Genomic DNA, 57,671 nt, shown 5'->3' on the forward strand with positions numbered 1-57,671 from the left:
ACCTACCTGCTCAATATAACCTGCTGAAAGCACCACAATGCGGTCAGCAAGCGTCATCGCTTCCACCTGATCGTGTGTTACATAGATCATGGTGGTTTTGTCCATCTTCTCTTTCAGGTTAGCGATTTCAATACGCGTCTGAACACGAAGTGCTGCATCAAGGTTAGACAATGGCTCATCAAACAGGAACACTTTTGGATTACGAACAATCGCACGACCAATCGCCACACGCTGGCGCTGGCCACCAGAGAGCGCTTTTGGTAAGCGATCCAGATACGGTTCTAGTTGCAACATCGCTGCCGCTTCTCTGACTCGCTTGTCGATGTTTTCCTTTGACTCTTTAGCGATACGCATAGCAAACGCCATATTGTCATAAACCGTCATATGCGGGTAAAGCGCATAGGTCTGGAATACCATTGCGATACCACGCATTGCGGCAGGCATATCGTTAACGCGAACACCTTCGATTTCCAGATCACCGCTGGTGATATCTTCCAGACCCGCAATCATACGAAGCAGTGTTGATTTACCACAGCCTGATGGACCAACAAAGACAATAAATTCACCGATATCAATATCCAGATCGACACCGTGGATTACCTTAGTTTCACCGTAGGCTTTTTTAATATTTGTAAGCTTTAAACCTTTCATTGAATTCTTCTCTTGTTAATCCACTATTTAACCGAACCAGCTAACAGGCCACGGACCAGATAACGTTGCAGGCTAAAGAACACGCCTAGCGGTACCGCAATCGAAACAAATGCCGATGCTGTCAGGATTTCCCAGTTACCACCACGGGAGCCAAGCAGCTCTCTCAAACGCGCAGTCAGTACCATCTCGTTCTCACCAACACCAAGGAATACCGTTGCAACCAACAGGTCATTCCATACCCACAGGAACTGGAAGATGGCAAATGAAGCCAATGCAGGGAACGACAACGGCAGTACGATGCGTACAAAAATTTCAAAATGCGTTGCACCATCCACCTGAGCGGATTCAATGATCTCCTTCGGCAAGTTGGAGATATAGTTACGCAACAGATAGATCGCCAGTGGCAAACCGAAACCAGTGTGCGCGAGCCATATTCCGAGATAAGTCTTCGCACCGACACCGAAGAAAGATCCAATATCGTTGTATAAACGAAGCAACGGAATCAACGACATTTGGAGTGGCACAACGAGCAAACCAACCACCAGGGCTATCAGTAGTCCACGCCCCGGCATTCTCATCCAGGAAAGTGCATACGCCGCAAACGCAGCTATCAATATCGGGATAATAGTCGCTGGTATCGTTACCGTTAATGAGTTAACAAATGACTGACCAATACCCTCAGCCGTCAATACCTCTCGATAGTTATCCAGACTAAATCTAGGAGGCACTTCAGCGGTGTAGAAAATACGTTTACCCCGAGAGCCTTTAAATGGCTCCGGCGACGTCATTACGTAACTGCCGTCTTCCTGAACTGTGAGTGTCCCGCCTTTTCTCATTGGCGCGGTGTCACCGGGAGTAAATTCTGTCGGAGCTTTTGAAGACCAGCCAAACTGGATGACATCTACGTCAGCACCTACATCATCAACAATCTTACCTTCAAGGACATAGACACCATCCTTGTTAATTTGAGTGTCGGGGTGATCAGTACGGGTAATGATGTTCTGCTCAGAAGCAGATAACGCTGTCCACCAGCCTGATACCGCTAACTGTGACTTATCACGGAAAGACGAAATCAACAGACCAGCCGTTGGGAAGGTCCACATGATCACGATTAATAATACGGATGCATGCACCAGTAGCGTCAATGGAGAACGGCGCATTTTACTAAAGCTAAACTTAGCATCATCTGACATTTAGCGTCCCTCCATCTGTTTGTTTGCCTGACGAATATTCCAGATCATAACCGGAATAACTGCCACCATAATGATTACTGCAATCGCAGCACCGCGACCAAAGTCACCGCCCCCGCGGAACATCCAGTCAAACATCATGTTAGCCAGCACCTGCGTATTCCACTGACCATTGGTCATCGCAAGTACAATATCGAATACTTTCAGAACCGTAATGGTAATGGTTGTCCATACCACGGCTATGGTTCCCCAAATTTGAGGGATAAGAATCTTAAAGAAAATCTGGATACCGTTTGCACCATCCAGTACCGCTGCTTCGACGGTTTCTTCTGGGATACCACGAAGTGCGGCAGACAGAATCACCATGGCAAAACCGGTCTGAATCCAAATCAGGATCACCATAAGGAAGAAGTTGTTCCAGAAAGGAATGGTAATCCAAGCTTCAGGTGTACCACCAAAATACTCAACCAACGCGTTCAAAACACCAATCTGTTCTGTACCTTCTGTACGGTAGTCGTACACGAACTTCCAGATGATCGATGCACCAATGAATGAAATTGCCATCGGCATAAACACCAGACTCTTGGCGATATTGCCCCAGCTCACCTTGTCGGTCATGGCTGCGATTACTAATCCAAAGAAGGTAGAAGCCGCAGGCACTACAATCAGCCAAAGTAGGTTGTTAAACAGGGATTCCTGAAACTCTTTGTCGTTAAATAACCAGACATAGTTATCCAACCCGACAAACTCGATACCGTTTTTGTCATGCAGAGAAAGGATGAATGAGTCGAATACCGGATAGATCAGATAGAGTCCGAGGAAAGTCAAAGCCGGACCTAAAAACAACCATGGTCTTATCGCTGCAGCCCGGCTGATATTTTTCGCCATCTGCTCATTGGATACACCATGAGACGGGAAAATCAGCTTAAGAACCCAGTTACTACCCCAAAAGTAGATAACACAACCAGCGACACCGAGGAACACGATAAAAAGGGATGAATAGAGTTGTCCCATGTTAACCTCACATCAAAACACTTACGTAAGATAAAGCGTAGCGAATAAAAGCAAGGCCAGCAGTCGCCAGCCTTGCCTGTTTTACAGTTTTAGTTATTTAAGAGCATCCCAGGTCTTCTGGATCTGGTCTGTTACTTCTTTCGAAGAAGCACCATCAGCGTAGTTCACCATACCTGTCCAGAATGCACCTGCACCAATCTTACCTGGCATCAAGTCAGAGCCGTCGAAGCGGAACGTCGTTGCGTTAAGAAGGATTTGACCTTGTTTCTTCAACGTGTCATTCGCGTAAGCATCAACGTTTGCACCCTTGAACGGAGTCAGGAAGCCAGACTGAGCCATCCAAATTTCGTGAGCAATTGGAGACTGTAGGAACTTCATGAACTCGCGAGCTGCTGCTGAATCCTTAGTGATACTCCACATAGTACCCGCACCAAGAACTGGTTTACCCAGATCTTTAGACTCATACGCAGGGAAGTAGAAGAAGTCTGCATCTTCACCTAGCACAGTACCTTCTGGGAAGAACGAAGGAATGAATGAAGCCATACGGTGCATGTAACACTTAGCTGGAGAGCTGAACAGGCCTTTAGGGCTGTCACGGAAGTCTGTTGCTGCTACCGTACTGCGGCTACCTTCAACGTACTCGTCTTTGATAAACCAGCCAAACTCATCAATCGCTGCTTTCACTTTCGGGTCGTTAAACTTAAGTTCGTTAGAAACCCACTTATCGTAATCCTGAGGAGACTGAGTACGTAACATCATGTCCTCAACCCAGTCAGTTGCAGGCCAACCAGTCGCACCACCACTACCTAGACCAACACACCATGGGGTTTCGCCATCTTTAGCGATTTGTTCCGTCAGAGCTTTCAGCTCTTCCATTGTTTCAGGCACTTCGTAGCCTGCATCTTCAAAGTTTTCTGGCACATACCAAACCAGAGACTTCAGGTCCACTTTGTAGAAGAAACCATATAGCTGATCTTTACCTTTTTCATCAGCAAATGTACCCAGATCTACCCATGAAGAGCCCGCTGCGTAGTTTTCATTGATCCAGCCATTCCAGTCACTGCTCAGCGGAGTCAGGTAACCTTTAGCTGCCAGGTTTGCTGCAAGACCAGGTTGAGGGAAGATTGCGATGTTAGGCGCACTACCTGCCTGCACATCAATCGCGATTTGCTGTTCAAATGAATCAGAACCAGCATACTGAACATCAGCACCTGTCGCTTCTTCAAAGTAAGCAATCACACTTTCGATTAACGCTTTATCAGGACCAAGCCAAGGGCCAAACACAGTAATTGTTTCGCCTTTCAAATCCGTCTTCTTCAACATTTCATAGCTATCCCAGTTGAAGCGGCTATCTTCACCTGGTGCATACTTAAGGTCAGCGGCTAGAGCAGAGGTGGAGGAAATCGCAAGAGCAATAGCGCTGGTAAGTAGAGCTTTATTCATTGGTAGACTCCATGTATAGGGTACTTGTTTATTTTAATTCAGTTAGGATGTCTTATCCCACAGACTTAATCGGTTAAGTCCTTTTAATTACATTAGTAATAAAAACTAAATTTGACTAAAAAAGAATCAAGAGATGTGCTCTATATCAATAAAATAGACAACAAAGACTTAAATAAGTGAGTCACTTCAAACTCTCGTTTTTTTTTACTCTTAACCTGTTTCTCTTATCTTCTTAATCGTTCTAGAATTCCTAAATGGCTTAAGAGACGAGAAGAATTCCAGCAATGATCAATGAAAACAAAAAGCCAACATTAAAAGATGTCGCAGCCAAACTGGGGGTATCAACCGCTACGGTTTCGAACGCCTTTAACAGACCCGATCAACTCTCTGTAGCGCTTCGGGACAAGATACTGAAACAGTGTCATGAGCTGGGGTATACCGGACCTAGCCTGACGGCAAGAAGCCTGAGAACAGGAAAAACCGGAGTGATCGGTGTGTTACTGGCAGACAATCTTTCTTATAACTTTTCAGATCCGGTTGCCACCCGCTTTCTCGCAGGAATTTCCTCAACCCTCGATGCTCAACACGTCAATATGTTGCTGCTTCCTTCAAGCGCAGAGAACTACCAGAACACTCAGGTTGAAACCATACCAGACAGCTTTATTGTCTACGGCAAACCCGTCGATGCATCCGTTGTTGAAAGAATTCAAAGACAAGGTAAACCCTTAATCGCTGTCGACTTTAAGCTCGACGGTGCACCATCAATTAATGTGAACAACCGAGAAGCTTCATACGAAATCGCAAAGCATGCACTTCAGGATATTGAAGGAAAAGTACTCATACTTGGCCTCAAGCTAGAACCGTCTACAGCGATCACCTTACTCCACCATGATCGACTGTATAGCAGCGAAGAGTCGATTTCCCGCTGTCGCTTCGAAGGCTATAAAGATGCGATGGAAGAAGCAGGAATTGAGATTTCGTCTCAGGATGTCTGGCAGATCCACCAACTAGAGCCCGAAGCATTAAAAACCGTATTAAGAGGCGCGCTAACAGCACCTGACAAAGTGGGAGCTATGCTCTGCATGAGCGACAAAATTGCTTTAGCCGCACTGGAAGTAACTCGCGAGCTTGGAATCAAAGTACCAGAAGAGCTGCGAGTTGTTGGTTTCGATAATATTCCGGATGCCGCGACTCATGAGCTAACGACGGTAAATCAGCCGCTCACTGAAAAAGGCCGGATTGCCGCGCAAATGGCTTTGGGGTTAGTTCCTTACGAATCGATTGAATTAAGCTCTGAACTAATAATCAGAAAAACAACTTAACTACACGCAGTTTTACTAAACTTTATAGACCGCTTTTGCCAACAGGAGCACTCAAATGAGTAACGAACAACTGGAACGACGTTGGTGGCACAACGCTGTTGTATATCAAATTTATCCTCGCAGCTTTAATGACTCAAACGGTGATGGTATCGGTGATATTCCCGGTATTATTGAGAAGCTTGATCATATCAAAGGCTTGGGAGCTAACGTTATCTGGTTAAGTCCGGTATATCAGTCACCTATGGATGATAACGGTTACGACATCTCCGATTACTACGAAATTGCTCCTGAATTCGGCACCATGGATGACATGGACGAACTGATTAAGCAGGCAAACGCGCGTGGTATAAAGATTGTGATGGACCTGGTAGTCAACCATACCTCTGATGAGCACCCATGGTTTAAAGAGTCCAAGAAGGGTAAAGACAATCCTAAACGCGACTGGTACATCTGGAAAGATCCGAAAGAAGATGGCGGCGAACCCAATAACTGGGAGTCATTCTTTAAACCTAAGGCCTGGACCCTGGATGAGGAATCAGGGCAGTACTACCTGCACCTGTTTAGCAATAAACAACCCGATTTGAACTGGGCAAACCCGGAAGTTCGTGAAGCCGTTTACGAAATGATGCATTTCTGGCTGAAGAAAGGTCTGGGCGGGTTCCGTATGGATGTAATCAATATGATTGGTAAACCATCGGATTACCCTGACGCTTCTATTTTTGATGAAGGTGTTGCAGGTTGGGAGCATTGGGCTAACAACATGCTTTGTCACCAATACCTGCGCGAGATGAATGAGAAGGTACTCTCACACTACGATGTGCTTACGGTAGGTGAAACGCCATTTACCAATACTATGGATGGGCGCTTCTACTCAGATCCTGGCCGTAAAGAGATCAGCATGATCTTCCAGTTTGAGCATGTCAGCATCGACCGTGAAGAGCACAATGCGGTGCGTAAGCCATTTGATTTGGTTCAATACAAATCCATCATGGCAAAATGGCAGAATGACTTGTACCAAAAAGGCTGGAACAGCGTTTACTGGAGCAACCACGATCAACCACGTACTGTTTCCCGCTACGGTAACGATAGCGAGCAATACCGCGTTATCAGTGCAAAAATGTTGGGGACCGTTCTGCATATGATGAGTGGTACACCATACATCTATCAGGGTGAAGAGCTGGGTATGACCAATAAGCACTTCAACAAGATTGAGGAGTTCAATGACCTGATGGCGAAGTTCCATTATCAGAAAATGATGGACAGGGGTATCGAACCAGCAGAAGCGATCGATTTCCTGAACTACTTCTCTCGTGACCATGCCCGTGTACCGGTTCATTGGGACGATTCAGACAATGCCGGTTTTACGACTGGTACTCCTTGGTTGCCAGTGAATCCAAACTACACCTCTATCAATGCTGAACAGGCAGTAGCAGATAAGGATTCAATTTATCACCACTACAAAAAGCTTATTGAGTTGCGTCAGGGTGATGAGTATGGGGATGTTGTTGTATACGGTAAGCATCAGTTGCTCGATCCACAGGATGCAGACGTATACGCGTATCTGCGTTTCTATGATGGTAAGACCCTATTGATCGCCGCTAACTTCAGCGGTCAGGATCAAAGTAGAACCTATGATCACCAGTTGAAGAAAGTCGTTTTGAACAACTATTCTGACGAGATCTCCGATGTTCGTGAACTAACTCTTAAGCCTTATCAGGCATGTATTTTTGAGATAGAGTAGTCAGTCGTCTCTTTTGAGTAGAACTGGGGAGCGACTGCTCCCCTTTTTACTTTTTGGCGGATTGATTTATTCTTAATAAAAAAGACAACCGCGAAAAGCATGCGAACAGACCTGAAAATCACAACATTTAATCTGCTCAATTACCTAGAACCGCCTAATGCCTATTATGAGTTAGAAAACATCTATACCAACGAGCAGTGGCAGAAAAAGCAAAAGTGGATAACGGATATGCTGAAAGAAGCAGACTCTGATGTTGTCTGTTTTCAGGAAGTTTTTTCACCCGACTCTCTAAAGCAGCTGATGTTAAAAAGCGGCTATGATTATTTTAGTGTCATTGATGCTCCTACCAACGAAGAGAGTTACCTCTATTCTGATCCTGTACTCGCTATCGCATCCCGGTTTCCTATTCGTCGGACAGTGGAAGTAAAGCCCAATGAAAAACTGGCTGCTAGTGTTCCCTTCTCAGAACCCTTCGCATTTAGCAGAAAGCCCATCCATGCCACCCTGTATGTTGAAGGAACCGGAGAAATAGAGCTGATCAATGTGCACCTCAAATCTCAGCGAGCAAAAATGCCACAAGCCGTTGAAAGTGAAGAGATTGAAGCTTCTGGACATATGGCAGAATTGAAGTTTGGTCGTTGGCTATCAACGATCCAGAGAGGTTTTGAATCCCACTTTCTAAACCAGTACATTTGGCAACTCAAGCAACAGGATGGCAAGCCTTTCATTGTCGCGGGTGATTTTAATAAATCGATAGAAAGTGATGAAATCCGTGTGTTGCTTGATGAACTTGCTACAGATTCACATCATTCTGACTCACGAGCACCCCTGCTATTTGATTCCTGGAAGCTTTATTGCGGCCAATTTGGAAACGAAAAAGATTTCTTGCAGTGGTCTCGTAAACCAACCCACTATCATGGTGCCATTGGAAACACATTGGACTACATACTCTTGTCCGAAGAGTTCGACAGTAACAACAGCTTTGCTCGCTTCAATGTTGTGGACTACTCGGTTATCGACCAACACATCATTAACCCTCAGTTTGAACTTGATCGTTTGTCCAGTGATCACGCGGTAGTTACGGTGACGATAGAGCTTCGCTAAGCCCATCAATTCAAAGGGTTATGCAACTAATTTAATGGATAACGCTCATAATTTGGCAATTACTATTTCATTCACTAGATTTAAGGAATAGAATTCAGTAAATAAGAGCTATACTAAATAGCCTAATAAAAACAAAAAATAATAGGATATAAACACTCAAGGAGTTGGCAGTATGAGTGCAATGGCTATGTCGGCCTCAATGGCAAAGCAGAGGGTGAAATCAATGGTTCAGGAAAGAACCACAGAATCGACGATAAATAGTACAGATGCAATTGATATGATGAGCCATGGAAGTGAACTCACTATCAATATAACGACACCTGTTGGCATCAAGTACATGGGTAAAGCGAAACTAATCGGTACCCACACAGACAACCTCATCTTAATTGAGCCACCAGAAATTTCGGACGATGACTTCGAATACTTCTTTCAGGAAGGCTTCTGGATCAATGTGCGCGCAATTTCCCATAAAGGTGAAGGTGCGATAATTCATTTTAAGAGCCAGATTGAACATATCACTCATGACCCTCTTAGAATGGTTATGATCAACATCCCAGGCATGATGAAGATCAACCAGCTTCGTAAAGAGCCAAGGTACGACGTGAATCTGGCTGCTCGCGCTCAGGTTGGGCAATGTAAAATTGAATGTGAGATTCGTGACCTTTCCAAAGGTGGTTGCCGCTTTATCACAAGCTCTCTGGCAAACAGCTTCAACATTGGTGACGATGTGCAACTGGAGATTGTGACTCACAGTAAGGCCAGAGTTAAGCTCCTGCCACTGACAGGGAACATCTGTAACCTTCAGGGCTCAATACACTACGCTAAATACGGTATTAAGTTTGATGAAGAAGGTATGGGCAATGTAAAAGCGCTGCTTACTCACCTTAAATTTGACGGTACCAAGCTGGCACTAAAAATCTAAATATCTCGCAATAGAAAACTATTACCAGAAGGCCGCGATATTCGCGGCCTTTCTTATCTTTACATTTCCTGAACCTAATAAGGGAACATTACTTTCTTAGTGCATTTAACTTAGCTTGCGCGATACCAAAGATGGTATTAATCGGGTAACTCCCCTCCTCACTGACTTCTCCTGCCGGTTTACCAGTAAAGAGCTCAATCGCTTCCGATACATGATCAATCGCCCAGATATGGAACTCACCTTTTTCAACCGCTTTTACGATATCTTGCCTTAACATCAGGTTGTGCGCATTCGAACGAGGAATGATGACACCTTGTTCAGAGTGGCGACCCTTAATGGCACAAACATCAAAGAAGCCTTCAATTTTCTCGTTTACGCCACCTATAGGCTGAGCCTCACCAAACTGGTTCATGGACCCCGTAATCGCAATATCCTGCCGGTTTGGCTGTTTAGAGAAAGCGGATACCACAGCACACAACTCCGCCATGCTTGCACTATCGCCATCAACACCACCGTACGATTGCTCAAAAGTAATGTTCGTCGTTAATGGAATCTTGGCGGTTTTGCCAAACACAGAAGCAATATAGGAAGAGAGAATCATCACGCCTTTCGAGTGAATGCTTCCTCCCAAATCAACATTTCTTTCGATATCGATGATTTCACCGTCACCGTATGATGTTGTCGCAGTAATTCGGTTTGGTGCGCCAAACATATGATCACTGGTGCTCAGCACCGAAAGTGCATTTACCTGGCCGATGGCAGAACCAGAGGTATGGATAAGCGTCGTTCCGTTCACAAACGACTCCATTACGTTTTCCTGTAATCGATTTACCCGCATCTCTTGATTCTTAAGCGCCTGATCAACGTGGCTGGTTCGAATAAGATTAGAACGCGCATTCTTAGCGACATAGTTAGACTCACGCAACAGGTTAGCGATGTAAGCAGAGTGTAGAGACAGCTTCTTCTGGTCTCCGGCAATTCTGGAGCTATATTCGATGATTCTTGCGATTGCCTTTCTGTCACAATGCAGCATCTTGCTGTCATGAACGATGCTGGAAATAAAGCGCGCGTAGTTTAGCTCCGAGTCGTCATCGCGGTTCATCTCATCTTCAAAATCAGCCGTCACTCTGAATAGTTCACCAAACTCTGGATCATAATGCTGAAGCAGCTGATAAGTTCGATAATCTCCAAACAGAATGATTTTCACATTGAGTGGAATAGGTTCCGGATCCAGAGATACCGCCCCCGTTAAGGTTACTTCTTTTTCCAGAGAAGTCAGGCTCAATTGTCGTGAACGAAGAGCTCGTTTCAGGCCGTCCCAGACGTAAGGCTGTTCCAGTACCTTAATCGCATCGATCAGTAACACACCGCCATTGGCTTTGTGCAGGGCACCTGAACGAATGAGCGAGAAGTCGGTAAACACCGTTCCCTTGTAAGTCGCGGTTTCCGTATAGCCAAACAACGTATGGTAATTCGGACTCTCTTCAACCACGATAGGAAAGTTATCGGACTTCTGGCTTACCAGCACATTAACTTTGTAACGACGCGGCAGTTTCTTGTCCAGAGAAGCTGTTGCGATTTCTCCCTGCTCCCCGCCTTCCTCAAGAAATATTTCGACATTTTCAACGATGTCTTTTTGCAGCTCTGTCAGGTATTTCTTAATCTCGCCATACCCTATATAACTCTTCTTCAACTCTTTAAAGAAGTGAGTAATTACTTCGAGTGTAACCTCGTCATTTAGCCGCTGGATCTTTTCACTGTACGCTTCTTCCCATTCAGTAAGCTGCCGCACCATGGTCCTTAACTGGATTTCTAATGCGTCGATATTCTTACCAAAACGCTCCTGTTCTTTTTTAGGCAGCTCTTCGAAGCTCTCTTCTGTATGCTGCTCTTCTCCATTCATGGCAATAAACTGATAATCGCCCTGAGTGGTTAGAGTCAGGCTTATTCCCTTTTCTTTCGCTTCTTTACTGATCTCTTCCAGCTCAGTTTGCTGCTTCTGCGTCAATTGTCCTTTAAGCTTTTCCGCCCGGCTATAGTACATTTCATTATCGAAAGCTAACGGGATGGCTTTCACCAGCTTCACCATCAACTTCTCGATATCTTGTTTTAAGGTCGCCCCCATCCCCGCAGGCAACTTCAATACCTTGGGCGTTCGGATATCTTCAAAATTGGCGACATAACACCAATCATAAAGCGAGTCAGCCTCATACTGGTGCCTGCTCAGATATCGCAAAATCATTGTTCGTTTGCCCAGCCCATTACGGCCAATCGCATAAATGTTGTAGCCTTTTTCACGAATAGACATCGCAAACTCTACGGCTTTCTGGGCACGTTCCTGCCCAACTATTTCATCAATTGGCGAGAGCTCTTTAGTCGACTTGCATTCGAGCTTTTTAAGCTCTGCAACATGATAGAGGTCTTGAGAAGATAAAGGAGTTATTGGCATTGTTACCTCTGCATATGTTCGAAGCGCATACCATCAGTGTAGTTATATTTGCTTTAAATTTTAGTGATTTATGCAGTAATTGAGTCTGACTGTTCGAAAGATAACCAATAAGCTGAATCAAAATCGAATCCATCTGGCTGTTTGTCGAGTTCACAACCTGACTTTAGGGAAGCAATTAATATGAAACTTAGAACCCATATCACAAAATGCATATCACACTTGCAATACAATCCAACAGGTTTATTAATTCAGTAGCAAATTCAATTCGATAAAACAAAGAGATGCACGAGTTTTCCGGAAATCGACTAGCCGACATGGCTGATATCAATAGTCAGAGAAAAGGCAAGATAGTGAAACTATTCACTTTCACAACGATGCTTTTGCTCGCGTTTTTCGGCACCATTAATTTATCCAATGGGCATGATATTACTGCGTCTATAAACCTTATTGGTAGCTTTATCTGCCTGGTTAATTTATGGCAAATAAAGCGAAAAGCGAATCCATCTAACTCTTCTGCACTGCTTACCATTGCCCTGCTTTTACATGCAGTATTGAATCTGACTTACATTGACGGGAACGCTTCTCATATTTTTTGGGTTTTTCCCTTACTGGTTGCCATTATCTACCTGAACACTTTCAAGACTAGTCTGATTATCAGCATTGGCTATTGTTGGTTTACTGCGGTTTACATCACCATGGGAGATATTAGTACCGAACTCAACTTACATAGCCTTTCTGAAAATCGCCTTCTGGTCGCACTGGTTGTCACCTGTAGTATTGCACTGATATCCAACTACTATTTCTCAAAATCTCTCAGCTATATGCAAGAGCTCTATCGTTCTGGAATACAAGAACTGGCATACAGGGACAGACTTACCGGGCTTGCCAACCGTTGGACATTTGAAACCTGGGCTGAAAAAACACTAGAACAAAAAAGGTTCAGTGGAGACATAACAGCGCTGATATTTTTAGATATAGATAACTTCAAGACCATCAATGATACTCATGGCCATCATATCGGTGATCAGCTGCTAAAACACTTTGCTCAGAGATTATCAAACTGTATTCGTAGCGTTGATAGAGTCACAAATGAACATGAATACTCCATTGCGAGATACGCCGGAGATGAGTTTATGATTCTCCTTCACGATATTCCAAGCAAGAAAGATCTTCAGAATATCGTCCATCGAATCAATACGCTGTTCTCTCAGGACGCTCTAAAGGAAGACCAGGTTAGCGCCCTGACATTTAGTATCGGAATCTCCATATTCAGGGAAGATGCTGATAACCTTGATGATCTTATTCGTCACGCAGATCAAGCAATGTATCAGGCAAAACACACTGGAAAGGACAGCTATAGGTTCTACCAACCTTGTATCGAAACCTCCGCTCTGAACAATTCTGATAAAACACTCTCTCTTGAGCTCAGTTAAGAGACTCTGCCTCACTCCAAAGTCAGTCGCGTTTTTCAACTTAAAGATAGCTTTAACAAACGATTTGGCTATTATTAATTGATTCAAGCAATTAGAAATATCAGACCTTAACGCTCCTGCGCGGCGTTATTGATCGCTTTGTCTGGTACCAAATTCTGCTGGCATTTAAGGGATTAGCAATGACTGATAAAAAGTCCACTATACTCGTGGTTGATGACACTCCTGAAAACATTGATGTTCTTAGCGGAATTCTTAAAGATCAGTACCGGGTAAAAGCAGCATTAAACGGCAAAATTGCGCTTAAAATAGCAAAAACAACCCCCAAGCCTGACCTGATATTGCTTGATGTCATGATGCCGGAGATGGATGGCTATGAAGTGTGTGAGCGTCTGAAAAGCGATCCTGAAACCAGTAAAATCCCCATTGTTTTTGTTACCGCTAAATCCGAGATTTCCGATGAAGAGCGCGGCTTTGCTCTCGGTGCTTCTGACTACATCACCAAGCCTGTCAGCCCCCCTCTGGTACTTGCCAGAGTCAAATCACAACTCAGTCTGTATGACCAGTCCCGGCACCTTGAACAGTTGGTACAAGTCAGAACAGCAGAGCTAAATGAAACTCGTATCGAGATTATCCGTAGATTAGGTCGTGCAGCAGAATACAAAGACAATGAAACAGGCATGCATGTTATCCGAATGAGCAAATACACCAAGTTGCTTGCTGAAAAGATGTCCGATGACAAAGCCTGGATAGATCTTTTGTACAACGCGGCACCAATGCACGATATCGGGAAAATTGGTGTCCCCGACAAAGTACTTCTGAAGCCGGGCAAGCTCGATGATGAGGAGTGGGAGATAATGAGACGCCATTGCGAGTATGGCGCAGAAATCATCGGTGACCACCCATCGCCACTGCTTAATCTGGCTAAAGAAGTCGCGCAATATCATCATGAGAAGTGGAATGGCACCGGCTATCCGAATGGTATTTCAGGTCTGGATATTCCTATATCCGCGCGCATCGTAGCAATTGCCGATGTGTTTGACGCACTAACCAGTGAACGCCCGTATAAAAAAGGGTGGCCTGTCGAAAAAGCGGTACAGTTGCTAAAAGATGAAGCTGGAGAACACTTTGACCCGGAACTGGTCCCGTTGTTTATTGAATGCCTGCCTGAAGTGTTGAAAATTAAGGATGAGTATATTGATTCGGAGTAATGTTTAACTATTTTTATAGCTGAAAGTTAATTGCTTGGGAACATGAAAAGTATCCAGACCCAGAATGCACCTAAAACAATCGACCAGATGAGTACTCGCAAAAAAGTCAACTCGGGCAGTTTTCGTTTGGCAGGCTGATCTTGTGCCTCAGCATTCTGCTCTAACTGAGCTTGCAACTGCGCTCTTGCTTTCGCAATGGCTTCAGCACGCGCTTTCTGGGGATTTAATACCGCTTTGTAGAGCTCTCTTTGCTTTCTTCTCGCCTCGGCTTTATTGGCCGTATCAGAGTACTTCTTACGCTGATTGTTGGTAAGTTCAATATCAGGATTATATGGTTTCCCCGGATCGCTGTGCCTTCTCTGTAGCGCCATTAATACACTCCCTTCCACTCCCTTCCTATAAATTATAGTCCTAACCTGAACCACTCGTCATCTACTCCAGTTTGACTACGGGATATTGGATTAGTTTTCAATAAGGTATAAAAAAACACCCCATCGCGAGACAGGGTGTTTTCTAATAGAGATAATCAGTGCTTCGATTATAGCTCTTTGTTGATCACGTGCTCTTTAGGAAGCTTGTGTGCGATACCTTTGTGACAATCGATACAAGTCTGGCCTGCATCTTCTGCACGGTTGTGGATATCAGCAGCCACTGGCTTCTGCGATACGAAGTCCATGTATTCAAAGTTGTGACAGTTACGACACTCCTGTGAATCGTTGGCTTTCATACGGCTCCATTCACGCTGCGCCATCTCAAAGCGGTGCTCTTCAAACTTCTTAGCAGTGTCCACTTTACCAGTGATCTTACCCCAAAGCTCTCGGCTTGCCTGGATCTTACGCACCATCTTAGGTCCCCACTCTTTAGGTACGTGACAATCCGGACAGGTTGCACGCACACCAGAACGGTTAGCATAGTGAATAGTCGTGATGTACTCTTCGTACACGTTATTTTCCATCTCGTGACAGCCAATACAGAACTCTTCCTGGTTACTCATTTCCATACCGGTGTTAAAACCACCCCAGAAAATGATACCCGCAAAGAAACCGCCTACAAGAAGGGTACCTAACGCCAAATGACTCGGCTTTCTAAACCACGCCCAAAAGCGCTTTAATAGTCCCATAAGTCCCCCTTACTGGCCGAACTTACCAGCTGGTGTAAACTCGTTTACAACCAGTGGCTCTGCATCAACCTGAGTAACGTGACACTGTAGACAGAAGTAACGACGAGGCGCAACATCTGTAAGGATCTTATTATCGCGATCCATGTAGTGTGTTGGGCTTACGCGAGGAGCATTTGCCTTACGGTATGTGCTCACATCGTGACATTCCAGACAGCCATTATTACTTGGGTTAAGTTGAACCTGACCCGTTTCGTGTGGGATGAGTGGCGGTTGGTTTACATAATCCAGTGCCAGCATATCCTGACTCTTCGGCACTTTCTTAAGTACCGGTACTTCATTATTATCCGCTATTCCCTGAGCGCCCCGAAGTGATGTCACTTCAGCGATTGCTGCCGTACTTACTATTGCTGCCAGCAGCGCAGACACGACAAACTTAATCTTCATATTTAGCTCCAGTTCTTATTCTAAATTCGAATACTTTCTCAGCACAGACATCGATACAGCGACCGCAACTAATGCAATCCTGACTCATAACTTTTCTGTCCCCTTCCTTCAGTGGTTGTCTAAGGATTTTTGGTTCAGGACAGACGTTGTAACAGTCCATACAGTTATTACATTTTTCCCTGTCAGTCGCAGTTACTCTTAAAAAGCTGTAACGACCGATAGCACCATAGGTGGCCCCTAATGGACATAAGTGTCCGCACCAGCCATGCTCAACAAGAAGCAGGTCGATGAGGAATACCATCAAAATCAGCACCCAACCCGCACCAAACCCGAAGACTAATCCACGGTGAAGTGCAGCAACCGGATCCAGCCAGGTCCATAGCAGCGTGCCTGAAGCAGCACTACCAACCAGGATGGCCGCAAGTAGCCAGTAGCGTATCGATGAAGACCACTGATAACTTGCTTTTAGTCCGGTTTTTCGTCTGATCCATGCCGCTAAATCTGTCACAAGGTTTACAGGACAAATCCAGGCACAGAACATTCTTGGTCCGGCGATTGCGTAGAAACCTGCTACTACTAAGCCACCAATAATGGCTGTGGTTTCAGGCCAAAAGCCGGTTGCTAGGGTTTGCATCAGCAACAGAGGATCTGTCATCGGAATCGTTCCTAACAGCTCACTGGAAGAAAGATTTCCTGTCAAAATTCCCCATGTAGGCCCCATCATAAATGCGACTATCACCGAAACTTGCATCAGCCTGCGAAGGATCAGGAAGCGATTCGCGAACCATAGTCCGTTCGTCTTCGCTGACTCTTTACCGGCATCTTTTGCCAGATTCTTTTTCGCTTTTGGTTTTATTGCCATCATAAGCCTCCGTTCTTAACACCATCAGGGTTACCGAGAGGCGCTCGATTTGGTAAATCCAGCTGCTTAGGAATCAGGCTTTCGCCATGCTTCTCTTTCTCTTCCCAACCTAAACGATAGTGATGGCCAAGTTCGCCTCTCGCTAGTGCGGTAGGTACAACCTTAATCGCTGTCGTTTCAAGTACACACGCTTCTTCACATTTACCACAACCCGTACACTTATCAGTGACGACCGTTGGGATAAACATAGCGTGCACACCGGTACGCTGGTTTCGAATCGGCTCAAGAGTGATCGCTTCATCAATCAACGGGCAAACCCGGTAACAAACATCGCATCGCAGACCTTGCCAGTTCAGGCAGTTTTCGTGGTCAATAAGAACTGCCGTTCCCATTCTTGCTTCTGCAATATCTGTTAATGAATGATCAAGCGCACCGCTTGGGCAAACCGGCACACAAGGAATGTCATCACACATTTCACAAGGAATATCCCTTGCACTGAAATATGGCGTTCCCGTTGCTACCGGAGAAAGCATTGTTGCTAGTTTCAATGTGTCGTAAGGGCATGCCTGAACACACAGGCCACAACGCAGACAAGCGTTTAAAAACTCTTGCTCCGCCAGAGCACCCGGTGGACGAATAGGCACGCTACCCGTATCCGCCTTGCTCTGTTGTGTCTGTAGTCCAAGCACCGTCGCTGCGGCACCAACCCCAACCGCTGTACGAGCGGCGTCTCGCATAAAACGCCGCCTACTGGCAGATGGTAAAGAATGGTTAATTTTCATTCTTCACTCTCCATACGAGGCTTTACGCCTTCTCTACCTTAACTGCACATTTCTTAAAGTCAGTCTCTTTCGATAGCGGGTCAGTTGCATCAAGCGTTAGCTTGTTGGTTAGCTGTCCTGCATCAAAGAATGGCATGAAGATAAGCCCTTGTGGCACTTTGTTACGTCCGCGTGTTTCAACGTGACTCAATACTTCACCACGACGAGATGAAACTTTAATCGCATCACCACGACGTAGGCCACGTTTCTTCGCATCCAGTGGGTGCATGTAAACTACAGCATCCGGGAACGAACGATATAGCTCAGGTACACGACGAGTCATAGAACCTGTGTGCCAATGTTCAAGAACACGGCCAGTACAGAACCATAGATCGTAATCATCATCTGGTGCTTCTGCTGCTGGTTCATAAGGAAGCGCAAAGATAACCGCTTTCTTATCTTTCTTACCGTAGAACGAGAACTCTTCGCCTTTTTCTACATATGGGTCATAGCCTTCTGCATAACGCCATAGTGTTTCTTTACCATCAACCACAGGCCAGCGAAGACCGCGTGATGCATGGTATTGTTCAAATGTACCAAGGTCATGGTGGTGACCACGGCCAAAGTATGCGTACTCTTCGAACAGACCTTTCTGAACGTAATAGCCAAAGTCACGTGATTCATCGTTCAACTGACCTTCAGCTAGCTCATCAAGACCAAACTTGTCTACTTTACCGTTGGCAAATAGCACTTCGTAAAGTGTCTTACCTGCTAGTTCTGGTTTCTTAGCAATCAGATCCGCCGGCCACACTTCTTCAACTTTGAAGCGCTTGGAGAATTCCATCACCTGCCACATATCAGACTTAGCTTCACCTGGAGCCTGAATCTGCTGACGCCAGAACTGTGTACGACGCTCTGCGTTACCGTAAGCACCTTCTTTCTCTACCCACATTGCTGTTGGAAGGATAAGGTCGGCCGCCATAGCTGTTACTGTTGGATATGGGTCAGATACAACAATAAAGTTAGCTGGATCGCGGTAACCAGGGTAACGCTCTTCGTTGATGTTCGGACCAGCCTGCATGTTGTTGTTACACTGAACCCAGTATGCATTCAGCTTACGGTCTTTAAGCATACGGTCCTGAAGTACTGCGTGGTAACCTGGCTTAGCAGGGATAGTACCTTCTGGGATGTTCCAGTGCTTCTCGGCAAACTCACGGTGCTTAGGATTCATTACCACCATATCTGCAGGCAGACGGTGTGCGAATGTACCTACTTCACGAGCAGTACCACAAGCAGATGGCTGACCTGTTAGTGAGAATGGACCACAGCCCGGCTTAGAGATCTTACCGGTTAGTAGGTGCACGTTGTACATTAGGTTGTTCGCCCAAACACCACGAGTGTGCTGGTTGAAGCCCATTGTCCAGTAAGAAACCACTTTAACTTTAGGATCTGCATACATTTCAGCCAGTTCAATTAGCTGATCTTCAGGTACACCAGAAAGCTCAGATGTGTACTTCACATCGTACTTAGAAACGAACTTAGCGTAGTCTTCGAAGCTCATTGGAGTCGACTTCTTACTACCTGGGTTCTTCGCTGCTTTTTCTAGTGGGTGCGTAGGACGCAGACCGTAACCGATATCCGTTTCACCCTTACGGATGTTAACGTGCTTATCCATGAAGTCCTGGTTCACTTTATTATTCGAAATAATGTAGTGAGCGATGAAGTTCAGGATCGCCAAATCGGTTTGTGGTGTAAAGATAATTGGGTTATCTGCAAGCTCGTAAGAACGGTGCTCATAAGTAGAAAGTACCGCAACTTTTACGTGTTTTTCAGATAGACGACGGTCAGTTAGACGCGACCAAAGAATTGGGTGCATTTCCGCCATGTTCGAGCCCCAAAGTACGAACGCATCTGCGTACTCAAGGTCATCGTAACAACCCATTGGTTCGTCCATACCGAAGGTACGGCCAAAACCAACTACCGCAGACGCCATACAGTGACGTGCGTTAGGGTCGATGTTGTTAGAACGGAAACCAGCTTTATAAAGTTTCGCTGCCGCGTAGCCTTCCCAAACTGTCCACTGACCTGAACCGAACATACCAACCGAAGTCGGTCCTTTCTCTTTCAGTGCAGTTTTAAATTTGTCTGCCATTACATCAAAGGCTTCATCCCAGCTAACTGGAGTGAACTCACCTTCTTTATCGTAAACACCGTCGGTCTTACGAAGTAAAGGCTGGGTTAGGCGGTCCTTACCGTACATAATCTTAGGTAAGAAATAACCCTTAATACAGTTAAGACCACGGTTTACTGGTGCATCCGGGTCACCCTGTGAGGCTACAACACGTCCGTTCTGGGTACCAACCAGAACACTACAACCTGTACCACAGAATCGGCACGGAGCCTTATCCCAATGTACTTCGTTGTCTTTACCAGCAGCTTGAGCGATCGATGTTGGAAGTACTACTCCCGTTACCGATGCTGCCGCTACCGCCGCGTTTGCCTTCAAGAAAGATCGTCTACTGACACTCATGTTTGCTTCCTCAATCAAGCTCAACTTGCTCATCCATTTGGTGGAACACCAGAGTTGCAGCGAGCACCCCTGGCAATTGCTTTATTTCTTCGAATTGGTCAGCCAGGCTGTCACGGCTATCACCTTCGATAACCACAACCAGCTTTCCTGCTTCGCTGGTTCCCGGTACTTCCGCACCAGGCATTGCTTCTATCGCAGCTTTTACTGCTTCTAGTTGGTCAGCAGCGGCATGCACCGCTAAGCTGCTAACGTGATAACTCATCTGCGTTTCCTGTTTGGCTACTCGTATCGCGTTCAATCTGTATGGCATTTGCCGGGCATGGTTTGATACAAGCACCACACCCTGTACAGTCTTTTTCATTCAGCAGAGGTTTGGCCGTGCCCCCTACCTGCAATCGAAACTTAATTGCAGCGTAATCACACATATCACCACAACTTCTGCATTCCACTCCGTTCAGAGACAGGCAGTTATCTTTGATTACCGCTATCTGCTGCCAAGGGTCTTGTTCTTTCGATCGGAAAAGAGGTTCGGGACACACATCTGCACATTTTCCGCAAAATGTGCACTCATCGATGTTGAAGTCCACTTCCGGAAACCCGGCTTCTCCTTTAACGATGATAGATGTTTCACACGCTTCAACGCATTTCCCACATCGGGTACATCCATCAACAAAGGCTTGTTCTTCAACAAGCCATGGCATTCTTTGAGGAGCCTCGGTATTAATGTCTGCTTTCGGGACGCGGGTAAAAAGGCGGCGCCTTGCAATATCTACCAAAGTTTTCCTCTATGATTCCTGTAATATTCAACGACATAATTGAGAACGCTTCTTATTAAAAATCATTCATACGTCATTAATATATTTAAATATTCTGTTTTAACTGTAGTCTAGGATTTGCACTTTTCGAATAAATAACCCTTAATAGGTAAATGGGTAAAAGACTTGCGCAAGATCAATTAATCCATACGGTTAACTTCACACAATAAGATAGATGTATTCATGGTACATACTGATAATTCACTCAGGAGCAACAGTTGCAATTGCGAAGACCACAGGTATCAATAACAAAGACCATTGCATGGGCAATGCTCTGCATCTTATTGCTCTCTATTACTACTGCCGCAGTAACACTTTCTGCCGTGTTTTCAAGCATGAATGATGCTGAAGCGATCAACGTCGCTGGCTCATTACGTATGCAAAGCTACCGATTAGCTTTTGATATAGAGACTCGTTCTGACGAGTTTATTGAACACCTAGTCGCTTACGAACGCTCTTTACACTCACCCGCATTAAGGTCGATAAATAACTGGGCGACGCCCAATGCTCTGGTCAAACGTTACTATCAACTCATCCAAATGTGGTCAGACTTACAACCGGCCCTGCGCTCAGACAACAAAGCTTATTACATAAGAGAAGTCGCCGAGTACGTAAATCAGATTGATATATTCGTATATGAACTGCAGAAGTATTCGCAGAAGAAAATGTATCTATTGTTTTTCTCATACGGCCTTGGCTTTACTCTGATACTACTCGTTGCTATGTATGTGATTTACTTTTCACAGAAGAAAGTTGTAAGCCCACTAAAACAGTTAATGGTCGCAAGCAAAGAGGTTCAGTCCGGTAACTTTGGGTTTAAGCTAAGGCTTCACAGCCAAAATGAACTCGGCATTATGGCGACAGCCTTTAATGGCATGGCTACAGAACTTGAAAAGCTCTATGTTGGTCTGGAACAGAAAGTCACAGAAAAAACTCACCGACTGGAACACGCTAAGAACTCACTGGAAACCTTGTATAGTTGTCAGCAACAACTTGGAGTGAGCCACCTGAGTGAGCAAAACTTTAAGAGTATTCTTGGAGCTCTTCTAGAAACAGAAGGGATCACATCAGTAAAGATGGTTGTGGTTGAATCCGGTGCACAGTGGAGTATCGAAGTTGGTGAGCCATGTCACAACTCTATAATCCACAGTGAACCCCTGACATTAGATGAAGAAGAGTTGGGCCGACTGGAGTGGCACTACACGTTACCTTGTCCGGATCAAGAATTGGTCGTCAACGTAGCTAAGATCCTTGCCCGTGGTATTTACTATAACCGCTCGCAAAAGCAAACTCAGCAGTTACTTCTTATGGAGGAGCGTGCAACCATCGCACGTGAACTGCACGATTCCATTGCTCAATCGCTCTCTTACCTTAAGATTCAAACGACGATCTTAAATCGAAGCATAAAAGCGGAAAAAGTTGAGCAAGCTTCTGAAACCGCGAAAGAAATAGATAAACAGCTCAGCGCGACCTATACTCAGCTACGTGAACTGTTAAGTACATTCCGCCTCACAATTGGCAAAGCTAATTTGGGCGAAGCGTTACAAGAATTAATTAAACCACTGGAAGAACAAACTGATGCGGAGATAATACTGGATAACGAGATTGCTTCGATTTCATTGCGAGCCAATCATCAGGTCCATGTTATTCAATTGATTCGAGAAGCCATTCTCAATTCAATCAAACATGCATCACCAAATACAATAAAAATAACCTGCCAGGAAATTAATGACCTGGTGAACATAACAATCACTGACGATGGAACGGGATTTTGTACCAGCATAGAGAAGCTCAACCATTATGGGCTGACGATTATGTCTGAACGTGCCGATCGACTCGAAGGCGATCTTAATATTGAAAGCAAGCCGGGCGAGGGTTGTACTGTTCAACTCCGATTCCCGCTTCATAAATAACCGGAAACACAAATGTCAAACTGGAATGTACTAATTGTCGATGACCACCCCCTGATGCGCAGAGGGATTATCCAGCTACTCTCTTTTGAAGAAGAGTTTAATGTTATTGCCGAAGCAAGCAATGGTGCTGATGCCGTAGCCGTCGCTACACGTCAGGAACCGGATCTGATTCTGCTCGACCTCAATATGAAAGGAATGTCTGGACTGGATACTCTTAAGGTTATGCGCGAAGAAGGAATAACAGCGACTGTTATCGTTCTTACGGTATCGGATAACAGTCAGGATATCCGCGCTTTGATTGATGCCGGTGCAGATGGTTATCTACTTAAAGATACTGAACCAGATGAGCTTATTGGGCTTATCAAGAAAGCGATGACAACCGGAAGCGCATTCAGTGACGTAGTGTTAGAAGTACTGAAAGAGAAAGCTGAAACGGACGATATGTTCTCGACACTTACCGATCGTGAGAACGAGATTTTGGTTGAAGTGGCAAGAGGTTACAGTAACCGCCAGATCGCTGATCGACTGTTTATATCGGAATCGACTGTTAAAGTACATATCAAGAGCTTGCTGAAGAAACTGCGCGTTAAGTCTCGTGTTGCAGCAACGGTACTTTATCTAGAGAGTCAGGGCAAAGCTTAAGCTCGAACACAGATACACAAAACCCGCTTAATTGCGGGTTTTTGTTTTATTAATACTATTTCAGCAAGGCTGCATCCAGCCAGCTATCAAACTGGGTTTTCGGCAGTGCACCGTTGATCATATCTACTTTTTGACCATTCTTAAAAACCATAATGGTTGGAATACTTCTGATCTGGTACTGAGCCGCCAGCATCTGTTGAGCTTCCGTATCTACCTTTACAAACCTTACGTCACCATTACGTTCCTGCGCGACTTGTGTAAACGCTGGAGCAAAAGAGAGGCATGGCTGACACCAAGGGGCCCAAAAGTCGACAACAACAGGTTTATCGCTGTTAATGATGGCATTATAGTTACTCGTTGTGGCTTCAACCGGGCTTCCGTCTAATAGTGAAGATTTACATTTACCACAACTTCCCTTTTCATTGATTTTCTCTAAAGGGACTCGATTCATTGCTGAGCACGACGGGCAACGTGTGTTAAAAGTTGACATACATTCCTCTTATTCAAAGATATTATTTTTATATTTAGAAAAAGCTAATATAACAGATACAACGCATAAAAAAAATCCTTCGCGAGGAAGGATTTAAAGCAGTTTGGATTAAACTAAGTATTACTTACGGATACCTTCAATATGAAGTTCCATATCGACGTAACTTGAAGCACCCATCACAGCGATATCAAAGTCTTTTAGCTCCAGACGTGTTGTACCTACAAAGCCTGCACGGTATCCACCCCACGGGTCCTGACCTTCACCAATGAAATCGGCATCAATACTGATTGGCTGAGTTTTACCATGTAGAGTCAGATCGCCCTCTATCACAAACTTACCATCACCTTTGTCCATCACTTGAGTACTGGTGAACTTCGCCTCTGGGAACTTGCTCGCAAAGATAAAATCACCGCTGCGGATGTGCTTATCACGCTCAGCATGGTTTGTATCCAGGCTAGATGTATCTACCATTACATTCACTTTAGATGCTGCGACATTGTTCGCATCGTAAGAGAAATCGCCGCTAAAGGTGTTAAAACGGCCTTTAATAAAGCTGTAACCCAGGTGACTGATTTTGAAGTTAATGGATGCGTGAGCGCCTGAAGTATCAATCGCATAATCCGCTGCTGCTACACCGAATGGCATTGCCATTGAGAATGCGAGTCCTGTCGTCAATAAAACTTTTTTCATTTTGCTTTTCCTACCATTTTGCGTAGTGTGTCATCTTTATCGATAACGTGATGCTTCAGCGCAGCCAAAGCGTGAATTGCAGCCAGACCAATTAGAGCCATAGCAACGTAATAATGTATTTCCCCAGCGATATCCGACTGTTTAGGAAATAACTCCCCAGCGCCGGGAACAACAAACCAGTTAAACACTTCTATTCCCCGACCATCTGATGTTGAAATCAGATATCCAGAAAAGAACAAGATAAACAGTAGCATATACATAAGCAGGTGTGCTGCTTTTGCCGCCATCACTTCATAAGGTTTACCTTCAGTCTTAGGAGAACTTGTCGTAAGTTTCCAAATCACTCTGAAAATCGTTAAACCTGCCAAAATGATACCTACCGACTTATGCCAGTATGGGGCCGTCTTGTACCACTGACTGTAATAGGTGAGATCCATCATCCATAACCCTAATGCAAACATCCCTATAACAACGATGGCAGTAACCCAGTGAATGGTTCTGGCAATCAAATTGTAGTTACTCACATTTGTACTCATGGGCAATTTTACTCAGTCTCGTTTACTTGATTGTTCTTTCTAACAATAAGATAGAAATGACAATTGTTATCGTTTGGTTGTAATAATGTAGTTAGAAATAAGACAGGAGTAAATGTGTAGACTGTTGATTGACTATCAACACGATGTTTTCAATTAGAGGGCTTTGATATTCATAGCATTGATTAAAGGCTTAGCAGATGAGATAAAACAAAAAAGCCGAACGCAATATTGTTCGGCTCTCTTATTTATATGTAAAGTTTTATTCTTCTATACTATTTTTTCCTGGGTGATAATAACACCGTCGGTGTCAGCATAAATATAATCACCAGTTTTCACTTCGATACCAGCAAATGAGAGAGGAACGTCTCTTTGGCCTTCAGTTACCGGAACATATTTACGTGAACATGTTCCAATAGCATAAAGTGCTACTGGAATATCTTTAATCTGGAACGTATCTCTAATATAACCATTTACAATAATACCTGAGTAATTATTGTTATTCGCAAACTTCATCAGGTTTTCACCAACGACTGCATAGTATTCACGGTCTACATCGACGACAACAACTTTACCTGTACCATCTTCGTCGCGCAGTAACTTAATGAGTTCCAAATTGTTTTTATCCAGCTTAACCGTAACCACTTCACCCTGACATTTCATCGCGCCGCCATAATTCTGGTAACCTGGCCCCAAAACTACTGCTTTTTCCGGGTGATCATCGCAAATATCCGCTGTAAAAAATTCCATATAGAATCCTCATCCTTCTTTATTTATTATCCCTTACGGGATTATCTTTCAATATTTAACCTGCTTGAGACTAAAAATAACCCAAGAACAATCTTTTTACATCTTTTTTTAGTGTGGTATGCTCCATAATACTCAAATAATTTTAAGTTATCTGAGTACTATTACTTAATAAAAAAGATGTTCAAGCGCCTGATAAAAATAAGCAGAAATAGAATACTGCAAAATAAAATATCATCCGTAAAAGCTTAAATAGCCTAAAATATATAAATAAGACACTTTTTGCAGTTAAGTATGTTGAGTATGCGCCTCACCTAACCGTTCAGGACACGGCCATACTCCACCAGACAGACGCCAAAATTCAGGTAAGTATAATTATATGAAAGTAGTGACAGGAGTAGTCGGCAACGATATTCACGTGGTTGCAAATCGGCTTATAGAGCTCTCCCTCGACGCCAGAGGGTATGAAGTTTTTAATTTAGGCGTAAACACACATCTCGAAGAGTTCTTCGATGCGGCCGTTGAAACAGGTGCAGAAGTGCTTCTCATCTCTTCACTCAACGGTGAAGCAGAAGGCTGGAGCCGTGAAGTACGTGCCATCAAATCCCAGTATAAAGGTCTTGATGATCTGATCATGATGATAGGCGGTAACCTCACCGTAGGTACTGGCGACCCAGATGAAATAGCCAAGAAGTACAAAAGGTACGGATTTGATCTGGTTTGTCATCAGGTTGATCTAAACGTTGGCCTCGACCAGTTGGAAGAGTTTATCAGGGAGAGAGACCAAGAATGAGCCTGTTACAAGAAGAAAGAGAAATCATCTTAAGCAACGAGTACGTTGATGCCTTCGATTTTGATGAGGTAAAAGAGTTTGTTGCTGGCGCGAGCAAAGAGCTGTTTATCTCTCACCACTTTAAAAACAAAGACAAAATGTTAGTGCAGCCACGTGGTGGCTTCCCAACCTATAAAAAACAGTTTGCGCTAAATGAGTTTTTCGTTAATGCCAATGTTGATGTTTTGCCACTGACCATCGACTCAAACACTCGTCTTAACGACTATGGCACAGCAAAGAAGATGCTGCGCCTGAGTGAAGAAAACGATGTCGATATGCTTAACGGCTACCCACTGGTTAACCACGGTTACCGTACCACACGTAAAATGGTCACCCATTTCAACAAGCCAGTAAGCTTACGTCACGGTACCCCTGATGCGCGCTTGTTAATTGAAACTGCTATTGCGTCAGGTATCTTCGAGATTGAAGGCGGTCCCATTACTTATCTTCTGCCTTACTCCAAGAACTTCCCGTTAGATAAAGCATTTATGTACTGGAAGTATGTTGAGCGTGTGTGTGCTAACTACTCAGAACTTAATGAACCTATTAACCGAGAGTCTTTTGGCCCATTAACGGCAACGCTTGTTCCACCTTCTATAACTATCGTAATTCAGCTTCTGGAAATGCTTCTGGCTCTGGAAGAAGGTGTGAAGTCATTCTCAGTATCTTTCTCTCAGCAAGGTTCGATGAATCAGGATATCGTAACCGGTGCTGTAATTAAGAAACTGGCTCGATACTACGCAGAGCAGATCGGCTGTGGTGATGCAGCTATCCACCTTGTTTATCACCAGTGGATGGGCGCTTTCCCGACAGATAAGAGCTTTGCAGAACAGCTTATCAATATGTCTACTGTTATCGCGTCTATGGTTGGTGCAGACAAGATAATCACCAAAACACGTGAAGAAGCTTCTGGTATTCCAACTAAAGAAGCAAACGCCAAAACAGTAGCAGATACTCAGTACACACTACGCATTCTGAATGGTCTTCCTGCAATCAAAGATGAAGAGGAAGAAGAGATTCTGACTCAGGAAGTGATGGCAATTATGGAAGCGGTATTTAACGACCCTGCCGATACACTTTGGCGCAAGGTCTTTAACTGTATCAAGAGTGGCATCATCGATGTACCTTTCTCACCGCACATCATCAACCACAATAAGATGATCACGATTCGCGACGCGAACAAAAACATCCGTATCATCGAACGTGGTAACGTGCCGATTCCTGATCGCTGCTACGAATACGAACGCGCTCAGTGCGATCTGAACAAAGACACCACCAGCATCGTTAACGACATCATTCACGATATAGGCATTATGCAATGAGCCAGAACAACGACAAATTATTTATAGATATCGGCAGTACTTACTTTAAAGTCAGTGACTCACAGCGTATCGAACAGCATTTTCGTGACTTCAACAAAGATATCCTGGATGACCTGACACAAAAGTGTGGTGCTATCGTTAGCCAGTATGAAAAAGAAGATATTTATATCTGTTCTTCTGCCAATGGTGGCCTGAGTACTTTGATTATTGGTGTCACCAACTCTTTTTCTCTGAAGTATGCAACAAACATTGCTTTTAACTCTGGTATCAACATCATCGACACGATTCTGTTCCAGAACATAGAAGAGTATTCTATCCCGAGCGATCTGATTGATGTGGTTATCGTGGTTGGTGGCATTAACAGCAATGGCAATATCTTTGATGACAAACTGTTTAATTATCTGGAACAGCTTAACTTTTCCAACATCGTTTACGTAGGCAACGAAATCGATGCAAAATCGGTTGGTGAAAAGGTGCCGAATCTGGTCACGCTGCCGAACATCATTGATGACAGACTACATATCATTGAAGAGCACCTGAAACAGTATCTGACTAACCTTTACCAACAAGATATTGAAGGTAAAGAGGATATTAAGAGCCTGTATCAGATCACCTCAAATCAGATCTTCTCAACACCGTATATCGTTAATCAGGCGCTGCCTCATGTAGATGCAAGTTATTCTGTTGTTGACCCATTTATCGTACTTGATATTGGTGGCGCGACGACAGATATCCACTACTCAAAAGATCTGGTGGTGAATGAGAATATCGTTACCGAAAACGAATATGATCGTATGGTGTTTAAAAAGCTTGGCGTCTACAAGTCTAAGCAATCTCTTATCTTCGCGGCAAAGAATAACGAGTTTGTTTACGAACTACTCATGCACCTGAAGGTAACTGAAAACATATTTGAAGAGACCAGTGACAAAGCGACGAAGATCCTGATGCAACTGGCTATCTTTTTGGTGCTTTGCAAGATCTCTCACTACAAGAAAGAGTACATTAATCTAAAGTTACTGACACTTAATTCTATCGTTATCACTGGTGGTATTACCAAGGTGCTTTCTATAGAAGAAGTGGAAGATATCATCGCCTTTTTCTATAAAAAGATTCTGACCTCAGATCATAAGCCTGTCACCATCATGGACAGCAACTATGATATCTGGACTCTAGGGGCTAAAGGAAAATTAGAATGTCTATAAACTGTATCCGTATCCTGCTGGAAAACGCTGCGAAAACACACCCGGACAAAACCGCTGTTACCTTTGGCGAAGAATCCGTTACATACGCAGAATTGCTAAAAAAGGTAAATCAAGTTGCTCTGTATCTTACCGAGCTTGATCTGCCAAAAAACTCGCGAGTTGGTATCTATTCGTTTAAGCGTATTGAGCAGGTCATTGCTCAGTTAGCGATTCTTTCCACCAACTACATCCTTGTTCCGATGACCAAAATGTTAAAACCGGAACAAGTGGAATACATCATTAAAGACTGTGATATCAAATGTATCATCACAGACAAACTTAAGCTGGAAAGTATTGAAGAGCTTGAGTTCGACGGCCACGTCATCTCTTACGACTCCGTAAGTAAAGAAATCGCAGCTTTTGAAGAGATCTATAAGTACTACAACAAGCCTTATGATTGCGATATCAACGGGCACGATTCTGCTCTGATCACCTACTCTTTTGGCCTGACTGGTACACCAAAAGGTATTGTGATCTCTCATCGTAACTTGATTGATTCAGCACGTGTCGTTTCTCAGTATCTGAAACTGGAACAGGATGACGTCATATCCGGTGTGCTCTACTTCAATCTGGATTATGGTTTGAATCAGGTTTTCTGTAGCTTATATAAGAAGGCAACCCTTGCCCTGCATCGCTTTATTTTGCCTGAAGACTTCTTTAACCACCTGATAGACGATGAAGTAACGGTGCTTCCTGTAATGCCCGTGAACATCTCACAGATGTTTGATGACGAAACCACTCGCATCCCTAGTGCAGAACTATTCGACAAAATCAAAACCATTACATCTTCTGGCGGTAACGTTACGGGTAAGATGATTGAGGACTGTAAACGTACTTTCCGCAATGCAGACTTCTTCTCAATGCACGGCCTGACTGAGGCTTTCCGTTCAACTTATCTGGATCCTTCTCAATTACAAATTCGCCCGAACTCTATTGGTAAGCCAATTCCAGATGTAGAGCTGTATGTCATTAATAAAGAAGGTAAAGAGTGTGCACCACGTGAAGTAGGAGAGCTTATACATCGCGGGGGCTACATCTACAAAGGCTACTGGAACGCGCCTGAAGAGACTGCTGAACGCTTTAAATCCGTATCTATCCTGAAAGATGTCATTGAACTGGAAGGTCAGCTAGTCGATGAAATCGTAGTAGCAACCGGTGATTACGTATATAAAGACGAAGAAGGCTATTTCTATTTCGTATCCCGTCAGGACAACATGATCAAGACTCGTGGTTTCCGCGTATCTCCGTACGAAGTGGAATCAGTGGTTAAGAAAAACATCCCGGATATTGAGCGATGTGCGGTGTTTGGCATGGAAAACGAGGCGATAGAAGAAGAGATCGTAATGGTGTACTCAGCGCCAAGTCAAATCCCTGAAGAAGAGATATTGTTCGAGCTGAACAAACATCTGGCTTCATACATGATTCCGAGCAAGATTGTTTATAAGAAGCTAATGCCTCTGCTTCAAAGTGACAGAAACAGAATCAACAAAGATGCTCTTAAGAGAGAAATCTCTGGCGCCTAAACAAGCCAGAACTTAGAACGAGATGCCCTTGATTGTGAACAATCAGGGGCTTTTTTTTGACCGAAATGCACAAGTAGAACATCCGACGTCACGTCATCACCATAAAAGTCCACATAAAGCTCAACTATACAATTGACTAGGTAATATTATTATCACTTATCCTATAAATATAATACATAGTATCCAATTGGATTATTCCCAACCAAACACCAATCCTTGAACAAATAATTTCCATTAAATTTGGTCATCAGCACCTATATCCACCAATCACTATTAAGCAGTCTAGATCACACTCTTACATTGCTCTGACAGACTATTTATAAATAATGAAAAGTAAAAATAAAACATTGTTAATTTAATAATTTTTTATATGTAACTCGCTGTATTTAATGGATATATACGATATTTATAAAAATGTGACTTAGGTCTGCAAAACACTTTTTAGCCAATTGTTCAGACAATCAATATCCGTAATTATTCATCCCCAGAAAAAGAGAGATTTAACCAATAACACGTTTTATTGGCCAAACCTCCAAACACAATTCAATTAGTCGTCCGTTGCGGGAATAAATGACTAAAAAATTTTACGGTTAATAAGGGTTAATATGAAAAAGGTATTTAATTTTTCGCTAGCAGCTATTTTAGTTTCTTCAGCTTTGGCAGCACATGCTGGCATTAGCATTGTTGATAGTGAAGAGGGTAACTTCTCAATCGGCGGTGATGTCGAGTTAAACTTCAACTACCAGGACCGCGAATCAAACGACAGTAATAACTCTGAGTTTAATCAGGATGGTCGTGTTCTTATCGAGTTTGCAGGACAAAAATACTCAGATTCTGGTCACTTTGTTGGCGTCGTCGCTCAACCTCTATTCGAGAGCACGGGCAACATCGCAATGGATGATGCGTACTTTGAGTTCGGCCAGGTTGATGGCTGGGCAGTTAAAGCTGGTCGTTTCGAAGCATACGATATGTTCCCTGTAGGTCTGGATGTATTCCTTGAGTACTCTGGTGACACATCCAATGAACTGTACTCAGATGGTTCTGCGTATACATACCAAATGAAAGAAGGCCGTGGCCGTGGTTCTGATGGCCAAATCATGTATAACCAGTCTTTCGGCAACTTATATGTTGAAGTTGGTGCAATGCTGGGAGACCGCACAGGCCTGTTTGACGGAACAACATATCATGGAGCAACGATAAACAAGAATGCGTCCAAAGACGCTTTCCTAATCCGCCCGGTTGTTGCTTATCAGATGGGTGACTTCTCAGTTGCTGCATCTGTAGAAACCAACCTTGTATCTAATGCAGTTGTTACTACAAACGGTGTAGATATTTCAGACCGTACTGGTTACGGCCTGACAGGTAACTGGGCAAGCGGTGATTGGTCTGTAAACGCAAACGTTGCGTACATGGATGCGGTTGACGAGAACAACCTATCGGCTGGTCTAAACGCCTTGTATAAGAACTTTGGTGTTGGTTACATCCACGCGACCAACGAGTACGAAAACAAGGAGATCTCCGGTTGGGCTGAAGGCGATGTCAACGTATCTACCTGGTACGCATCCTACGAGTTTAAAGATGTACTGGCTGTAGAAGACTTCTCAGTTCTACTGGGCTCTTACTACACTTCGGTGGACAACAAGCTAAAAGCAGGTACATCACAAGGTTTTGCTGAAGAAGACGACTTTGGTGCACGTGTACGTCTGTTCTACTCTTTCTAAGAATCAGTTAATACCCCTCGACAAAAAACCACCTGCTTACTAGCAGGTGGTTCTTTTCTATCTTTAGGCACCAATCTTTTTAATCGGTATCCCATCGAACATTCGCAATAACAGTATCGAGTTTGCCCTGAGTATAAAGAACAAAAAGTGCATCAAGATACCGGAAGTCTACGCCTAACGCTTTCAACTTAGCTGTTGGCACTTTGACTGTCATAAACGCATTGTCCGACTTCATGAACTGGTCAGTAATTTCAACTTTTGGCATCTTGCTCATTTCTGATATTTCAGCCGCTCTCTGCAAACATAAGTAAACAGGCTCTGATGGCTGCTTTGATACATTGATATCAAATGCTATGTAACTCTCATCGTTGTCGTACTCACTCAAGTCATCCACACTGCCATCACTAGGCTGAACATAAAGCACCGCCTCCCCGTTAAAGTTAACTTCAACTGCGTCCTGCTGCTGTTGATAGTTGAATGGTCTGGTTTCGATGGTCTCAAGGAACATGGCATTGTTTCGGGATACATCGACACCCATCAAATGCTCACTGTCTGCAACTTTGAGCTGATAATCACCAATGGTTGCGTTTACGCCATACATATGTGTAGCGTGTGTTGCTGCCTGCTTGCCACTTTGCTTATCGATATCAAGCGTTAGATCATCAAGATTCTGTGTCTGTTGCTTGTCACTGTAGTTCAAACCATATCCATATGGGAAAAGCGGAACATGTTCTCCATTTGGGTCTTGCTCCTGCTCAGGAAGTTTGTAGTTTTCAATATGTACTGGAGTACGGTTGACAGAAACACTGCGTTTTTTGTTTGGCCAGCTATACGAAAGCACTCCCGTGAAGTCATAACGAGCTTCACCCTGCTCATTACCAACAATAACATCAGTAATGCCCTCCCCTTCGCTCCCCGGCAAGAATGCCGCTACAAACGCATCGGATTTGGCGATTTCTTCATTCAGGTAAAGAGGGCGGCCACTAAAGAACACAGACACAATTTTTACACCTGCATCATGCAGTTTTTTGATCTTCTCTACATCAGCTTTATAGCTACGTTTTAGAGAGGCAAACTCCAGTGTCTGCCAGGCTTTGATGTCCCCCATCATCTCTGCATATGGGTCTTCACCAAATACCACTACCGCTATATCACCCGCCTTCAATTCTTGCTTGAGCTCTGGATCGTACGACACATTCTCTTTACCAAGCTCTGCTTCCAGAGCCATTTTTACCGTTGTAGCACCAGGGAAGTCATCCAGACAGTTTTCATCACCCTGCCAGGTCAGGTTCCAGCCACCGGATTGCTTTTGCAGGTCGTCAGCAGCGCTACCTGTTAGAAGCACTTTCTGGTTTGAAGCGAGGGGAAGGATACCCTGCTTATTCTTAAGCAATACGAGTGATTTACGTACTGCTTCTCTTGCTATCTCACGGTGCTCTTTCTTGCCTAACAGATTTTGGGCACCCGCTAATACGCGCTCAGATGGGCGAGGTTTCTCCCACAACCCGGCACGCATTTTGACTCGCAGAATTCGGGTTACTGCATCGTCGATACGACTCATCGGTATAAGCCCTGAGTGGATATCTTTAAGGGTATTGGTATAAACCGCGCGCCAATGCTTGTGAACCGGAACCATCAAGATATCGTTACCAGCATTGATAGCGTAAGTCGCATCAGCATCAGTACACTTACTTACTTCCGCATGGCCATGCCAGTCGGTAACGATCAACCCGTCGAAGCCCATCTTCTCTTTTAGCACATCGGTAAGCAGGTACTTACTGCCGTGGATTTTATAGTTATATTCGCCCTCTACCTCTATATCATGATCATAGTTAGCAGAGTCGTCCCAGCTATTAAACGAAGACATCACTACCTGCGCTCCAGCATTTAGCCCACTAAAATAACCCATAGCATGAATGTTTCTCAGCAGATCTTCGCTGTAGCTGTTTACACCCCGATCAATACCCGATAGGGTTCCGCCATCACCAACCCAATGCTTAACATTGGATATAACATGATGCTGACCTTGCAGTTCTTCCTGAGTACCCTGAAGCCCTTTCACCACTTCTGCTGCATATGTGTATACAATTTCAGGATCTTCCGAGTAACCTTCATAAACACGTCCCCAGCGTAAATCCCTTGGCGTTGCAACGGTTGGGGCAAACGTCCAATCCAACCCTGTTGCCGCAATTTCGATCGCTGTAATACGCCCAATATTATGTATAAGCTCAGGATCTCTTGCACACCCTAAGCCAATGTTGTGGGGGAATACCGTTGCACCAAAGACGTTGTTATGGCCATGAACGGCATCCGTCGCCCACATAAAAGGAATTCGAAACGGTCTGTTCTCAAAAGCTTGTTCAGTCGCCAGCCAGAACTCATCTGCCTTTTCAACCCAGTCCTTTGCCAAAGAGCGTTTGTTCTCGTTTGGCCAGGCTCCTCCACCATTAAGTATCGAACCAATCTTAAACTCGATGATTTCTTCCGCGGATATTCCCCTTAGATCTGGCTGAATCATCTGGCCGAGTTTTTCCTCGACCGTCATTTGACTAACGATATCAGCGACTTTCGACTCAATAGCGTCATCTTTTACTATAGTTGACTCGATTTTCGGCCAATCCGAAAAATATGGCGTACTAAATTCAGAGGTCATTGGAAATCCTGTTATTCATTTATATTGAGTGTATTCCTACATCCTACGGTTAAATCAGGTCGTTTTCTGCTAACATTGCGACATAAACAAGGAAAATATCGACATGACCACAACGTTTTCGCTAGAGCCTCATCTCAGACACCCACATATTCGATTTGCGCTTATCTGGGGTGATCACGCGGAGGATTTCCCGCCACATAAGCACGACTTTGCAGAACTGTTTGTGGTCACTGGTGGAACGGCTATCCATAGCGTTGGTCAGTTCCACTATCCCATTCATACTGGAGACGTTTTTGTTATCCATGGCGATACGGAACATGCATTTAATAAGGTTAATAATCTTGAATTAACCAATCTGATGTACGATCACGCGTCCCCAATATTCGAGTCACCCGAGCTTAGGCTTATCCCCGGTTACCAGGCACTTTTCAATATCGACCCGATTGCGAGACAAAAATCAGATTACTCAGCCAAGCTCAATTTAGATCCAGAGCAAACAGAAGTCATTTTGTCTCTGTTAAAAAATATAGAAGATGAATACGTAAATGCCCCACCGGGTTTTGAGACAATGTTAAAAGCGCAGCTAAGCCAGTTTGTAGTAACACTGTCACGCTACTATCAGGGAGAATCCACTAAAACGAACAGCTCCACCTTGGTTCTTAGTCGGGCGATGGTATTTATGGAGCAGCAGTTCAGCAACAGTGAATTAAAAACTGAGGAAATTGCCAGCTCAGCGTTTATTAGCGTAAGGCAACTGGAAAGGTTATTTAAAAGCTACCTACAAACTTCTCCAAATCAGTACCTGCGCAACATTCGAATCAATTACGCAGAGAAACTGCTGTTATCAGAGGAAAATAGAAGTATTCAGTCAGTAGCAGATAAGTCCGGATTTACCGATAGTAATTATTTTGCTAAGTGCTTTAAGGAAAGAAATGGGATTAGCCCCAGAGCGTTCAGGAAAAACTACAGTGAAAATGTGCCTGCCAAGGGCTGATAAGAAGACACTTAAAAGCGTGAGTCGCTGATCTTACGTATCTTAAGTGTGTATTCAGATGTGCTTGGATATGACCAGGTAAAAACGTCCACCCAGGTCGTGTCATAGATGATGGTTATCAAGTCACCCTCAGGTGTTTTAACAAACTCGAAGCCATCACCATTAATGCCGTAACTAAAATCGCTATCGTCAGATTCAAAATTGACTAAAAACTTGTCGCCATAAAACCCAAGAATCTGATAGTGGTTTTCATGCTCGCCCCCCACTATATCTTGCATAACAAAGGGGACAGCGGATTTACTCACGTTTAGATAGTAATAATCATGAGTCACTACTTTTTGGTGTTTGAGAACTTGATTCTTAGATATCTTAGGTTGCGTATTTTCAGGATTTACCGATGAGCACGAAGAGATCATTAAGCAGATGCTCAACGATACTATTAGTGTAAAGTACGACTTGCTCATCGGTTGAAAACCAGTGATGTTGAAACTACAGGCGTTTATCCGGAACAAGAACCCAGTCCTGCTCTATCTCATCCCACATCAGGACTTCACCATCTGAATACATGAAAGTGTGCTCGTTTGCAGATTCGTCTAAGCATTTAACCTGAACTTGATTTGGAACGATTTTTGAAACCTGAAGAGTATTCGGGTGAAAATGTGTAATCGAAGAAATGTGGTCAAGTGCTTCCTTCACCTGGTATCTCATTTTGTCTTACTCCCTAAAACGACAATGCGCTGAGAGTATATTAAATAAGATGTATATTAGTAAAATATTAATAACTAAATTGTGATTGAGAACCAGCAACTATTGTAGTTAGCTGCTGGCTTGTATAATTAGTGAACACTTACACCGCATACGAAGGATAATCGATGTATCCTTTCTCATCTCCACCGTAAAGTGTCAGGCGAGCATCTGCATCGAACTCAGCCAGGGGCCAGTTATTTTCAAATCGGGCAACCAGATCCGGATTAGTCACATAAGGTGTGCCAAATGCCACCATATTGCAGTAGTCTTTATCCAGAAGTTCCTGCGCACTCTCTTTGGTTAACTTACCTGCGATCATCACCGGATTTGGATAAACCTCGCGAACTTGCTTGCGGAAAGATTCCGGCACTTCTAGATAACGAGAAATTCGCTCAGAAAAGTGAACATAAGCCAGATTCATCGAAGCCATTTTCTCAAGTGCTTTCAAAGTAACCTCTACAATCTCAGGATCTTCATCGGCAAAACCTTCGATGACATGTGGAGAGACGCGTACTGCTACCTTATCGCTGCCAACTTCATCAGCAACAGCTTGTAGTGCTTCGAGCATAAAGCGCATGCGGTTTTCCTGACTGCCACCGTATTGATCCTGACGCTGATTACTTTCAAGGCGCATAAACGTATCAAACAGGTAACCATGTGCAGCGTGAATCTCTACCCCATCAAAACCCGCTTCAACAGCGTTTCGAGCTGCCTGAACAAAGTCAGCGATAGTGCTCTGGATATCTTCAAGGCTCATTTCACGTGGGGTTTCGGTTTCAATCATACCGAAACCACCTTCTGGCAGTGGACCAAACACCTGATCCGGCACTTTTATTGCGGAAGGTGCAACAGGCTGCTCACCGGAAATTGACGAGTGGCTACGACGACCTACGTGCCACAACTGAATAAACACTTTGCCACCCTCTTCATGAATAGCCTGAGTGACTTTCTTCCAGCCATCGATATGGTCCTGAGTATAGATCCCCGGAGTCATTGAATAGCCACGACCAACAGCAGAAATCGGAGCACCCTCTGTGACGACTACACCTGCATTAGCGCGTTGTTTATAGTAGGTTGCCATCATGTCGTTTGGTACATCACCAGGCTGTGAAGTGCGAGAACGCGTCATCGGAGCCATTGCAATACGGTTAATAAATTCCGCATCACCAATCTTAAATGAATCAAATAGCATTTTAGTTTTCCTTCTTATTTTTGCTCATAAACCGGGTAGTCAGTTAGACCTTTCTCAGCACCACCAAACAGAGTGGCAGGATCGTGCTGCGCCAGTGGATAACCGTTTTTAATACGCTCTGGTAAATCGGGATTGGAAACAAACGGACGGCCAAATCCAATCATATCTGCGAGACCTTCTTCAATCGCCTGACTGGCTTTTTCACCGTTGTAACGGCCTGCGTAAATCAATACCCCCTTATAGGCATCGCGGAGTGCTTGTTTGAAAGATTTTGGTGTATCTGGCGCATCGTCCCAGTCCACTTCTGCAATATGCAGGTAAACAATCTTGTGGCCATTTAGCAGAGCTGCCGCAGCGGTGTACGTTTCTACAGGATTCTTATCTACCGTGCCGTTTAGCGTTGTTAATGGGGCAAGACGCACACCTACACGATCTGCGCCAATGGCATCTACCATCGCAGCAACCACTTCATCAAGAAACCGCAATCGATTTTCTAAAGAACCGCCATACTCGTCGGTACGATTATTCGATTCAGAATCAATAAACTGATTAACCAGATAGCCGTTAGCAGCATGCAGCTCAATACCATCAAAGCCCGCTTCGATAGCATTTAGTGCTGCCTGACGATATTCACCAATCACTTTTTGAATATCTTCTTTGGTCATTTCACGTGGCTCAACAACGTCGACAAAACCTGGCTCATCGGTGCCGTTGTCGATAAAGACTTTCACGTTTTCTGCTTTGATTGCAGAAGAAGAAATCGGCTGTTGACCACCGATGTTATCCGGATGAGTAACGCGACCGACATGCCAAAGCTGAGCGAAGATAGCACCGTTTTTCTGATGTACAGCATCAGTAACCTTTTTCCAGCCAGCAATCTGTTCCTGACTGTAAATGCCTGGTGTCCAGGCATAACCCTGACCCATTGGGGAGATTTGTGTGCCTTCCGCAACGATAAGACCGGCCGAAGCGCGCTGAGCGTAATACTCTGCCATCATATCGTTAGCGACATCACCTGGCTGACTTGCACGAGAACGAGTCATTGGTGGCATAACAATACGGTTCTCAAGCGTAAGCGTACCTAGCTGTACTGATTCAAATAGACGATTGCTCATAATGTTTTCCCGAAATTAGTGAACGGAAAGCATCATAGCAAAGGGCTATGTGATCATTTATAGCAATAACGACAAGATACTTTTGTTGAAATTGTAAAAGTAAATCTAATTTATAACGTTAAACGAGGCTGTATAAAATCCAGAAAAACAGAAACCCTTTTTGAGACAGCCGAAGATTTGTAGTAAACCGCATTCACTTGTCTTCGTTCACTCTTACCAGAAAGTTCCTGCTCAAACAGAGATACCAATCTGCCTGCCGCGATATCCTCTTTCACCATAAACCCTGATAAACAAGCAATGCCATTTCCCTGAAGAGCAAGCTGCCTGACGGTTTCTCCACTACTGGATGATACAGAAAGGGTTATTGAACCAACTTCGGGTAACGGCCATTCATTCAACACTTTAGGCTCAGTAAAGCCAATAAGATGGTGCTCAGAAAGATCGGCAGGTGTATTAGGCATGCCGTTAGAATCAAGATAATCAGGGGAAGCAACAATATATAACTGACTTTGTCCCAGCAAACGAGCGTGAAGCGTAGAATCCGCTAACCGACCAATTCGAATCGCTACATCGGTGCGTTTCTCAAGCAGATCGACGTAACCTTCATTTGAAGTAATCTCCAGTTCAATTTCCGGATAGGCTTCCCTGAATGGTTTCACCAAAGCCACTAATTGATGCAATATAAATGGGCTTGCAGCATCCACCCTCAATCGCCCCTTCGGGCTTTCACTTCGGTTGGTGATGTCCTCTTCTGCATTTTGAATAACAGATAATGCTGAACGAACGCATTCGACAAACGCCTTGCCTTCTTCAGTGACATCAACACGCCTTGTTGTCCGGTTGAGAAGGGAAACACCAAGCTGATTTTCTAGCCTTGTTACGGCACGCGACACTTTTGCGACTTGAATATCCAGCGCCTGAGCCGCCGCAGAAAAGCCACCGGTATCAACAACAGCGAGAAGAATTTCAAGATCATCGGAACGAGTTTGCATAAACACCTAGATTGTTGTCAGAAGTGATTAGTATTCTGACAATTATATCCATTCATGACAAATATACTTAACTCGCTCCCTGAGTTTTCATCCTTTCTTCTTGCTGTGCACTAAGAATTTTCTCGTGGGTTCGGAAAAATGGCAAGTATATGAAGTAAGAGTTCACCATGGCCAAAACAACCATCAGTACATTGGTAATGCTACCGTTTGACGCCCATGCAGCACCGATGGGCGCTGGTACTGACCACGGAATAAGTAAAACAACTCGTTCCAAAACTCCGGCAGATGTCAGAAACCATGCGATGGAGGCATTAATCATAGGAACCAGCACAAATGGAATCAGGAACAGTGGATTCATAATTATCGGAAACCCGAAGAGTATCGGTTCATTAATATTAAAGATCGATGGAATTACCGCGATTTTCCCGACCGTTCGCAACTGACCTACTCGACTTCTCAACGCCATCAAAATTAGGGGTAACGTAGAACCTACACCACCGATAAGAATGAAAAAGTCCCAAAATGCAGGTAGATAAATATGTGGTAATACATCAAGCCCGGCTTCTAGCGCATCCTGATTCTCAATCAGGTTCGACATCCAAAACGGATTCATTATGCCTGTGACAATAAGAGCGCCATGTATCCCCATAAACCAGAGCAACTGGCACACAAAAATTGAGATTAGAATTGCTGCAAGACTATCGGAAGCTAATATTAATGGACGGAAAATCATTTCAATAAGCTGAGGAAAGTGCAGCCCTAAATGGTTTTGCAGAGCGAGATCGAACGCTGAAATGGAAAGCAATATCGCCAGAATAGGAAGTAAAAACTTAAAGCTCTGCACCGTAAGAATTGGTACATCTTCGGGCATAGAGATATACCACTTACGCTTAAAGAAAAAACGGATTAATTCAACAGAATAGAAACTGGCAATCAAGGCAGTGAATAGACCTGCACCACCTAAAAACCGCATCGTGTCTTCGTTATGCTCGTGAATACCCGCGAGCATCAAAAATGCCATACACCCTGTCAGACCGGATAATCTCTCCGGCAGTTGATACTGCTTAGCCAGACTAGCGGAAACACCAAAGGCAACCATCAAACCCATGACACCAAGTGTTAGCTGATAACTTGGCAACAGCATCGGCCTGAGGTTATTGGAAAGCTGTAGCCACCAGGCCGCAGGGCCACTGTTCACGTCTGAAAAAGGCGGAAACAGAATGGGTACAAACATGCAGCCAATAAAAACAAAAGGCATAGCCAGTTGAAAACCATCTCTCAATGCTGACAAATGTGGGTTGCGCATTAAGACTCTGGCAAGGGGCAGCATGTAATGCTCAATATTCGACGTTACTATCCTTGCAAGGGAATTATTCATGACGCTTCTCATTTAACTGGATGGACAAAGAATAACGAAAACCCTTTTCTTTCGGAAACCGGTTATCTAAATCTGTTGCTCAGAACACATTTTTCCTGAAAGTAGTCAGTATCCGTCTGCTCAATACCTTTAACTTAAAACTAAATCTCTTCCTCCCTCAACAGAAACCTGAGTTTCCACCACTGGTATTTTCGAGATAATCATCACATAACAAAGCCGGATCCAATCGAATAAAACGATCCTATTCACACTTCATTCGGAAATTAATGGAAACCGGTTTCCATTAATTTCCAAAAAGTGCATATTAAAAAGCAGAAAAACAAACATAGGGGTTTAGAAAATGAAAAAAATCATGCTTTGCTGTTCTGCAGGAATGTCCACTTCCATGCTGGTAAAGAAGATGGAAGCGTCTGCGAAAGATCGTGGAATCGAAGCTCAGATCCAGGCGTTTGGCGCATCTGAGTTCAGCAATCAGGTGGCTAACTACGAGGTTGTTCTACTTGGACCACAGGTGAAATACATGCAAGCCGATCTCCAGAAAGAAGCCGACAAGCACGGCATCAAGGTTGAACCTATCAACATGATGGATTATGGCATGCAAAAGGGCGACAAAGTGCTCGACTTTGCTTTGGAACTAATTGGCTAATCTGACTAACAATCTGGACAAAAAATAATATGAGTACTCTATACAACAAGCTGGTTGGTATCATCGAACAAAAGGTGACACCTATTGCCGGCAAGGTAGGACAGCAAAAATACGTAACTTCAATCCGAGACGGCTTTATCGCAGCGCTGCCGTTTATGATTGTGGGCTCTTTTATGTTGGTACTGATCTTCCCTCCTTTTTCAGAAGACACGACTTTAGGATTTGCGCGCGCATGGCTGGATTTTTCAGCAACACATCGTGAAGCGCTGATGCTACCGTTTAATCTGAGTATGGGGATCATGACCATCTTCATATCGGTGGGTATCGCATCCAGTCTGGCAAAACACCACGACCTGGATCCTGTAACAACGGGCCTTCTTTCACTGATGGCATTTCTGCTTGTCGCAGCTCCTGTTGAAAACGGTCAGATTTCAATGCAGTACTTCTCTGGGCAGGGAATCTTCACCGCATTAATCACAGCAATCTATTCAACTGAAGTGTATGCCTATCTGAAAAGAAACAACATTACGATCAAGCTGCCACCAGAAGTACCAACAGGTGTTGCACGCTCGTTCGAAATCCTGATTCCGGTAATGTGTATCATTGCTACATTGCACCCGCTAAACCTATTCATTGAAGCACAAACTGGCATGATCCTTCCGGCTGCAATTATGTCACTGGTTCAGCCTCTGGTTTCTGCTTCTGACACTCTACCTGCAGTGTTACTTGCTGTTCTTGTTTGCCAAATCCTGTGGTTTGCTGGTATCCACGGCGCGTTAATCGTAACTGGTATCATGAACCCGTTCTGGATGGCAAACCTTTCCGTTAACCAGGCGGCTATGGCGGCAGGTGAGGCCATTCCACATATCTTTGTACAAGGTTTCTGGGATCACTACCTATTGATTGGTGGCGTAGGTTCAACACTTCCGCTTGCATTCCTGCTACTTCGTTCAAAAGCTGTACACCTAAGAAGCATCGGTAAGATGGGTGTTGTACCGGGTATGTTCAACATTAACGAACCAATCCTGTTTGGTGCACCAATCATTATGAACCCAGTATTCTTCCTGCCGTTTATCCTGGTGCCTATGGTTAACGCAACACTCGCATGGTTTGCTCTGGACCTTGGTCTGATAGAGCGCGTGGTTTCTCTGACACCTTGGACAACACCGGGACCTATCGGTGCATCTTGGGCTGCTAACTGGTCGTTCTCACCTGTCATTATGTGTTTCATCTGTATGGCGATGTCGGCAGCAATGTACTTCCCATTCCTGAAAGCCTATGAGAAGCAGCTACTTGAGCAAGAAGCTGAAAACGAGAAACAAGCAGAGAACACACAGCCAGTAACCGCTTAATCAACAAACAATATTACTAACTTATGCGGGTGGTATCACACGGCAGTAACCACCCGCCTAAAGGATTTAATCATGAATAAAAAATTTCCTGACAACTTCTATTGGGGAAGTGCTGCATCGGCAACTCAGACTGAAGGCGCAGCTTTCGACGGTGGCAAAAGTGACAACATCTGGGATCACTGGTTCAAAGCAGAGCCAAACCGTTTCCATAATGGTGTCTCTTCTACCGATGCTTCAACCTTCTATCAGAACTACCAATCTGACATTGAGCTGATGAAGAACATTGGTCACAACAGCTTCCGCACTTCGATCTCCTGGTCTCGTCTAATCCCTGAAGGTACAGGTGAAGTTAATCAGGAAGCGGTTGAGTTCTACAACAATGTTATCGACGAACTCGTTGCTAAAGAAATTGAACCTTTTATATGCCTGTTCCATTTCGATATGCCAATGGCAATGCAGGAGATCGGTGGTTTTGAAAACCGTGAAGTTCTGGACGCTTATGCTAACTTTGCCGATACCTGCTTCAAGCTATTTGGTGACAGAGTTAAACACTGGTTCACATTCAACGAACCTATCGTTCCCGTTGAAGGGGGTTACCTCTACGACTTCCACTACCCTAACGTTGTGGACTTCCGTCGCGCAGCAACAGTGGCCTATCATACGATGCTGGCGCATGCGAAAGCTGTTCAAAAATACAGAGCGGCTGAACAAGAAGGACAAATTGGTATCATCCTGAACCTGACACCTTCTTACCCTAGATCGCAAAACCCGGCAGATCTCAAAGCGGCAAACATCTGTGACCTGATGTTTAACAGAAGTTTCCTTGACCCGGCCGTTAAGGGCGAGTACCCACAAGAATTGGTTGAACTGTTAAAAGAGCATGGTCAGATGCCGGACATTGCAGAAGGTGATTGTGAACTTCTGGCAAGCGGTAAGATCGACCTGCTTGGTGTGAACTACTATCAACCTCGTCGTGTAAAAGCCCGTGCAAACGCTGTAAATCCAGAATCTCCGTTCATGCCAGAGTGGTTCTTTGATAGCTATGAAATGCCAGGTCGTAAGATGAACCCTCATCGCGGCTGGGAGATCTACGAAAAAGGTGTCTACGACATTCTAATCAACCTTCGTGACAACTATGGAAACCTGCCTTGCTACATTTCTGAAAATGGTATGGGTGTCGAAGGCGAAGAGAAGTTCCTTGTTGATGGACAGATTCAGGACGATTACCGAATCGAATTTATCAAGGGCCATCTATCCTGGTTGCATCAAGGAGTTAGTGAGGGTGCAAACTGTATCGGTTATCACCTTTGGACCTTCATCGATAACTGGTCCTGGTCAAATGCCTATAAGAATCGCTACGGCTTCTATCAGCTTGACCTGAAAACCCAGAAACGCAGCGTTAAGAAAAGCGGCGAATGGTTTGCTGAAGTATCTAAAAACAATGGTTTTTAAAGTCATTGTTTCTGAAAACGGTTTTTACTGACAACATTTTTTATATTTACGGGAGAGAGTAATGGACTTAGAAGAGCAGGTAATGGGCATCATTATTAATGCCGGCCAGTCTCGCAGCTTATGCTATGAAGCGCTGCGTCATGCAAAAAATGGTGAGTTTGAAGAAGCAGAAGGCCTGCTAAAAGAAGCTCAGATGGCGGCCAACGAAGCTCATCTGGTACAAACCAAGCTAATAGAAGCAGATGAAGGTGAAGGTAAAACTAAGATGACCTTAATTATGGTTCATGCACAAGATCATCTAATGACTTCAATGTTAGCTAAGGAGCTCGTCACCGAGTTAATAGAGCTGCACAAACGTGTCGCTGTGTAACAACTGAAAACACTTGTTTTCGGCCTAAACGTTATTTAGATATAGCAATGAGTAGACAGGCGCAACCCAAACTCTGCTCAATTTGTATCACTAGGCCGCATTTAGCGGCCTTTTTTTCGTCTGCCTCTTGTGCATTCAATCACCTGAGATAAAATGGGAGATTGATATGGGAACCGTTTTCCGTATCGCGGCAACTAAGATAGGATTCAGAGTTTAACTTCAATGGTAACAATTACAGACGTATCCAGACTAGCAAACGTCTCAAAGGCCACAGTGTCACGAGTCATGAGCGGAAGTCGGGGAGTAAAAGAAGCAAGTCGAGAAGCAGTACTAAAAGCAGCGGAAGAGCTAAACTACCGTCCTAATGCTGCTGCCCAAAATCTGGCAAATCAGAGAACCGACTACATTGGAGTGATCTTATCAACAACAGATGCCGGTCAGGTATCAACCTACCTGCCTCTTCTTTCAAAAGCGTTACGAAGTAAAGGCAAACATATGCTGGTCAACTTTGCCGACACACCAGCCGAGTACCAAAGAGTGGTTGAAGAACTAAACAGTGGCCACTGTGACGCAATTATTGCCCTTGGTGGTCAAGTACCTTCGTCTTCAAAGGACAATGTGATAGCAATAGACAGTCAGGTATCGACAGAACTTAGAAACATCGGTTATGACTATCGTTTCGCCAGTGAAAGTGCCTGTCGTTTTCTATTCAGCAAAGGGCACACATCTGTCGCCATTGTAATGGATGATGAGAATTACGCGTCACAACAGGTATTGGATGGTTACAAAAATGCGCTCCAGAACATGGCAATGCCAGTAAACCGACAGCTGATCGTCAACGCTGGTGAAAGTACTGAACAAGCACTGATGACGCTACTAAACAGCTATTCACCATTTACCGCCATCATTGTAATGCGAGACAGCCAGGCCGCTGTCGCAATGAAGCTTCTAAAAGATTTTAACCTTTCAACACCACAAGAAGTCTCGATTATGTCACTGGAAGATTCTTCTCTGGCCGCTCAACTTACTCCACCACTGACTTGCATCAGCTACCCTTCTGAGAAGTTGGTAGAATCTGCCATGCAAGAACTGGAAGACTACTTAAGTGGAAGACCCGGGAAAGAGAACAGCTTGGTTCCTGGTAATTTGGTCACACGAGAGTCCGTAGTTAATCGCTAAAGAAAGATGTTTCAGGCAAAAAAAAGCCACTGATTACTCAGTGGCACTCAATCAAATTAATTGAACATTTCGCGATAAATTTGGTAGCTGCTGCAGTAAATCAATACCAGCTATCGCAAATAGTGCAGCTCTATCACTGCCCCCTATTCTTCCCCCGAAGAATAACTCGTTGCCGACTCTACCCGCATCGAACCTGGTTTATTGCCCTCTTTTGAGAGCATCAAAAAATACATCTCTTAGTTTTTTGGAACCTGCCCTTTCACCTTCTTCTACAAACCTTAACGCTTTATCTATTTGGTTCTCTCTTACCGCTTTCTCGACAAGTTCAATAAACATAGCTTCTGTTTCCGGCTGAATTCCATCAACTTTGGTGCTATTTTCAACTTTTTTAACCTCAGTTTCTAAGACTGTAGGAGTAACTTCTAAGCCCGTTTCCGCAGGCTCAGCCACTGTAGTTGCTATTTGAGGCGTTGCAACAACAGCAAGATTCACATTCGAAGCCGTTTCATAGCTATACCTAATCTGGAATTGGCCAAGTGGCGAATGTTGAACAATCACATCATCAAACATTCTTGGTTCATTTTGCCTGCCAACTCGTACCGTCCCCTGATCCAGCATCGGAAGTACCGTGCTTTCTTTCAGGTCATCGTCAGTAGTGTAGATCAAAAGATATTTAGCGTTTCCAGCTGCAAGTTGGTGATTCGAGATGGTAATTTCTCTCTCAAACACATCACCGTTAAATATAGAGCGAGAGTCGTATCCGATATCGTGACTGGCATAGTTGGTGACTGGTTCAAAGTTGCTATCGAGCAACATAACGTTCGGTACAAATACTGTTTCACCAATCGCGGAAATGACCTTAACCCGAATATTCTCTACCACACTTGAAGGTAACTGGATTCCTTTAACAAAAGACTTACCTGAACTGAGCTCAAGTGCTTCGCTCTCGCTCATTAATTCATAATCATACAAACCAGGCTGAGTAATTTCTTCGTACCGAACCTGTCCAAATGCAGTGCAACAAACCTCTGTCTGATTCAGTAGCGCTATACTTTCTTCTGCGCTAATCGTGTGCTGTGCACTGTTCGAGCTGCACCCTATTAATAAAGCACTAATACTGAGCGCTAATACATTCTTCAAACTAAACATCACTATTTTCCTCGTCGACTGAGGCGGATAAATCCGCTATGAATAAGAGCACATCAACACCTATTCATAGCAAATCTATGAAAGTAAGAGTCCCAGCCCCCATAGCGGGACTCTTACTTAAGTCAGGTGATTACCACCACATGTCTGCCTGAAGGCCAACAATCACGTCGCTGTCTTTACGTGCTGTACCATCCAGGTATGTTGCAAGGAAACGAATTTCCGGAGCAGGACCCATACCTGTATTCATAACAATTGTTGGTGCCACAGTTACTTTGTAGTCTGAAGCACTACCAGAGTTACCGTCTGTTCTGTCGCCACCAGCGTTCTGAACACCCAGTTCAGTTGCTACGAAGAAGTGCTCACTTACGTTGTAAGTAGGACGAACCATTGCTGATACCCAGTAATCATCACGGCCATCATCGAAATCGTTGTACTGACCCTGGATAGAAGTAAAGTAGTTCCACTTGCTGTCTTCTGGGAAGTAACCACCCCACGTCAGGAAGCGCGCAGAGTTGTCACCGTCTTTCACCTGAGTCATGAAGTCCATACCTTGACCACGACCAGTACCAGGTTTGAACGCGTTGTATTCGGTCATAGTACCGCCAAGCATTTGACCAGAACCCAGACCAGTACCTACCTGACCAATCACTTTAGAGAAGCCATTACCCGGTAAGCCCCATAAGCTATCAAGGTGATAAATACCCGTTACTTCAAAACCTGTTTCTGCGTAATCACAACCAATCGTGCCATCAACTTTGTTGCAGTTGTCAGGCAGGTATTTAGCCATTGAGTGAAGCTCAAATTTGCCCAGGTTCACACCAACATGAACAGAGTGCATAGTGTTGTTGGTGTCGTTACCCCAACGACCTGCATCGTTACTGTTCTTGTCACTCGCCATGTATGCGAAGTCCCATACATTGCCGCCTAGTTCGATACCTTCAACACCAGCACCAACACCAGACATATCTGTGTAGAAGAAGTCGGTCATGAAGATGTAGTTATCTTTACCGTAGAAGCGTTTACCACCCCAAACTACACCAGTGTCTGTGATACCTTCGAACTCAACGAAGGTTTCCATGATACCGATATCACCACCGTTAACCGTTGAGCTTAACTGGTTAGTTGCATCGCCGTTCGTGTTGTTGTCAGTCGCATCATTGTTGTCCGCACCTGCACGAGTTTTGATGCGGATTTTTTTACCGCTATCTAAATCAAAGTTCTTCTGCAAAGCCAGCTCGTAATGGTTATCAGATTCGATACCAAGGCGACCAAGTGTTTCTTTTGATGCTGGGAACTTTGAACGTTTTAGGTCATCTTCAACACTAAACAGTACACCAGCACGGAAATAGCCGTGGAACTCAAACCCATCAGTCGTTTCAGCAGACGCTGCTGGCGCCATAGATACACCAGCAGTCGCTAGTAAGCAGGCAAGGGATACTTTGGACAGTTTCATTATTAACTCCATGTTCAGACACTTTTGCTTTTTCTCTCCCGAAAAAAGAAAGCGCTTTCTTTTAAAATCAAAAAAATCTGACATAATTTAAATTTGGAGCGAATGAGAGTGCAAATATCGGCCAAATTAGCCAATAAAAGTGGGGATTCATTGCTCTTCTCTATGTCAGTGGGAGCATTATATTAACCATCCTGTCGATAAACAGTGACCGGACTCACTAAAGAAAGCGCTTTCTCGTGTATAGATCACATTTCAAATGATCCTTAAAGAATTAAATGAACTTCTTATCTGTAAAGGGGTAAGAGTTGACAGACATCTACAAATGGAAACTCGTTTTCAAAAGAAATTTACACTGATGGAATCGATGCAGGTAACATGGTGACAGAAAAGAATGAAATCCGTCTTTTTGCAGAGGAAAGCAAATTGATCACAATTAAAGAAGTAGCAGAGTTTGCCAAGGTTTCTCAATCTACCGTTTCGCGAGCTTTGAATGGACATAAATCGGTAAAAGAAGCCAACCGGGTTAAAGTCTTTGAAGCTATTGAAAAACTTGGCTATCAACCAAACGCCTTTGCGCAGGCATTGGCTTCCAATAAATCGTTCAGTATCGGTATGCTGGTTGGTACTCTGGATGGCCCCTTCTATGGGCCTATGATGCATAACGCTGAGAAAGCGGTTCGAAAAGAGAACTACCACCTTATTATTACCAGTGGTAACGAGCTTTACGATCAGGAACAGGACTCCATTCAGTTCCTTTCATCCAAAAAAGTGGATGGCTTGATTCTGGTTTCGGACATGTTGACCGACAGCGATATCCTACATATTTGTGAGAAGCTCCCCGCTACCATGATTCTTAACCGCTATATCCCTGAAATATCTAATAAATGCATCACTATCGATAACGAATTGGGTGGTTTTCTGGCAGTGGAGCACCTAATCGAGAAGGGTCATACCAAAATCGGGTGTATCACAGGCCAGCTAAGTAAGGTGGATAGCCGGGATCGTCTGCAAGGCTACCGTAATGCTCTGGCGAAACATGGCATCAATTATGATCCTAATCTTGTAGTAGAAGGTCGCTTTGACCATAAAGGAAATAATGAGTCTGTTACTCGCCTGCTTGATCGAGATTTAGATATGACGGCCATCTTCTGCATGAACGACAATATTGCAGTAACGGCATACAGTACCTGTCTTGAGCGCGGCATGAAGATTGGTCAGGACATCTCTATTGTTGGCTACGATAACGTAAGTTATTCCCAGCATATGAACCCAGGCCTAACGACTATCGATTTCCCTGTGAAAGAGATGGCGCTTGAAGGTGCCGAAGGTGTGTTAAGTATTCTTTCAGGCAAAGGTACTGAACATATTGAAACCCGTTTGAGTCCTCAGTTAATCGAGCGCGGCTCGGTGAAAGATCTTCGTGAGGATTTTGCGGCTGAAATTTAGGTAATAACGATGTAACCCGAGCATTCACTGGGAATGCTCGTTCCAACGCTCCGCGTAGGAATGCATACCAGACATAGATTGAACACATATCATCGTTACCGCCCCCCAAACCCAGGCTTCCCTTGGATCAACACCTACGTATTATTACCTTAGGTATGAATTACCACGCGGAGCGTGGGAACTAGAAAAAAACGACTTATTCGGCCAGCGGAAGAGAGTACATTCGGTGAATAGTTTTACCATATAAAACAAAAAATCAGGCCACAAAGTGCCTGATTTTTTACTCTTAAACTAATTTCCGGACTTAACCTAAGCTCATCCGGAATTACGAGGATTATTAACGAGGAAGATAAACCTCTACCTTTTCAACCTCACCTGTGCGGGCAAAAATACCCTTGCTCAGATCTTTAGGAAGAACATTACCAGCAACTTCAGTCTGATCACCTTCCTTCGAAGTCACCACCACCTTAATTTCAGCATCATCTGACAACTGATAGATAAATGGAACCTGACAGTAAGTAAACGCAAGGCCACCTTCTGGCACAACCTTAGTTTGAGTATCACCAAACACATTTTCGAAGCGGAACGGTGCAGACTCTTCAATAAACTCAGCTCGGTTTAGAAGCGTTGGTTCAATAACAATTTCACCCGCTTTCACGTTCAAACCAAGTTCACCAAATCGAGTGATGATTTCCTCCTTCACCTGCCCTGTCATACCCGGCTGCTGAGCACCTGCGTGCTTAGGCGTGTGTGAGTATGGGTCAGTCGGGAACGCACCATAGTTTTCCGGTGTCTTGTTGAAGCCGATACCTTCACGAACACGGTAGTAGTAATCAGCCAGTTTCGCTGTTATTTCACCCTGCGGATCTTCTGCTAGCGCAACTTGATAATTTTCCTGCACTGCAAGAAGAAGCTTAGAAACCATGTGCCAGTAGATACAACCAAGACCTTCATAGCCAAACATGGTACCTGAACGGCCAGTAAACGCTCTGTGGTTAAATACCGTTTCGTAGCTTTCAAGTACATTCTGAAGCAACTCTTCAGATGCCTCAGCGTAATCAGTCGCTGCTGCCTGAAGTACAGGCTCAAGATAACCACTGTTTTCAAAATCAGGGTTAAAGTGGTACTTACCTTCAACATCCTGATTTACAACACGCTTATCGCCATTTGCTACCATCGCAGACAGAAGTGCATTTCCTTCAACCAGCTCAGCAGGAATCGAGTTCTTGTTCACGAATGAAGTCAGGTCACGATCCGGGTAAAGCATAAAGCTCTTCTGGTCGTCGCGATACATGTCACTAGCAAACAGGTTATCCAGCAGTTCAACCGCTTCAGCCGGAGAAAGTGAACCCGCGCTGAGGATAGAAACCTGACCTTCAAGCATTGGGTAAAGCTCATCGACAGAAACCTGTTCTGAGTTGTAGTTGATGATGTTGTAAGCGTTAAACAAGCCATCTTCACGCTTGTTATTGGCGATGCTCTCTTCAAGCACTTCACGGCTCACATCCATCAGTTTTGCTACTTCAGCAAGTTCAATGGCTGTTTTACCCGAGAACCCATTGCGGTAAACCTTGTTACGGTATTCTTCCGCGGCCTTCTCTAGCTGAACCAGGATAGAGTGACGAGTTTGGCGAGTAACCGTCTTCTGACGAATTTCTTGCGCTGCACGGTTAAGCACAGAGGTAGTTGCTACCATCCAGTCTGCAACTTCGTTTGAAAGTTGAACGCTTGCAGGTGCTTTCTCCAGAATCTTCTGCATAAATGCCACGTAACGACGCATATAGTACAGCGTAACCATAGATAGGCCGTTACCAACAATCGCGTTGTTCGCATCGTTCCATTCAGGGCGCTGAGTGTTTAGCCAAATACCACCATCAAGCACCAGGTTACTCAGCTTAGACAGCAGAGGAACCAGCACTTTTTCAAGTAGGTTAACCAGGTAAACTTCGTTGTCAGAGTTCAGGATCAAACGGCCATCGCTACCAATTTCAGCAACTTTACGTTCGATAGCAGCTTGCTTGTCATCGTTAAAGTCAACCGTGTCTTTCGGGTTGTTGAATAGCGCTTCAACACCACATAACTCGTATGGAACGTTCGCATAACAGAACACTTCATCAGAAAGCAGTTTGATCAGCTCTTCTGGCTCATATTTGTCTGCAAGCTCAAGGAATTTCAGCACATAAATAATCTGGTGATCACCCCAGTAACCGATGTTACTCCACGGGTCATCTGGCTCAATCACTTCCCAGTCGATGCCGTCTTTAGTAATACGGTAAGGGTTGTAACCATCAGCCGTCGAGGCGTTTACGAACTTAGCGATAAATGACTTCACAAATTCGGGGTAGCTTAGTGCTGACGCTTCCCAGTTCTGAAAGATGTCACGCCAGTTGCCCTGATAAGAAAGCAGGCGATCGCCCTCTTCGTCACGAACCTTAATTTCATAGTGGTTCCATGGGCGACTTGGGTCACCGTGACGACGACCAAACGTCAGTGGCAGGTATTCGTAACACAGACGAATCAACTGAGGATCGTTCACCTCTTTCGCTTTTTCCATCAGTTCACTGTTAGTAAACACCTCTGGTAAAGCTTCAAAGAAGGCTACGTGACGTTCTGCAACTCGCTTGTTGTAGTTCGCCAGTGTTTTGCAAACATCTGCTTTTTCAAGATCGTAGTTGTTCTCAAAAATACCGCCACGCATGTTGTTAAACAGAACGTTAGCATAATGGTGAACACTGGTGTTCTCTTCAGAGGTCAGCTGCCATGCATCTGCGCCAGACATCAGGCTCTTCAGCTCATTGTGGTTATCAGCAATGCTCTGCTCAATAAGGGAAGCAAGGTTGTCCTCTCCCAAAACAACCCGCTTCATGTTCTCAATATCAGCGTGAGTTTTATCGATATCTGCAACGATTACCCAGCTGTTTGTCTCACCCGGCTTAAGCGCGAATGATTTATTAATCATGTAAGCACCACGCAGACCTTTAGTCAGCGACTCATTAGTCAGCTCACGGCCTTTGCGGAAGTTATTTACCTGCTGGCTTGAAAGCAGGATAGTTGAGTCGTCTGAATCAACATTAAATACCGTTGTCGCACGCAGGGATTCTGCTGGTTCGGCTTTGTCACTTAGCGTTGCGTACATGGTGAATAGGGCTAGTGGTGTATCTTCTACCTGCTCATTCCACTTGTAAGCGTCTACAAGGGCGCTACGAGTCTGAAGAGCACCTAACGGCGCACCTGAAGGAAGAAGGTTCTGCAGACCATCCAGAAGCTCAATTTCACGGTTAGCAGAAGACAGATCCTGCAGAGCAGACTTACGCACAAAACCAAACTTCTCAGACGTGTTCCAGCTGTATTGGAACTTCAGGTTCAGACAGTGGTTAATCTCTTCAAAAGTGATTTTGTCGCCAACTGCATTTTTGTATAGGTTGCGCTGAACTGTGTACATACCATTGTGGTGTTCGTTAAACGGTTCCCACATCGCGTAACCGTTGTCCGTTTTCACCTTGATAATGGTTTTGGAGCCGGTGTTCTCTGCACTTTCGTGGATATGATCCACAGACTTATAAGGAAATAGTGCGTTCTCTGGACGAACACGACCCGCTGACAAACTGCCTGTTGATGAGATAAACAACCAGTGGTTGCTCGCGGATACAACGCTGATAAAGAACGGAGGCATCTGGTCAACGTTTTCAATCTTGTAGAAACGCTCACCATCAAGATCAACAAACTGACCTTTTACTGCTTCAAGCTCTGTGTGAGATTTAAATTCCATCGTTATTACCAATTTCGTGAAAGCGCTTTCTTGGCGCTAATTTTTTTAAAAACTAAATTCTTGCATGCATTCCCACGGGGACCGTGGGAACGAATTAATTCATCCGATTACAGGTGGTGACACCTTGCAAAGTGCTTCTCAGCGATTTGCGTTGCTTCCGGCATCTCTTTGGTACATTTCTCCGTTGCTTTAAGACAACGTGATGCGAACGGGCAACCGACACTACTTGGCTTCCATAGTGGAATCTCGCCCTTCTTCGCAGCCAGATCGCGTCGGCCTGCATTGCCTACTTCCGGAACTGCGGATAGCAGTAACTGAGAATACGGATGCTGTGGGTTCTGAGTTACGCTGTCGCTCTCACCCCACTCCACCATATGACCAACGTACATTACCGCGGTTTTCTCAGCAAAATAACGCGCCGTTGCGATATCGTGTGTGATGTACATAAACGAAATGCCATGCTTATCTTTAAGATCAGACATCAGGTTCAGGATGCCCAGACGAACCGATACGTCCAGCATCGAAATTGGTTCATCTGCAAGAATCACTTCAGGATCAACCGCGATAGCTCGTGCGATAGCAACACGCTGGCGCTGACCACCACTGAGTTCATGCGGGAACTTCTCCGCCGTCTCTTTCACCGGAGACAATCCAACCAGATCAAGCAACTCATAAACCAGCTTACGGACGTTTTTCTTATCTGCACGCTTATGAATCAGTAGTGGTCGAGCAATATGGTGATAGATCGAATGAACCGGGTTCAGAGAACCAAACGGGTCCTGGAAAATCATCTGCACCTGACGAGCGTACTCCAGCTCACCGTTTTTCTTGATGTAGTCGGCAATTGGTTCGCCCTTAAACAGGATTTCACCGTCTGTTTTGTCATAAATCTGAGTCAAAATACGAGCACCGGTACTTTTGCCAGAGCCTGACTCACCTACGATTGCTAATGCTTCACCCTTTTTCAGCTCAAACGATACATCGTTCATTGCTCGCATAAACTTGTTTTTTGAGGATGACTGACCGATAGGGAAATCTTTTACAAGATTGTTTACCGATAGAATTACATCGCCATTTTTTATCATTTCCATCTCAGTACCCTCTTAAACCAGATGACAAGAAACCTGATGCCCAGGTTTAAGCATTTTCAGTGTTGGATCCGCTTGCTTACATGGAGCAAAGCACTCTGTACAACGCTCCTGGAAGTTACAGCCCTGAGGAATCTTAAGCAGGTTCACCGGGTTACCAGGAATACCGTATAAGCGCTCTTTCGGGCCGTGGATCGTCGGGAATGAAGCGATCAAACCTTTGGTATATGGATGCTCTGGCTGACCGAATACGGTCTTTGCATCACCGAGCTCAATCAGGTTACCCGCGTACATCACACCGATGCGGTCTGCGATTTCACCCATCAAGCTAAGGTCGTGACTGATAAACAGAATCGAGAAGCCAAACTTAGTTTTAAGATCGTAAAGCTCGTTCAGGATTTCACGTTCTACAACTACATCCAGAGCGGTTGTAGGTTCATCCATGATGATTAGCTTAGGCTCAAGCGCCAGTGCAACAGCAATAACCACACGCTGACGCATACCACCACTTAACTGGTGCGGGAAACTTGCCAGACGATCTGGGTGAATACCCACAACTTCCAGAAGCTCAGCAGCTTTATCATAAGCCTGCTGTTTAGTTACCTTTTTATGAGCAATAATCACATCCGTTAATTGCTCACCGATTGTTATAACCGGGTTCAACGAGTTCATTGCACTCTGGAATACAACAGAAACATCATTCCAGCGGAAATCACGAAGCTGCTTATCGTTCATCTTCAGAACGTCCTGACCTTTGTACAGAATCTCACCTTCTGAAATCAGAGCCGGAGCTTTGTGAAGACGAGAGATAGCAAACGCCAGCGTACTCTTACCGCAGCCAGACTCGCCTGCAATACCAAGGGTTTCTCCCGGTGCAATGTTCACGCTTACGTTATTTACCGCACGCGCCACACCGTTTGGTGATACGTAATCTACACAGAGATTTTTAATTTCTAATAAGTTGCTCATTTCAGACCTCTGCGGATATCAGCTTCTTTCTTAAGTTTGTGCCAAAGTTTGATGTGTGGACCGGTTTTCAGTTTCGGGTTACTTACCTGGTCAATCGACATGTTGATAAGTGCCAGTGCACCACCTGTTACTGCCAGTGCAATTGCAGGAACCATCATTTCCCACCATGCGCCTGTATAAAGTGCAGATGATGTCTGCGCCCAGTAAAGCATTGAGCCCCAGCTCACTTCTGTCGCGTCACCCAGACCAAGAATACCAAGGCCAGCTTCTGCGCCCATCGCGTAGATAACCGCACCAAGGAAGCCACCAAATACGATTGAAATTAGGTTTGGCAGAATCTCAACTAAGATGATTCGAACTTTTGATTCACCCATAACCTCTGCTGAGATGATGAACTCTTTGTTTCGGATTGCCATCGTCTGGGAGCGTATTACCCTGGCGCCCCAAGGCCAGGAGGTTATCCCGAGTAAGACGGTTATCACCAGCGACCCAACTTGTCCGAGGAAGGCCGCTAATACAATCAGCAAGGGGAGCTGAGGGAAAACCAGAAATACGTTAGTCAGGAAGTTCAGACGGTCGTCAATCTTGCCGCCAAAGTAACCTGAAGATACACCAACGATTACCGCAAGTGTCATCGCGATAGCACCCGCACAGATAGCAACGGTCAGCGATTTACGCGCTCCGTGTAGCACCTGGCTGTAAACGTCTCGGCCGCTACGGGTTGTCCCCATAATGTGCTGCTCACTTGGCGCCTGATGTGGGCGTGCAACACGTTTTTCCGGGTTGTGTGTTGCCAGTACTGGTGCGAACAGGGCACCACATAAGATGATAGTTAACAGGAAGCCACCAATAATCGCAGGTGGGTTTCCGTAGAAGAATGCATACAGTTTACCCAGTGCATTCTTTACCTTTTTAAGGGAGCTTGGCTGCTCTGCTACTTCATAAGAAGCTACGCCATTTGTTTTATTCGTTTGCATAAGATTATCCATGATGCACCTTAGTTAGAAATACGAGGGTCCAGCCAGACATAAAGCAGGTCGGCTATAAAGTTCGCAGTCAGTACT

General features: G+C 44.5%; 51 protein-coding genes (2 of these 51 running past the window's edge). 20 read left to right on the plus strand and 31 right to left on the minus strand.

What is annotated here, in order from left to right:
* The 4 genes from SNR28_RS07755 to SNR28_RS07770 form a co-directional block, all read right to left on the minus strand.
* Positions 1-651, minus strand: the 5' portion of a protein-coding gene (locus SNR28_RS07755; protein WP_375748637.1) for an ABC transporter ATP-binding protein. The gene continues 444 nt to the left of window position 1, outside the view; only the first 651 of its 1,095 coding nucleotides appear in the window; its start codon is at positions 649-651; its stop codon lies off the left edge, out of view.
* Between the two features lie 23 nt (positions 652-674).
* Positions 675-1,844, minus strand: coding sequence for a carbohydrate ABC transporter permease (locus tag SNR28_RS07760; RefSeq protein ID WP_375748638.1), 1,170 nt, complete (start codon positions 1,842-1,844; stop codon positions 675-677).
* Positions 1,845-2,855: a carbohydrate ABC transporter permease gene (locus SNR28_RS07765; protein WP_375748639.1), complete on the minus strand. Its 1,011-nt coding sequence runs from the start codon at positions 2,853-2,855 to the stop codon at positions 1,845-1,847.
* Positions 2,856-2,948: 93 nt separating this feature from the next.
* Positions 2,949-4,298, minus strand: a complete 1,350-nt coding sequence (locus SNR28_RS07770; protein WP_375748640.1) for an ABC transporter substrate-binding protein — start codon at positions 4,296-4,298, stop codon at positions 2,949-2,951.
* Positions 4,299-4,582: 284 nt separating this feature from the next.
* On the opposite strand from SNR28_RS07770, the gene SNR28_RS07775 reads away from it, so the two are divergent.
* The 4 genes from SNR28_RS07775 (at position 4,583) to SNR28_RS07790 (ending at position 9,387) form a co-directional block, all read left to right on the plus strand.
* Positions 4,583-5,620, plus strand: a complete 1,038-nt coding sequence (locus tag SNR28_RS07775) for a LacI family DNA-binding transcriptional regulator (RefSeq protein WP_375748641.1) — start codon at positions 4,583-4,585, stop codon at positions 5,618-5,620.
* A 55-nt stretch (positions 5,621-5,675) separates the two neighbouring features.
* Positions 5,676-7,361, plus strand: a complete 1,686-nt coding sequence (locus tag SNR28_RS07780) for an alpha-glucosidase (protein WP_375748642.1) — start codon at positions 5,676-5,678, stop codon at positions 7,359-7,361.
* 99 nt (positions 7,362-7,460) lie between these two features.
* Positions 7,461-8,465 (plus strand): endonuclease/exonuclease/phosphatase family protein, encoded by a 1,005-nt coding sequence (locus tag SNR28_RS07785; RefSeq protein WP_375748643.1) that lies wholly within the window; start codon positions 7,461-7,463, stop codon positions 8,463-8,465.
* Between the two features lie 181 nt (positions 8,466-8,646).
* Positions 8,647-9,387 (plus strand): PilZ domain-containing protein, encoded by a 741-nt coding sequence (locus SNR28_RS07790; protein WP_375749917.1) that lies wholly within the window; start codon positions 8,647-8,649, stop codon positions 9,385-9,387.
* Between the two features lie 88 nt (positions 9,388-9,475).
* Here the strand turns inward: SNR28_RS07790 and SNR28_RS07795 are convergent, their stop codons facing one another.
* A complete protein-coding gene (locus SNR28_RS07795) occupies positions 9,476-11,836 on the minus strand; it encodes a Lon protease family protein (RefSeq protein WP_375748644.1) in 2,361 nt (786 codons plus the stop codon).
* Positions 11,837-12,117: 281 nt separating this feature from the next.
* Between SNR28_RS07795 and SNR28_RS07800 the strand changes: the two genes are divergently transcribed.
* Positions 12,118-13,269: a diguanylate cyclase domain-containing protein gene (locus SNR28_RS07800; protein WP_375748645.1), complete on the plus strand. Its 1,152-nt coding sequence runs from the start codon at positions 12,118-12,120 to the stop codon at positions 13,267-13,269.
* Between the two features lie 179 nt (positions 13,270-13,448).
* Positions 13,449-14,477 (plus strand): HD-GYP domain-containing protein, encoded by a 1,029-nt coding sequence (locus SNR28_RS07805; protein ID WP_375748646.1) that lies wholly within the window; start codon positions 13,449-13,451, stop codon positions 14,475-14,477.
* A gap of 26 nt (positions 14,478-14,503) precedes the next feature.
* Here SNR28_RS07805 and SNR28_RS07810 read toward each other — a convergent pair whose 3' ends face one another.
* From SNR28_RS07810 to napF, 8 genes are all read right to left on the minus strand, one after another.
* Complete coding sequence (locus SNR28_RS07810) at positions 14,504-14,848, minus strand: hypothetical protein (RefSeq protein ID WP_375748647.1); 345 nt, start codon at positions 14,846-14,848, stop codon at positions 14,504-14,506.
* 167 nt (positions 14,849-15,015) lie between these two features.
* Positions 15,016-15,597, minus strand: coding sequence for a cytochrome c-type protein NapC (gene napC / locus SNR28_RS07815; RefSeq protein WP_375748648.1), 582 nt, complete (start codon positions 15,595-15,597; stop codon positions 15,016-15,018).
* A gap of 9 nt (positions 15,598-15,606) precedes the next feature.
* Entirely contained in the window at positions 15,607-16,041 is a 435-nt protein-coding gene (locus SNR28_RS07820; protein WP_375748649.1) for a nitrate reductase cytochrome c-type subunit, read from the minus strand.
* Positions 16,031-16,906: a quinol dehydrogenase ferredoxin subunit NapH gene (napH, locus tag SNR28_RS07825; RefSeq protein ID WP_375748650.1), complete on the minus strand. Its 876-nt coding sequence runs from the start codon at positions 16,904-16,906 to the stop codon at positions 16,031-16,033. Before napH ends, SNR28_RS07820 begins: the two co-directional genes overlap by 11 nt.
* Positions 16,903-17,685 carry a ferredoxin-type protein NapG gene (napG, locus tag SNR28_RS07830; RefSeq protein WP_375748651.1) on the minus strand — a complete coding sequence of 261 codons (783 nt, stop codon included), beginning with the start codon at positions 17,683-17,685 and terminating at the stop codon, positions 16,903-16,905. Before napG ends, napH begins: the two co-directional genes overlap by 4 nt.
* 22 nt (positions 17,686-17,707) lie before the next feature.
* Positions 17,708-20,194 (minus strand): nitrate reductase catalytic subunit NapA, encoded by a 2,487-nt coding sequence (napA, locus tag SNR28_RS07835; protein WP_375748652.1) that lies wholly within the window; start codon positions 20,192-20,194, stop codon positions 17,708-17,710.
* Between the two features lie 10 nt (positions 20,195-20,204).
* Positions 20,205-20,456 (minus strand): chaperone NapD, encoded by a 252-nt coding sequence (locus SNR28_RS07840; protein ID WP_277823460.1) that lies wholly within the window; start codon positions 20,454-20,456, stop codon positions 20,205-20,207.
* Positions 20,440-20,970: a ferredoxin-type protein NapF gene (gene napF, locus SNR28_RS07845; protein WP_375748653.1), complete on the minus strand. Its 531-nt coding sequence runs from the start codon at positions 20,968-20,970 to the stop codon at positions 20,440-20,442. The genes SNR28_RS07840 and napF overlap by 17 nt, the downstream gene beginning before the upstream one ends.
* Before the next feature lie 257 nt (positions 20,971-21,227).
* Between napF and narQ the strand changes: the two genes are divergently transcribed.
* On the plus strand, positions 21,228-22,922 hold the full coding sequence (gene narQ, locus SNR28_RS07850) for a nitrate/nitrite two-component system sensor histidine kinase NarQ (protein ID WP_375748654.1): 1,695 nt from the start codon (positions 21,228-21,230) through the stop codon (positions 22,920-22,922).
* Between the two features lie 12 nt (positions 22,923-22,934).
* The gene (locus SNR28_RS07855) at positions 22,935-23,564 is read left to right on the plus strand and encodes a response regulator (protein ID WP_375748655.1); all 630 of its coding nucleotides are present in this window, start codon (positions 22,935-22,937) and stop codon (positions 23,562-23,564) included.
* A 55-nt stretch (positions 23,565-23,619) separates the two neighbouring features.
* On the opposite strand, the gene trxC is transcribed toward SNR28_RS07855, so the two are convergent.
* The 4 genes from trxC to rraA form a co-directional block, all read right to left on the minus strand.
* Positions 23,620-24,054, minus strand: a complete 435-nt coding sequence (gene trxC / locus SNR28_RS07860) for a thioredoxin TrxC (protein ID WP_375748656.1) — start codon at positions 24,052-24,054, stop codon at positions 23,620-23,622.
* 120 nt (positions 24,055-24,174) lie between these two features.
* Positions 24,175-24,744 carry a YceI family protein gene (locus SNR28_RS07865; RefSeq protein ID WP_375748657.1) on the minus strand — a complete coding sequence of 190 codons (570 nt, stop codon included), beginning with the start codon at positions 24,742-24,744 and terminating at the stop codon, positions 24,175-24,177.
* Complete coding sequence (locus tag SNR28_RS07870; protein ID WP_375748658.1) at positions 24,741-25,280, minus strand: cytochrome b; 540 nt, start codon at positions 25,278-25,280, stop codon at positions 24,741-24,743. Before SNR28_RS07870 ends, SNR28_RS07865 begins: the two co-directional genes overlap by 4 nt.
* A gap of 267 nt (positions 25,281-25,547) precedes the next feature.
* Positions 25,548-26,027, minus strand: a complete 480-nt coding sequence (gene rraA / locus SNR28_RS07875) for a ribonuclease E activity regulator RraA (RefSeq protein ID WP_375748659.1) — start codon at positions 26,025-26,027, stop codon at positions 25,548-25,550.
* A 376-nt stretch (positions 26,028-26,403) separates the two neighbouring features.
* Here rraA and glmS point away from each other — a divergent pair, with 376 nt between their 5' ends.
* From glmS to SNR28_RS07900, 5 genes are all read left to right on the plus strand, one after another.
* Positions 26,404-26,817, plus strand: a complete 414-nt coding sequence (gene glmS, locus SNR28_RS07880) for a methylaspartate mutase subunit S (RefSeq protein WP_375748660.1) — start codon at positions 26,404-26,406, stop codon at positions 26,815-26,817.
* A complete protein-coding gene (locus SNR28_RS07885) occupies positions 26,814-28,178 on the plus strand; it encodes a hypothetical protein (protein ID WP_375748661.1) in 1,365 nt (454 codons plus the stop codon). The genes glmS and SNR28_RS07885 overlap by 4 nt, the downstream gene beginning before the upstream one ends.
* Complete coding sequence (locus SNR28_RS07890; RefSeq protein ID WP_375748662.1) at positions 28,175-29,380, plus strand: glutamate mutase L; 1,206 nt, start codon at positions 28,175-28,177, stop codon at positions 29,378-29,380. Before SNR28_RS07885 ends, SNR28_RS07890 begins: the two co-directional genes overlap by 4 nt.
* Positions 29,371-30,942, plus strand: a complete 1,572-nt coding sequence (locus tag SNR28_RS07895) for an AMP-binding protein (RefSeq protein WP_375748663.1) — start codon at positions 29,371-29,373, stop codon at positions 30,940-30,942. Before SNR28_RS07890 ends, SNR28_RS07895 begins: the two co-directional genes overlap by 10 nt.
* Before the next feature lie 605 nt (positions 30,943-31,547).
* Positions 31,548-32,663 carry a carbohydrate porin gene (locus SNR28_RS07900; protein WP_375748664.1) on the plus strand — a complete coding sequence of 372 codons (1,116 nt, stop codon included), beginning with the start codon at positions 31,548-31,550 and terminating at the stop codon, positions 32,661-32,663.
* A 79-nt stretch (positions 32,664-32,742) separates the two neighbouring features.
* Here the strand turns inward: SNR28_RS07900 and SNR28_RS07905 are convergent, their stop codons facing one another.
* Positions 32,743-35,316, minus strand: a complete 2,574-nt coding sequence (locus tag SNR28_RS07905; protein ID WP_375748665.1) for a glycoside hydrolase family 3 N-terminal domain-containing protein — start codon at positions 35,314-35,316, stop codon at positions 32,743-32,745.
* 103 nt (positions 35,317-35,419) lie between these two features.
* Between SNR28_RS07905 and SNR28_RS07910 the strand changes: the two genes are divergently transcribed.
* Entirely contained in the window at positions 35,420-36,310 is an 891-nt protein-coding gene (locus tag SNR28_RS07910) for a helix-turn-helix domain-containing protein (protein WP_375748666.1), read from the plus strand.
* An 11-nt stretch (positions 36,311-36,321) separates the two neighbouring features.
* Here SNR28_RS07910 and SNR28_RS07915 read toward each other — a convergent pair whose 3' ends face one another.
* From SNR28_RS07915 to SNR28_RS07940, 6 genes are all read right to left on the minus strand, one after another.
* Positions 36,322-36,588, minus strand: coding sequence for a hypothetical protein (locus SNR28_RS07915; RefSeq protein WP_375748667.1), 267 nt, complete (start codon positions 36,586-36,588; stop codon positions 36,322-36,324).
* 211 nt (positions 36,589-36,799) lie between these two features.
* Entirely contained in the window at positions 36,800-37,018 is a 219-nt protein-coding gene (locus SNR28_RS07920) for a hypothetical protein (RefSeq protein ID WP_375748668.1), read from the minus strand.
* A 139-nt stretch (positions 37,019-37,157) separates the two neighbouring features.
* On the minus strand, positions 37,158-38,249 hold the full coding sequence (locus SNR28_RS07925) for an alkene reductase (RefSeq protein ID WP_375748669.1): 1,092 nt from the start codon (positions 38,247-38,249) through the stop codon (positions 37,158-37,160).
* A gap of 14 nt (positions 38,250-38,263) precedes the next feature.
* Positions 38,264-39,364: an alkene reductase gene (locus tag SNR28_RS07930; protein WP_375748670.1), complete on the minus strand. Its 1,101-nt coding sequence runs from the start codon at positions 39,362-39,364 to the stop codon at positions 38,264-38,266.
* A gap of 110 nt (positions 39,365-39,474) precedes the next feature.
* Entirely contained in the window at positions 39,475-40,356 is an 882-nt protein-coding gene (locus SNR28_RS07935; RefSeq protein WP_375748671.1) for a LysR family transcriptional regulator, read from the minus strand.
* Positions 40,357-40,423: 67 nt separating this feature from the next.
* Positions 40,424-41,734, minus strand: a complete 1,311-nt coding sequence (locus SNR28_RS07940; protein WP_375748672.1) for a PTS sugar transporter subunit IIC — start codon at positions 41,732-41,734, stop codon at positions 40,424-40,426.
* Between the two features lie 340 nt (positions 41,735-42,074).
* Between SNR28_RS07940 and SNR28_RS07945 the strand changes: the two genes are divergently transcribed.
* From SNR28_RS07945 to SNR28_RS07965, 5 genes are all read left to right on the plus strand, one after another.
* Entirely contained in the window at positions 42,075-42,380 is a 306-nt protein-coding gene (locus tag SNR28_RS07945) for a PTS sugar transporter subunit IIB (RefSeq protein ID WP_375748673.1), read from the plus strand.
* A gap of 29 nt (positions 42,381-42,409) precedes the next feature.
* A complete protein-coding gene (locus SNR28_RS07950; RefSeq protein ID WP_375748674.1) occupies positions 42,410-43,732 on the plus strand; it encodes a PTS sugar transporter subunit IIC in 1,323 nt (440 codons plus the stop codon).
* A gap of 72 nt (positions 43,733-43,804) precedes the next feature.
* Positions 43,805-45,184 (plus strand): glycoside hydrolase family 1 protein, encoded by a 1,380-nt coding sequence (locus SNR28_RS07955; RefSeq protein ID WP_375748675.1) that lies wholly within the window; start codon positions 43,805-43,807, stop codon positions 45,182-45,184.
* 61 nt (positions 45,185-45,245) lie between these two features.
* The gene (gene chbA / locus SNR28_RS07960) at positions 45,246-45,554 is read left to right on the plus strand and encodes a PTS N,N'-diacetylchitobiose transporter subunit IIA (protein ID WP_375748676.1); all 309 of its coding nucleotides are present in this window, start codon (positions 45,246-45,248) and stop codon (positions 45,552-45,554) included.
* Between the two features lie 222 nt (positions 45,555-45,776).
* The gene (locus tag SNR28_RS07965; protein ID WP_375748677.1) at positions 45,777-46,733 is read left to right on the plus strand and encodes a LacI family DNA-binding transcriptional regulator; all 957 of its coding nucleotides are present in this window, start codon (positions 45,777-45,779) and stop codon (positions 46,731-46,733) included.
* 198 nt (positions 46,734-46,931) lie between these two features.
* Here SNR28_RS07965 and SNR28_RS07970 read toward each other — a convergent pair whose 3' ends face one another.
* Entirely contained in the window at positions 46,932-47,882 is a 951-nt protein-coding gene (locus SNR28_RS07970; RefSeq protein WP_375748678.1) for a MalM family protein, read from the minus strand.
* Positions 47,883-48,012: 130 nt separating this feature from the next.
* Positions 48,013-49,335, minus strand: coding sequence for a carbohydrate porin (locus SNR28_RS07975; protein WP_375748679.1), 1,323 nt, complete (start codon positions 49,333-49,335; stop codon positions 48,013-48,015).
* Positions 49,336-49,758: 423 nt separating this feature from the next.
* Between SNR28_RS07975 and SNR28_RS07980 the strand changes: the two genes are divergently transcribed.
* Positions 49,759-50,781, plus strand: a complete 1,023-nt coding sequence (locus tag SNR28_RS07980; protein ID WP_375748680.1) for a LacI family DNA-binding transcriptional regulator — start codon at positions 49,759-49,761, stop codon at positions 50,779-50,781.
* Between the two features lie 337 nt (positions 50,782-51,118).
* On the opposite strand, the gene SNR28_RS07985 is transcribed toward SNR28_RS07980, so the two are convergent.
* The 5 genes from SNR28_RS07985 to SNR28_RS08005 form a co-directional block, all read right to left on the minus strand.
* Positions 51,119-54,550, minus strand: coding sequence for a hypothetical protein (locus SNR28_RS07985; RefSeq protein WP_375748681.1), 3,432 nt, complete (start codon positions 54,548-54,550; stop codon positions 51,119-51,121).
* 107 nt (positions 54,551-54,657) lie between these two features.
* Positions 54,658-55,641, minus strand: coding sequence for an ABC transporter ATP-binding protein (locus tag SNR28_RS07990; RefSeq protein ID WP_375748682.1), 984 nt, complete (start codon positions 55,639-55,641; stop codon positions 54,658-54,660).
* 12 nt (positions 55,642-55,653) lie between these two features.
* Complete coding sequence (locus SNR28_RS07995; RefSeq protein ID WP_375748683.1) at positions 55,654-56,607, minus strand: ABC transporter ATP-binding protein; 954 nt, start codon at positions 56,605-56,607, stop codon at positions 55,654-55,656.
* Positions 56,604-57,584: an ABC transporter permease gene (locus SNR28_RS08000; protein ID WP_375748684.1), complete on the minus strand. Its 981-nt coding sequence runs from the start codon at positions 57,582-57,584 to the stop codon at positions 56,604-56,606. The genes SNR28_RS07995 and SNR28_RS08000 overlap by 4 nt, the downstream gene beginning before the upstream one ends.
* 20 nt (positions 57,585-57,604) lie before the next feature.
* A protein-coding gene (locus SNR28_RS08005; RefSeq protein ID WP_277823524.1) for an ABC transporter permease crosses the window boundary here: on the minus strand, positions 57,605-57,671 show its end. The gene runs 908 nt beyond the window's last position; 67 of the gene's 975 nt are visible here — the last part of the coding sequence; its start codon lies beyond the right edge, outside the window; its stop codon occupies positions 57,605-57,607.

Origin of the sequence: Vibrio iocasae, assembly GCF_042245395.1 — a bacterium.
GTDB lineage: Bacteria > Pseudomonadota > Gammaproteobacteria > Enterobacterales > Vibrionaceae > Vibrio > Vibrio iocasae.

Bases quoted from the DNA above. Each gene is read 5' to 3' on its own strand.
- SNR28_RS07760 (WP_375748638.1), bottom strand. From the start codon at position 1,844: ATGTCAGATGATGCTAAGTTTAGCTTTAGTAAAATGCGCCGTTCTCCA.
- SNR28_RS07765 (WP_375748639.1), bottom strand. From the start codon at position 2,855: ATGGGACAACTCTATTCATCCCTTTTTATCGTGTTCCTCGGTGTCGCT.
- SNR28_RS07770 (WP_375748640.1), bottom strand. From the start codon at position 4,298: ATGAATAAAGCTCTACTTACCAGCGCTATTGCTCTTGCGATTTCCTCC.
- SNR28_RS07775 (WP_375748641.1), top strand. From the start codon at position 4,583: ATGATCAATGAAAACAAAAAGCCAACATTAAAAGATGTCGCAGCCAAA.
- SNR28_RS07780 (WP_375748642.1), top strand. From the start codon at position 5,676: ATGAGTAACGAACAACTGGAACGACGTTGGTGGCACAACGCTGTTGTA.
- SNR28_RS07785 (WP_375748643.1), top strand. From the start codon at position 7,461: ATGCGAACAGACCTGAAAATCACAACATTTAATCTGCTCAATTACCTA.
- SNR28_RS07790 (WP_375749917.1), top strand. From the start codon at position 8,647: ATGGCTATGTCGGCCTCAATGGCAAAGCAGAGGGTGAAATCAATGGTT.
- SNR28_RS07795 (WP_375748644.1), bottom strand. From the start codon at position 11,836: ATGCCAATAACTCCTTTATCTTCTCAAGACCTCTATCATGTTGCAGAG.
- SNR28_RS07800 (WP_375748645.1), top strand. From the start codon at position 12,118: ATGCACGAGTTTTCCGGAAATCGACTAGCCGACATGGCTGATATCAAT.
- SNR28_RS07805 (WP_375748646.1), top strand. From the start codon at position 13,449: ATGACTGATAAAAAGTCCACTATACTCGTGGTTGATGACACTCCTGAA.
- SNR28_RS07810 (WP_375748647.1), bottom strand. From the start codon at position 14,848: ATGGCGCTACAGAGAAGGCACAGCGATCCGGGGAAACCATATAATCCT.
- napC (WP_375748648.1), bottom strand. From the start codon at position 15,597: ATGGGACTATTAAAGCGCTTTTGGGCGTGGTTTAGAAAGCCGAGTCAT.
- SNR28_RS07820 (WP_375748649.1), bottom strand. From the start codon at position 16,041: ATGAAGATTAAGTTTGTCGTGTCTGCGCTGCTGGCAGCAATAGTAAGT.
- napH (WP_375748650.1), bottom strand. From the start codon at position 16,906: ATGATGGCAATAAAACCAAAAGCGAAAAAGAATCTGGCAAAAGATGCC.
- napG (WP_375748651.1), bottom strand. From the start codon at position 17,685: ATGAAAATTAACCATTCTTTACCATCTGCCAGTAGGCGGCGTTTTATG.
- napA (WP_375748652.1), bottom strand. From the start codon at position 20,194: ATGAGTGTCAGTAGACGATCTTTCTTGAAGGCAAACGCGGCGGTAGCG.
- SNR28_RS07840 (WP_277823460.1), bottom strand. From the start codon at position 20,456: ATGAGTTATCACGTTAGCAGCTTAGCGGTGCATGCCGCTGCTGACCAA.
- SNR28_RS07855 (WP_375748655.1), top strand. From the start codon at position 22,935: ATGTCAAACTGGAATGTACTAATTGTCGATGACCACCCCCTGATGCGC.
- trxC (WP_375748656.1), bottom strand. From the start codon at position 24,054: ATGTCAACTTTTAACACACGTTGCCCGTCGTGCTCAGCAATGAATCGA.
- SNR28_RS07865 (WP_375748657.1), bottom strand. From the start codon at position 24,744: ATGAAAAAAGTTTTATTGACGACAGGACTCGCATTCTCAATGGCAATG.
- SNR28_RS07870 (WP_375748658.1), bottom strand. From the start codon at position 25,280: ATGAGTACAAATGTGAGTAACTACAATTTGATTGCCAGAACCATTCAC.
- rraA (WP_375748659.1), bottom strand. From the start codon at position 26,027: ATGGAATTTTTTACAGCGGATATTTGCGATGATCACCCGGAAAAAGCA.
- glmS (WP_375748660.1), top strand. From the start codon at position 26,404: ATGAAAGTAGTGACAGGAGTAGTCGGCAACGATATTCACGTGGTTGCA.
- SNR28_RS07885 (WP_375748661.1), top strand. From the start codon at position 26,814: ATGAGCCTGTTACAAGAAGAAAGAGAAATCATCTTAAGCAACGAGTAC.
- SNR28_RS07890 (WP_375748662.1), top strand. From the start codon at position 28,175: ATGAGCCAGAACAACGACAAATTATTTATAGATATCGGCAGTACTTAC.
- SNR28_RS07895 (WP_375748663.1), top strand. From the start codon at position 29,371: ATGTCTATAAACTGTATCCGTATCCTGCTGGAAAACGCTGCGAAAACA.
- SNR28_RS07900 (WP_375748664.1), top strand. From the start codon at position 31,548: ATGAAAAAGGTATTTAATTTTTCGCTAGCAGCTATTTTAGTTTCTTCA.
- SNR28_RS07905 (WP_375748665.1), bottom strand. From the start codon at position 35,316: ATGACCTCTGAATTTAGTACGCCATATTTTTCGGATTGGCCGAAAATC.
- SNR28_RS07910 (WP_375748666.1), top strand. From the start codon at position 35,420: ATGACCACAACGTTTTCGCTAGAGCCTCATCTCAGACACCCACATATT.
- SNR28_RS07915 (WP_375748667.1), bottom strand. From the start codon at position 36,588: ATGCAAGATATAGTGGGGGGCGAGCATGAAAACCACTATCAGATTCTT.
- SNR28_RS07920 (WP_375748668.1), bottom strand. From the start codon at position 37,018: ATGAGATACCAGGTGAAGGAAGCACTTGACCACATTTCTTCGATTACA.
- SNR28_RS07925 (WP_375748669.1), bottom strand. From the start codon at position 38,249: ATGCTATTTGATTCATTTAAGATTGGTGATGCGGAATTTATTAACCGT.
- SNR28_RS07930 (WP_375748670.1), bottom strand. From the start codon at position 39,364: ATGAGCAATCGTCTATTTGAATCAGTACAGCTAGGTACGCTTACGCTT.
- SNR28_RS07935 (WP_375748671.1), bottom strand. From the start codon at position 40,356: ATGCAAACTCGTTCCGATGATCTTGAAATTCTTCTCGCTGTTGTTGAT.
- SNR28_RS07940 (WP_375748672.1), bottom strand. From the start codon at position 41,734: ATGAATAATTCCCTTGCAAGGATAGTAACGTCGAATATTGAGCATTAC.
- SNR28_RS07945 (WP_375748673.1), top strand. From the start codon at position 42,075: ATGAAAAAAATCATGCTTTGCTGTTCTGCAGGAATGTCCACTTCCATG.
- SNR28_RS07950 (WP_375748674.1), top strand. From the start codon at position 42,410: ATGAGTACTCTATACAACAAGCTGGTTGGTATCATCGAACAAAAGGTG.
- SNR28_RS07955 (WP_375748675.1), top strand. From the start codon at position 43,805: ATGAATAAAAAATTTCCTGACAACTTCTATTGGGGAAGTGCTGCATCG.
- chbA (WP_375748676.1), top strand. From the start codon at position 45,246: ATGGACTTAGAAGAGCAGGTAATGGGCATCATTATTAATGCCGGCCAG.
- SNR28_RS07965 (WP_375748677.1), top strand. From the start codon at position 45,777: ATGGTAACAATTACAGACGTATCCAGACTAGCAAACGTCTCAAAGGCC.
- SNR28_RS07970 (WP_375748678.1), bottom strand. From the start codon at position 47,882: ATGTTTAGTTTGAAGAATGTATTAGCGCTCAGTATTAGTGCTTTATTA.
- SNR28_RS07975 (WP_375748679.1), bottom strand. From the start codon at position 49,335: ATGAAACTGTCCAAAGTATCCCTTGCCTGCTTACTAGCGACTGCTGGT.
- SNR28_RS07985 (WP_375748681.1), bottom strand. From the start codon at position 54,550: ATGGAATTTAAATCTCACACAGAGCTTGAAGCAGTAAAAGGTCAGTTT.
- SNR28_RS07990 (WP_375748682.1), bottom strand. From the start codon at position 55,641: ATGGAAATGATAAAAAATGGCGATGTAATTCTATCGGTAAACAATCTT.
- SNR28_RS07995 (WP_375748683.1), bottom strand. From the start codon at position 56,607: ATGAGCAACTTATTAGAAATTAAAAATCTCTGTGTAGATTACGTATCA.
- SNR28_RS08000 (WP_375748684.1), bottom strand. From the start codon at position 57,584: ATGCAAACGAATAAAACAAATGGCGTAGCTTCTTATGAAGTAGCAGAG.